This is a genomic window from Limosilactobacillus reuteri subsp. porcinus, assembly GCF_036621895.1.
Lineage (GTDB): Bacteria > Bacillota > Bacilli > Lactobacillales > Lactobacillaceae > Limosilactobacillus > Limosilactobacillus reuteri_J.
Map to the genome: position 1 here is coordinate 1 of NZ_LN887362.1, position 45,096 is coordinate 45,096.

The following is a 45,096-nucleotide window of genomic DNA, read 5'->3' on the forward strand; positions in this document are numbered from 1 at the left end:
TGGTGCATGGTTCAGCCGTTTGATACTTATCCGGGAATTGAAAAAGTTGAATCAGGTTACACGGGTGGCCATGTTGCCAATCCAACCTATGAGCAGGTATGTTCTGGAACGACAGGCCATACAGAAGCAGTAAAGATTACTTTTGACCCCGATAAAATTTCATACAAAGACTTAGTAGAGATTTATTGGCACCAAACTGATCCGACTGATGCAAGTGGCCAATTCCAAGATCGGGGAGACAATTATCGTCCTGTAATTTTCGTTAAAAATGATGAACAACGTAAAACTGCAGAAGAGTCAAAAAAGGCTTTACAGGAAAGCGGCCGTTTTGGTGATGCAAAGATTGTAACAACAATTGAGGATGCGCAGCCATTCTATCCTGCAGAAGACTATCATCAGGGCTTTTATAAGAAAGATCCGCAACGTTTTGCCTTAGAAGAAACTGGTGGCCGACGACAATTTATTGAGAAGTATTGGAAAAATAATTAATTATGAGAGACAAACAATCAATTAAGGACGATATTGTTCAAAGATTAGCAACAGTTATTGATCCTGAACTTCATATCGATATTGTTAATTTGGGACTCGTTTATACAATTGATCTCGATAATGATGGAATATGTTTGATTGAAATGACGCTAACGACAATGGGATGCCCATTAACAAATGTATTGGCTGATATGGTGATTAAAGCGGTAAAAGAGGTTCCAGAGGTAAAAAATGTTGATGTAGAATTTGTCTGGGAACCAGCTTGGACGATTGATCGGATGAGCCGTTTTGCTAAATTATCGTTAGGGGTTCATTGATATTTGAATAATTGGATAAGGGAATAGGGAGCGAGACAGAAGTCACTTGTGACTTCGTTTTCGAGCCCCCGCAAGCAACAATAGGCCTCTAACGTTCGGTTTTGCCGGACGTTAGAGGCCATTGTTGTACTGCGTATTTGCTTTTTATGAAAGTAACTTAACTTATGTCACAGTCTCTATTTTTGCTTTTGAAAAACCGGATTCATGCCAAAAATATAAAGTTTTTGAAAAAAATTTAAAAAGAGTGGAAAAAAGGTAGTAAAGTTATTTATTATAATAGGTAGTTATTTAGACAAGGAGCATGCTTATGGCGAGTGTAGAAACTAATAGTGATTCACTTGATGTTACTCAAGTCATCAATCAACAAATTATTACAAAGATAAAGTATTTGCGACGCTTTAATGATGCAATTTCAAACCATCGTGATCGGGAAATCTACCAATTACTAGATAACCAACGCTATGCTAAAGAGATTGAACATCGGGAACAACAACCAAATGATAAAGGTGTAATGAACCTAGTCGATGATTTGGCTGATCAATTAAGTAATTACCTTAGTGAAAATTTAATTAAATATTTGGGTAAAACCTATCCTTTCTTTTATTATGAAGAATATCAAACTGGTCACTACCGGATTTATTTTGGTAACTGGTGGGATCGGCGTCAATTTGGTGAATTAGACGTTTTGAATGTTCGTTTTTCTTTTGACCAAACAGAATATGATAAATTACGGACGGCTTTTGAATTAGCGCGTGACAATAAACGCTACAATAGTGACCGGATTAGTAAAATCTCTAGTGAAAATGACCGTCTCCAGGATTTAATTGATCACCAACGAGAACGTGAGGAGCGAAAGGAAGCTCTTCAAGAACAGTTAAAAGAGGTTAGTTCACGCTCTGGGATTTGGGAATCAAGTCGTAACAAGGAGAGTCGTCAGGAACTGGTTGAACAACTACAAAAGTTAGAGGACCAAGAAGAAGAAGCTCGTAATGCAGCCCAAACTATTAAGGATAATGAGCGCGTTGTCCTATCCTTATCAAAAGAAAATACGATTTTAAGCTATGAACAAAAGAGCATTATCGATACTTTTGGCAGCTTTGAAGATTTCGAATTAGCTAATCGCAATTTATATGCTAATTATTTAGCCAGTTTAAATGAATCAGAAGGAAAGCAGGTGGACGACGATGAGCAATAATCGAATTGTGACTTCTCCTAGTGAACGGGTCCAGGCTCTTTCTGATTCCTTTAAAGATGTTTTAAGCCTTGGACAAAAATATGTTGACCTTTTAGACCAGTTAGCCCAGACAAGGGATGCTAAGAATCTATTATCAGCCGCTAATAAACTAACCAAAATGGATTTGGCAAACGCGTTTATTAATTTCCCACCACACTATAAGGCGGCTGACTATTATCTGATTTTTATGGATCGCCTATTAAAAATGCATGGGGATACAGCGGTTAACGTTGCAGGAAATGAATTAAACCATGAATTTGAAGCGACTGTTGCGGCTATTGGTAGTGAAGCTATTTTTAAATTTGAAGTTGATAGTCGCGGAGAAGCGGCTTTTACAGAGCAAAGTCAGCATGAACCACTTTTCTATCTGAGCTTAGAAGATAAATTAATGCAATTTAATAACCGCGCGTTAGTAAATTATTTTATCGTTTATGCGCTTAAACAGCATACTGATCTTGAGTTACGGGATGCGGTTAAACCTCTAATTGATTTTGCTAAATACTTGCAAAAAGATCTTGATTTCACGATTGATCTAGGCATTTTAGCAACTTCTAATGATCGTCGCTTTATGTTGGATAAGCCTGAACTTCCACTGACAGTAATTGATCGTTTATTTGTTGCGACTGCTGATGAAGATTATATGTTGATGAATTTGCCACGGAACAATGGGGCTGAGTTACTATTAGATCAAGGTACAAAACTTGACATTGCTTTTGACCCGGACGATTATAGTCAAGAGTGGGTCTTCTTGGTTAAAGATTCTGACGAGCAAATTTCATTCTTTGATGTATTGCTTCATTACGACCTAGTTCGCGAGTGGTATTTGGCAAACCGCTCTGCCCTGGCCGTGAGAACAGATCATATGGAGATTGTTGATGAAGAATCACCAGCAACGACAGAGGTAGTAGAAGATGAATCTTCAGATGAACCATCTTCAGCTGAACCATCAGAAGATCCAGTTCCTGATGAGGAAGAATAAGCAGCAGATTTTATTGTGGAGGCACAGCAATGTTAGATATTACTAAAATGCTTCACCAAATTATCGATTTAGAATTAAAGATTGATGATGAAAAGGAATTAATGATTGGGCCAGAAACAAGAAAGCAAACAATTTTTGTTGACCTTGATATTTCTTTATCAAATATGGCTGAAGCAGCAGGGTGGTATAAGGTAGTTAATCCTAGAGAAGCAGACAAAGAAGATTTGCTAAAATCGTATGTTCAATCGGTAGCGCTACTTTTATTGTATAGTGCAAAGATGCAATGGACACACCTAGTTGTACTCGATGATCAAGCCTGGCAACGGATTACGGATGCAAAGAGCTCTACAAAGTTAGCAGACCTTAATAAATCGTATCTGGCAATTAAACACTTCTTGAGTGATGCCTATTTCAATCATCAACAAGAAAGTTTTCGCCATGCTTGGCATCTTTTGCTAAAAATGGGAATTAGCGATTGGCAATTAACGCCTGACCAAATTTCTGATGCTTACCAAGCAATGATTAATCAATATTAGAATAAAAAGCGAGAGGCCGAGGAATTTTTCCCCGGCCTCTCGTGTTGAACGGAATATAAGATTAAGCTTTTCGATCTCGTAAGCGATTGGTAGTTGCACTATGTTTTCCAGTTTCTTGGTTACTAAGACTGCCAAACATAAATTCACCAATTACCGACGCAACCAAAATTAAAACAATAATAAGAAATGGTAGCATAATAATCACCTCAAAAAGCAATCTCTATATTCATTATTATGAAAAATGTTCATTTTTGCAACAAAATTGTAACATATGAGAGTGCATTTAAGAAATACTTAAAAAATGAAAGTGAAAAATTAGAAAATTATCTGTAAGTTTAGAAGAGAGTAACTGAAAAAGAGGATAGGAAACAAAAGCGTTTCTCTATCCTCTTTATTGTAAATAACGTTTATATGGAGCGAGCGAGACTTGAACTCGCAACCCTCGGTTTAGAAGACCGATGCTCTATCCAGTTGAGCTACCGCTCCAAACAGATTTAAGTATATAATTTTCACTACAAAGTTGTCAATGGTAATAATCTAATATAATTATTTTATTAAGGTAAAGCCGGCACTTTCATTGACAAAACGCTTTCATGACAACTATACTTTAAATATAGTAGAAGTACGAAAGTAGAAAGGACTTAAGCTGTATGATGGAAGGATGATGATTAAATGGCTGCTAATAAGACAGACCTGCGTGTAATTAAAACACGTAATAGTCTGCGCAAAGCTCTTGTATATCTGATGAGACGTGAAAAGCTTGAAGATATTAGCGTCCAAAAGATTACTGAAACTGCCAACATCACCCGAGGAACTTTCTATCTTCACTATAAGGATAAACAAGATTTTATTCAGTCAGCAATCCAAGAGATTATTGACGATTTCTTCAACCAAGTAATGATCGATAGTAATTTTTCGAAAGAACGGACGGTAAAGGTGTTTTCACTCCGCAAAGCATTTCAGTATATCGAAAATAACGCCGATATTTTTGATGTTCTATTAAATAATGAAAAGAATAACTTCTTTTATGAACAACTCTACAATCGGTTAGCAAATGAGATGACACACTTTAATGAGCAAGTGAATAAGAACCAACAGTTGAAAGTCCCGCTTAATTTGCAGATTTCCTTTATTGATTCAGCATTTCTTGGCTTAGTAAGTCGATGGCTAGAAGATGGCATGATTTATACTCCACGTTACATGACACAAAGCGTGGCAAAGATGTTGGATCAGTTTAGTAGCGAGAATGTTTCTTTGGTTAATTTTTTTGATGGTGAATTAGAAGGAACTTTAGAAAAGATTTAATAACTACTACACAAGAGGCTTTGAGAAATTTTTTTCAAGGTCTTTTTTCGTTATATAAGGTAGAGATTATGGTTGACGAAAAGAATAATATTTGATATTATACAAACGTTGTATTTGTGAACCAACAACTACAACCGCACGTTATTAAGTCTAAAGCTTATTTAGCTGCTTAGTACGGCGAGTCTGAGATATTAAGGAGGTGCACAAAGTATGTACGCAATTATCGTTACTGGTGGTAAGCAATACAAGGTAGAAGAAGGTGCTTCTATCTACGTTGAAAAGCTTGATGCTAAGGAAGGTGACAAGGTAACTTTTGATCAAGTTATCTTTGTCGGTGGAGACGACACTAAGATCGGTACTCCTGTAGTTGACGGTGCTTCTGTTGAAGGTACTGTTGATAAGCAAGGTAAGGAAAAGAAGGTTGTTACCTTCAAGTACAAGCCTAAGAAGCACACTCACACTAAGCAAGGTCACCGTCAACCTTACACTAAGGTTACTATCAACAAGATCAACGCTTAATGTGGAGGTGAGATCATGATTCGAGCACAGTTTACTTTAGATTCGAATCAGCGGATCACTTCTTTTAAAATGACTGGGCATGCTGACTCTGGTCCATATGGGCAGGATATTGTTTGTGCCGCAGTTTCTGCATTATCTATTTCAACGGTGAACGGGCTTGAACAAGTTGTTCATACAAAGCCTCACCTTAAACAAGATAATGATAATGGTGGCTTTCTAGAAGTTACAGGATTAGATCTTGGTCATGATAGTCAGATACTTCTCAAAACTTTGTTAAATGGATTATGTGATATCCAGGAGAGCTATCCACAAAACATTGAAGTAAAAATGTTTAATTAAAGTTCATTGCTGGAGGTGAACAACTATGATTATGGATTTGCAATTCTTCTCCCACCACAAGGGGGGTGGTTCCACTGCTAACGGTCGGAACTCAGCTGGTCGTCGTCTTGGTACTAAGGCTGCTGATGGTTCAATCGTAACTGCTGGATCAATCATCTACCGTCAACGTGGTACTCACATCAACCCAGGTGAAAACGTGGGTCGTGGTGGAGACGATACATTATACGCTAAGGTAGCCGGTGTTGTTAAATTTGAACGTATGGGTCGCAGTAAGCGTAAGGTATCAGTTTACCCAGTTGCCGAATAATTATAAAAAGACTACTTTTCTCCGTGAAATAGTAGTCTTTTTATTTTTAAAATAATTTTACATTATATGTTAATCTATAATGTAAGAATATAATTAATCCACAATTGAAGGGAGCATAATGTTTAATGACGATTGTTGATAAAGCTAAAGAAGTCCAAGAAAAAATTATTGCTGCATGCAAGCGAAGAGGTCGAGATCCTCAAGATGTTCAACTGTTACCAGTTAGCAAAAATCATCCGGCAGCAGATATTGCAGAACTTTACAAAGCAGGATGGAACGATTTTGGCGAGAATTATGTTCAAGAATTAGATAAAAAGCATGATGAATTACCAGCAGACATTAACTGGTATATGATTGGCCACCTTCAGCGTAATAAGGTTAAATACATTGCTGATTACGTTACAATGATTCAATCGGTTGACTCCCTTAAACTAATGAATACGATCGAAAAAGAAGGGAGAAAGCACGATCGAATAATTCCGATTCTAATTGAAGTTAATGTTGGAGAAGAAGAGAGTAAATTTGGGGTTAAGCCAACTTTGCAAGATTGCATGGAATTAGCTGAGGCCAGTCTTCAATTGCCACATGTAAAGTTGCGGGGATTAATGACTAGTGCTCCCTATTATGATGACCAAGAAAAAACACGGCCGATTTTTCGCCGCCTACGTGAATTGCGCGATGAAATGAACAACCAAAATGATCAATTAAAATTAGATGTTCTTAGTATGGGAATGACCCATGATTATGAAATAGCGGTAGAAGAAGGTTCAACCTGTGTACGCGTTGGGACAGCTATCTTTGGCCCTCGTGATTACTCTAACCGGCAGTATTAAAGGAAACGAGCTATGTCTAGAATTAAACGTCTACAGAAAAAATTTGAAAAATTATATATCGATGCATTTTTTGTAACGGATGAAAAAAACATTTATTACCTTACTGGTTTTAACCTTATGGAAGGCGATGGATGCCTCTTAGTAACAAAAGATAATGCGATTATTATTACTGATGACCGGTACCAACTTGCATTAGAAGAGCTTGAAAATGATGAAGTTGTGGGAATGATTACCCGTGACTATTACGGTTCACTTAATAAAATATGTCAGGGAATGAAAGTGACTGTTCTTGGATATGAAGATACAGTTACTTACGCCTTATTTGATGTGCTTGATGAGCAGATGGCAGCAGATCTTGTTCCCTTCCACCAACAACTTGAACGGATGCGAATGATTAAAGATAGTGATGAAGTAAATGCTTTGCGTACTTCTGCAGACTTACATTCAGCAGGATACCAGTACCTTTTAGAAAATGTTCACGCTGGGATGACCGAGCGCCATGTCGCGAACTTGCTTGATTTTTGGATGAAGGAACATGGAGCGAGCGGGGCCTCTTTTCCGACAATTGTCACTAGTGGCAAAAATGCGGCCAAACCGCATGCTACGGCTTCAAAAAAGGTGATTGAAGACGGCGATGTTGTTACTGTAGATTTTGGTTACTATGTTAATGGCTATACGGCTGACATGACCAGAACGTTTGCAGTTGGTTCGATTGATCCAGAATTACGTGATGTTTATCAGATCGTCAATGAGGCTCGTGAAGCTGTAATTCAAGCTGCTCATGTTGGTCAACGAGGAGATCAACTTGACTTTGCAGGACGACAAATAATCGAAACAGCAGGTTATGGCGATGAATTCAATCATGGAATGGGGCATGGAATAGGCTTATCGGTTCATGAATTGCCTGCTAGCTATGGTCCTAGTACTAAAAATGTTAAATTACGAAATAATGAAGTTATCACTGTTGAACCTGGTATCTATATTCCTGAAATTGGCGGAGTCCGGATAGAAGATGATATCTTGATTACTCACGGTGGAGTCGAGGTATTGACGAAGGCGCCCACTGACCTAATAATTGTTGGAGAATAAGATGCAACTAGCGACTCTGTATAATAATATTAATCAACAGGGAATGTCGGCAATTAGAAATCATCAAGAACAGCTAGATCGTAACTTGCTAAATCCTGATAAAGATATGTGGCGAGGACTGACGCTTACTGCTTCACTTCCTGCGCATGTTAGCCGCAATATTATGTTTTGCCTGCAAAAATTGGCTGCAATTGAGCCTAACCAATACTTCTATCCTCCTGCTGACCTGCATATTACGATTATTGACCTTATTGCAGCTAGCTCTGACTTTTCGCTCTCAACATTTGAAGAGGAAAAATATAAAAACGTAATAGGGCCGATTATTTCGCAAGTTGGGTCGATCCACTGGCGTTTAGCAGGAATGATCACTAGTTCAGGAGCGCTTCTTGTAAAAGGGTATTATTCAGCAGAATTATCAACTTTACGGAACACACTTAGGAAAGAACTGCCGCTACATGACTTGTTGCTAAAAGAACGATATCCAACAATTTCAGGACATGTGACGGTTGCGCGGTATACTAGTCCTATTCAGCAGGCAGACCGTTTCTTGAAGACGTTAGAAGGATTTAAATCAATTAATTTCGGGCAATTTACCACATCTAGTCTCGATTTAGTCGTTCATGATTGGTATAATCATAATTCGCGGTTAATTTCTAAACTGTCGCTAGGTTCCTAATTGACCAAGTTGTTGCAATTTGTTCGAACATAGTGCAGAATAGAAATGATTACTATAATTAAGAGAAGAAATAAATTGGAGGGCTGACGATGGCTGAAGAATCAAAGATTGTTTTAAGTAGTGAAGACAAGTCACTCGGGACAATTCAAATTTCGCCACGAGTTTTAGAAATTATTGCGGGGATTGCCGCAAGTGAAATCGATGGTGTTTCAAAGATGTATGGTTCATTTGCAAATAGCGTAAGTGAACTTTTGGGACGCTCTGATCGCCGGCGTGGGGTAAAGCTTTCCAGCAATGATGAAAAATTATCACTTGATGTGGATGTTTATGTTGAATATGGTGTCTCTGTTCCTAAAGTAGCGGCAATAATTCAAGATAAGGTCAAACAACAAATTACATTAATGACTGATCTAAAAGTAAAAGAAGTTAATGTTCATATTAAGGGAATCGTAACATCTAAAGAAGACCAACAAGTAGACCCTAATGACTTGTTTGGCGAACATCTTAACGACGAGGCTGGTGAATAAAATGAGTTTGAACCGACACATGATTCGTGAGGAGGCTTTCCAAGTTCTCTTTGCTTTGCAATCAGACCCTGAAGCTGATATTCAAACTGTGTATGAGGCAATTCCTCATCATGATGAAAAGCAAATTCCCCCTTATTTACTGACTTTAGTAAATGGGGTGCGGGAACATCAAGATCAGCTCGACGAACAAATTAATGGCCTTCTCGCAAGCGGATGGACCATCAATCGTTTAGCAAAGCCGGATTTAGTGATTTTACGGCTTGCTTTATTTGAAATTCAATATGCTGAAAATGTTCCAACAGTAGTAGCAATTAACGAAGCACTAGAACTTACGAAAACATTCAGCAGTGATAAGTCACGTAAATTTATCAATGGAGCCCTTGGCAAATTTGAAAAACAAGTCAACACGAATAACTAATATTACTGTTAACAATAATTATGGGGTGGAAAAATGAAGTGATAAACTTCTGATTCCACTCCTTTTTTGCTTAAGCGCAATAGTATTATGGTAGAATATAAAATGGAAATTTAACGAGGAGGAATCACTGTGACGACAATTATTGATGGCAAGGCCCTTGCTAAAAAAATCAATGCCCAGACCCAAAAACTGGTGGCACAGTTAAAAGAAAAACAAAATATAACTCCGGGAATTGCAGTCGTGATTGCTGGTGATGATGCAGCGAGCTTAATCTATACCCGAAATAAGCATAATAAGGCTACTAAGTTAGGAATCAATTCAATTTTAAAAAAATTTCCTGCTGATGTTAGTCAAGATGAGCTTCTTGCCGAAATTGAAAAGCTGAATCATGATGACACAATTGATGCCATTCTTGTTCAACAACCCCTTCCTCCTCAATTGGATTCAGAAGTAATCACCAATGCTATATTGCCAACTAAGGATGTTGATGGGCTTAATCCCCTAAACCTAGGAAAACTATTTGCCAATCAACATAGTAATTATCCCGTGGCTTGTACACCTCGCGGAATTATGCGGATGTTGGCAGAATATAGCATTGATTTACAAGGGAAAAATGCAGTTATCGTTGGTCGGAGTATTTTAGTTGGTAAACCTCTTTTAGCTCTTTTAAATAATGCTAACGCAACCGTGACGATGGCTGGAAGAAATACAAGCGACCTTTCTGCTTTAACGAAAACAGCGGATATTTTAATTGTTGCTACTGGTGTACCTAACCTTATCAAGGCGCCAGATGTAAAACCAGGAGCAGTGGTAATCGATGTGGGAATTAATCGTTTAAGCAATGGTAAATTGACGGGGGATGTTGATTTTGCAGCGGTAAAGACAAAAGCTCAGGCAATCACTCCTGTTCCAGGTGGCGTAGGACCAATGACAATTGCAACTTTAATGGAACAAACAGTTGATTTAGCGCAGTGGAGGCATCATGGATAGAAGCCAGTATTTAACAGTTAGTGAATTAACTAAGTATTTGAAAATGAAGTTTGACCGGGATCCATACCTACATACGGTTTATTTAACTGGTGAGCTTTCTAATTTTCGTTTACGGCAAAAGCATCAGTATTTTAGTTTAAAAGACGATAATGCTGTGATCGATGCTGTAATGTTTGAGCATCAATTCCGGAAAATTAAATTTACTCCTGAACAGGGGATGAAAGTTTGTGTAGTCGGTCATGTAAGCTTGTATGAAAAAAGTGGTCGCTACCAGATTTATATTGATCGGATGGAGCCAGATGGTCTGGGCTCTTTATACTTAGCGTTTGAACAGCTAAAAAAGAAATTGAGCGCTGAAGGTCTATTTAATTTACCTAAAAAACAGATCCCAATGTTTCCAAAACGAATTGCAGTTGTTACTAGTATTGATGGGGCGGTTATCCGGGATATTAATACGACTGTTCGACGCCGTTATCCAATTGCTCAAGTTGTTCTATATCCCACTGTCGTCCAAGGGGATAAAGCAGCGGCGGATATTGCTAGACAAATTAACCGTGCCAATGACCGTGGCGACTTTGATACCCTTATTATCGGTCGGGGTGGGGGATCAATGGAAGACTTATGGCCTTTTAATGAAGAAGTAGTTGCCCGCGCTATTGCCAATAGCAAAATTCCGGTAATTTCATCAGTTGGTCACGAGACAGATACAACAATTGCCGACCTCGTAGCTGATCAACGCGCAGCAACCCCAACTGCTGCTGCTGAATTAGCAACGCCGGTAAAACTAAACGATGTATTAATGACACTTAAAGATGATCAGAATCGTTTATTAAATACGATGCGGACTAAAATTAATTTTGACCGCCAACAATTGAATAAACAGCTGCAAAGCTATATTTTTCAGCAACCGACAAGATTATATGAAAACTATGCACAAAAGGTTGACCAATTAACTCAACAGCTAGGTCAAGCAGCGCAAAATAAGATGCAAGAGATGCGAATGAACGTGGAAAGATTAGGTGGGCGTCTAACGGCTATTTCTCCACTACATCGGGTTCAACAACAAGAACAGCTAGTTAATCAATTACAAAAACAATTGGTTACAGCATCACTTGCCAACCAAAATGAAAAGAAACAACAAGTGACAACTCTTATTAAACAATTAGATTCACTGAGTCCCCTTAAAATTATGAGTCGAGGATATACGTATGTAACGAGTGATGAAAAGGTTGTTAATCATGCCAGTCAATTAACGGTTGGGCAAAATGTTCACCTGCATTTTGATGACGGGGAAGTTCAAGCAGAAATAAAAAAGGTAAAGGAGCACTAAGATGGCAACAGCAAAACCAACATTTGAAGAACAATTAGCACAATTACAACAGATCGTTAATCACCTTGAACAGGGGAATGTGCCACTAGAAGAAGCCCTTCAACAGTTTCAAGAAGGAATCAAGCTTTCTAAGGAATTACAAACGAAGCTAACAAATGCTGAAAAAACGCTTGGTCACTTAATTGACGATAATGGTGATGAGCAAGTCTACGAAAAACAAACCGATGACCCAAGCAATAATGGCGGTGGTAACCGTGGATTTGGTAGCGCTGATGAACAATAAGCAACGGAGCAGAAAAAGATGAGTACACCATTGCCGATTTTAAAAGAACAGATTGAAAACTATCTCAGCAAGTCACTGGCCGCAGATGTTGATCAGGCAACTTTAAGGGATGCCATGAATTATTCCCTAATGGCTGGGGGCAAACGGCTGCGTCCAGCATTGACGCTTGCAACAATTGAGATGTTGGGTGGCACGCTTAATGATGATCTGCTACGTGCGGCTTCTGCATTGGAATTGCTTCATACATATTCATTAATCCACGATGACCTTCCAGCGATGGATAATGATGATCTACGCCGCGGAAAACCAACTAATCACTGTAAATTTGGAGCGGGCATGGCAACTTTAGCAGGGGATGGATTATTGACGTTGGCCTTTCAGTGGGTTGCCGATAATCACCTTTCAGCTAATGTTCGGAGCCAGTTAACCCTTGAACTTGCAAAAGCTGCGGGACCATCTGGAATGGTTGCTGGTCAGGCGCGGGATATTGAAGGTGAACACCAACATCTAACTTTAAACCAATTGAGATACTTGCACCGTCAAAAAACGGGGGAATTGATTCGCTATGCTGTTTTGGCAGGTGGGATTATGATGGATCAATCTGCTGAAATCAAACAAGAGCTAGCAGCATTTGGTGAAAACTATGGGTTAGCATTTCAGATCTATGATGATTTAATGGATATTCTCAGTACTACTGAAGAGATGGGAAAAGCTGTTCATAAAGATGCTGATGAACAAAAAAATACTTATCCAGGATTGCTCGGTGTAGATGGCGCAAAGGAGCAGTTGCAGATAGCTTTAACGGCTGCTAGCCAAAATCAAAAGAATCTTGAAAAGCTTACTGGCAAGTCATTTGCTGGTTATGATGACTTTTTAGCATATTTTAAATAAGGAAAGGGATTATGAAAAAAGAACGTGTAGATGTATTATTAGTCCAACAAGGGCTGTTTGACTCTCGCGAACAAGCAAAGCGGGCAGTGATGGCAGGAGAAATTCTTGGCAAAAATAATGAACGATTAGATAAACCAGGACAAAAGATTCCGATTACCACAACCCTTCACATGAAAGGTCATAAAATGCCGTACGTTAGTCGGGGTGGCTTGAAGTTAGCGAAAGCATTAAAGGTTTTTGATATTTCAGTTAAGGACAAGACGGTTTTAGATATTGGTTCATCAACTGGTGGCTTTACTGATGTAATGTTACAAAATGGGGCGAAGTTAAGTTACGCTCTTGATGTCGGAACTAATCAGTTAGTTTGGCAATTACGGGAGGATCCCCGGGTAGTTGTTATGGAGCAGACCAATTTTCGTTACAGTAAGTTAGCAGATTTTACCAGTGGTCAACCAGAATTTGCTTCGATTGATGTTTCGTTCATTTCCCTTCGTTTAATCTTGCCACCTTTGGCTCAGATACTGAAAATGGGTGGTGAAGTAGTAGCGCTGATTAAGCCGCAATTCGAAGCAGGGAAAGAGCATGTTGGCAAAAATGGGATCATTCATGATCATAAAGTTCACCGGGCCGTTTTGGAAGAAGTACTGACTTTTGCCCGTGAAGATCATTTCGACATCCTTGGATTAGACTATTCACCAATCAAAGGGGGACAAGGAAATATGGAATTTTTAGTTCACCTGCGCCTAAGTGAAAATCCGGGGATCGTTGCCGAAGAAGTAAATATCGATAAGGTTATTGCAGCCGCGGATGATGATTTGAATCATAAGGAATAAATAAAGGTGACTTAATCCATGAAAAAAGCAGAACGACAACAAAAAATTCGGGAAATCATTACTAATGAGAGCATTGAGCGGCAAGAAGATCTTGTTGAACGCCTGCGTGAAATGGGATTGACAGTTACTCAAGCGACTATTTCGCGCGACATTAAAGAAATGCAACTGATAAAGATTCCTGCTGATAACGGGGGCTATCGTTATGGCTTGCCAGCATATCATCACCAAGGACATGAAAATCAGTTAGCACAAACCCTTCAAGACAGTTTGGAACAATTAAAACGTAATGACTGTTTCTTAGCGTTAACGGTTCATCCCGGGAATGGCCCGGTAGTAGCTACCTTAATTCGCAAAATGGATTTTCCAACGGTTTTCACAACAATTGGTGATGATGGAAATGTCCTTGTAGTTTGTATGTCTCCAGAAGCAGCAATTAAATTAGAAGAAAAGCTTAATGCAATGCTCGACTAGGCGAGGTGAAAATTTTTGTTACAAGAATTGACGATTGATAATTTAGCAATTATTAAGCACTTAACCTTAACTTTTGCTGACCAAATGACTGTTCTAACGGGGGAAACTGGTGCCGGAAAGTCAATTATTATTGATGCAGTCGGATTGTTGGCCGGTGGTCGTGGGTCGCAGGAATTTATTCGCCGTGGAGAAGAAAAATTAAGTCTTCAAGGGCAATTTGCGATTCCTGATGATCCTGAATTTGATAATCTACTTGAATCGCTAGGAATTGACCATGAAGATGGAATCTTAATTGTCTCTCGGGAAATTCATCGTAATGGTCGTAATATTATCCGGATCAATGGGCAACTGATTAACACGGCAACTCTTCGTCAAATTGGTGCGGGATTAGTTGATATTCAAGGGCAAAATGAACATCAACAATTAATGCAACCTGAGACTCATTTAGGAATGCTCGACCAATTTGCGGCTAAAGAGGTTCAGCCCTTACTTCAAAAATATCAAGAAGAATATCAAGCTTATTCTAAACTCAAAGCTGCTGTAAATAAAAAACAAGCAAATGAACAACAATGGGCGCAGCGATTGGATATGCTTCGGTACCAAGTTAATGAAATTGCAGAAGCTAATCTAAAAGAAAATGAAGAAGATGAATTAATTAGTGAACGTGATCGATTGGAACACTTTCAACAAATTAATAATGCTCTTCAACTAGCTGTGACGACCTTTAATGAAGGTGAGCAAGCGCCTGTTTTAGATCAAGTTGCCACGGTGATGGACTCAATCAATGCAATTGCTGAATTTGATGATGCTTATGATAATCTTAGTAAGGCACTTAATGATGCTTATTACGCTCTTCAAGATGTAGCGAATGAAGCTAGTCAACAATTAGACATGCTTGAATTTGATGATGAACGGTTAGCTCAGATTGAACAACGGTTAACTACTATCGGTGATCTTGAACATAAGTATGGCGATACATTGGCAGATGTTTTGAAGTATTATGATAAGATCAAAAAAGAACTCGATTCGATGGAGGCCGCGGCTGATTCTAGCAGTGACCTAGAGCAACGGTTAGGAGAAGCCGAAAATAAGATTCGAGAGACCGGTCGTAAATTGAGTCAGGTAAGACAAAAAGCTGCTCATGAACTTGGTAAAAAGGTTCACCAGCAGCTTAAAGAGCTTTACATGGAAAAAGCAGAATTTGAAGTTCGCTTTGCTAATCAAAGTCGGGAACAATTTACACCGACGGGAATTGACCAGGTTGAATTTTATATCCGAACTAATCCGGGAGAATCGATGGGACCATTAGCAAAAATTGCTTCTGGTGGTGAATTGTCACGGGTAATGTTAGCCCTAAAGACAATTTTTGCGCAAAAGGAAGGCGTTACTAGTATCATTTTTGATGAAGTTGATACTGGGGTGAGCGGACGGGTTGCCCAAGCAATTGCTGATAAGATTCGCTTAATTGCTCAACATTCACAGGTTTTATGTATCACGCACCTGCCACAAGTAGCAGCCGTTGCGCAACACCATTTCCTTATTAAGAAATCTGTCCATGATGACCGGACAACTACTCGAGTTACGCCATTGAAAGAAAACGATCGGGTTGAAGAACTTGCGCGAATGCTATCGGGTGAAAAGATTACCCAATTGACAAAAGAGCATGCGCAAGAATTGCTTAATATGGCAAAGTAAAAGGGAGAGAGCAGTGGGAAAGAAGTCGCTTGCGACTTCGTCTTCTCACCCCCCCGCGAGGATAGCTACGACGCGAAGCTAGCCTATTGGGGGTCGGACCCGGACGTTGATTTATCAACGATCGGAATCCAGGCAGCTACTGTATAGATATCTTTAAAACAATAAAGAGACTGAGTTAATTCCCAGTCTCTCTTTAAATCCAATATTATAAATTCGCAATGTATCTAATTTGATCAAAGTTAACAACATAACTTACATTTTGATTCGTAATAAGGTATCGATTGCTATTCGCTAATTGGGCGATGTTACCGGTAACGTTTACGGGATAGCCATCATTGTTGATCGGCATTAGCTGAAACGTTGCTTTAATCTTATCTTTGATAGCTCGTTTTAAAAATAATTGTCGTTGTTTAGCAGGTTGGGGAGTAAGTAACCCTGCTTGCTGATCGTCAGCAGGTGCTTCTTCAAAAAGATGACGAAGCTTATCACTAATAATTTGTGGCGTAAATTTAAAAATAGACTTTTGTTCAATTTGCATAATCGCGCCTCCGAACATTCGTTTGATTATAGTATACGAACATACATTCAGAAATGCAAGCAAAAAGCTCAATAATTTTTTGTTATTCAGGTGCTTGATTTCAGTACTAATCTAGTGCATTATAGTATTAATACGATTAAATAAATAGGAGCGTTATAATGGCAAATCGTGGAATGTTAATTGTTCTTTCAGGTCCTTCCGGGGTTGGGAAGGGGACTGTTCGAAAAGCTATCTTTGATTCAAATGATAATGATTTTCAATATTCAATTTCGATGACAACTCGGAAACCACGTCCTGGAGAAGTTAATGGTGTTGATTATTTCTTCGTAAGCAAAGAAGAGTTTGAACACCAAATTCAAACTGGTGGGATGTTGGAATATGCTAAGTATGTTGACAACTATTACGGTACCCCATTAAAATATGTTAATGAGACCTTAGATTCAGGGAAAGATGTTTTCCTTGAGATTGAAGTTAACGGAGCAATGCAAGTACGGTCTAAGTGTCCAGATGGCGTGTTTATTTTCTTAACCCCTCCTGATTTGGATGAATTGAAACAACGATTGATTCACCGGGGAACTGATAGTATGGAAGTCATTAATAAACGAATTCATAAAGCATTTGGTGAAATTCAAATGATGCAAAACTATGATTATGCAGTAGTTAATGACGAAGTACCAAATGCAGTTGAAAAGATTAAAGACATTATTCGTACTGAACGGCTTCGTGTTACCCGTGTAATGCCACGTTATCTTGAAATGTTAGGAGATGCCGAAAAATGATCCTTTTTCCATCAGTTGATGAATTATTAAAACATATTGATTCTCGTTATTCATTAGTTATGCTTGCCAGTAAGCGTGCCAACGAATTAGATGCAGGAGCTGCCCCATTGCTTGAACATTATGATTCAAGCAAGTCAGTTGGGAAGGCTCTTGAAGAGATTTTGGCTGGAAAAGTTACGATCGACCCTGATCATACTGAAGACTTACAGGATTAAAATAAGCTGGATAAACAAAAGTAAGGGACTAGGACAGGATTGTCACTGGCCCCTTTTTTGCTTCTAAAAATGCTATAATCAATTAAGAAAAAATAAGTTGAGGTGACATAATGACACGAATTGCAGTGTATCTTACAGGCAGTATCGCTGCGTACAAAGGGATCGAAGTAGTGCGTGGTCTGCAAAAAATGGGACATGAGGTTCGCGTAGGAATGACTGACGCCGCTACTAAGTTAGTCACTCCTGCTACTCCTTTTGCCTTGACGAAAGCACCAGTTCTTACTGACCTATGGGATGAGCATTCAACACCTATTCCTCATATTGAGCTAGCTGATTGGTCAGAACTAGCTGTGGTGGTACCAGCATCAGCAAATATCATCGCTAAAATGGCAACGGGACTGGCTGATGATGCTGTTTCTACCACCTTATTAGCAACTAGTGCTCCTAAAATTGTAGTTCCAGCAATGAATAGCCATATGTGGTTGGCCCCCGCAACTCAACGAAACATTACTCAACTTAAACAAGACGGGGTCAATATTATGCCGCCAGTTAGCGGAAGATTAGCTGAAGGATATGCTGGCCGCGGGCGTTTACCAGAATCAGCAGCAATCTGCCAATATATAGAGGACTTTTTAACAAGCAGTCAAGCTTTAAAGGACAAGCACGTGATTGTTACTGCTGGCGGAACACGTGAAAATATTGATCCTGTTCGTTTTATTGGTAACCGGTCCTCTGGTAAAATGGGGATTGCACTTGCCAACGCCGCGGTTCAAGCAGGAGCTAAGGTAACCTTGATTGCCGGTCAAGTTACCGTCCCGCTTCCACAAACACCAGCGATTGAAGTTATGCGCGTAACCACAACTGAAGATTTATACATCAGTTTAAAAGAACGATTTTCGCAGGCAGACATTTTAATCATGGCGGCCGCAGTTGCTGACTATCGCCCAGTTGAAACAGTTGGTCATAAGATTAAGAAAAAAGATGGTAACCCGCATCTTACCATTGCGCTTACTGAAACGATTGATATTTTAAAGAATATTGCGAAGATGAAGCAAACCGGTCAATACGTCGTTGGGTTTGCGGCAGAGACAAATGATCTTCTAGAAAATGCTAATCGTAAACTTGCTAGCAAAAATGCGGATATGATTATTGCAAATAGTGTGGCGGGAGATATGGGGGCATTTGGCAGTGACCAGAATCAAGTGACCATCTTACAAAAAGATCAAACGCCAATTAAATTAGCCCGGCAATCTAAAGCTAAAATTGCAAACGAGATTATTGAATTAATTAGTGCAAAATTAAAGTCAGGTGATTAAATGCCAGAGTTGGCACAGGTAGTTGTTGATGTTCCAACAATGCAAACAAATCAACCATATACTTATCAGATTCCGTCAAAGCTTGAAAAACAAATTCAAGTCGGGGTAAGAGTGATTGTGCCTTTTGGAAAGGGTAAACGGACTGTTCAAGGATTCGTTGTTGCCCTTGACAATGCATCCCAATATGAGGGAGAACTCAAACCAATTCAGGCGATAATGGATCTTCAACCGGTAATTAATCCTGAATTAATGAATCTTAGCAAATGGTTAGCTGATACTACTTACTCTTTTTGGATTTCTTGCTTATATACGATGTTGCCTAACTTATTGAAGGCTAAGACTACCAGAATTATTCGAATTGTAGATGAGGTAGACGAACATGTCGCCTTTGATATTTTTCATGGTCGAGATGAATTAGAGATGGCGGCGGTACAAGATAAACCGGCAATTTTAAGTGAATTGTTTAAACTGCAAAAGGAAGGAAAAATAACGATTGAATACCAAGTGGAAGACCGGGCCAAGGCTAAAACGGTGACTGGTATTCGCTCTTTACTTAACTTTGAACAACTGGAAGATGAGCGCGCATCCCTTCATGCCAATGCTCATGCTCAAAACCGCCTTCTTTCATATTTACAATCAATTGGCAGTCAAGTTGTTAAGCAAAAGGATGCTGAACATAAAACTGGTTTAAAAGCAGCCACCTTCAATCAGGGACAACAGAAGGGATGGCTAGAAAAAACACCAGTTGAAGTATATCGCCAACCCTTAGCTATGCAGGGCACTCCTGATGATGCTCATTTAGCAGCCCCCCTGCAGCTCAACGCCGATCAACAAAATGCCGTTAACCAGATTAATCAAGCAATCGACAATCGTGACCCTAAAGTTTTTCTCTTACAAGGAGTTACGGGGAGTGGCAAGACAGAAGTATACTTGCAATCGATTGCTAATGCTCTTCAACAAGGAAAGACAGCATTAATGCTTGTACCTGAGATTTCATTAACGCCCCAGATTGTTAACCGTGTGCGGCGACGATTTGGTTCCAAGGTTGCTGTTTTACATAGTAGTTTATCGAACGGGGAACGGTATGATGAATGGCGGCGGATTGAGCGTGGAGAAGCGCAAGTAGTTGTGGGCGCTCGTTCAGCAGTCTTTGCTCCGTTGACTAATTTAGGGCTAATCATTCTTGATGAAGAGCATGAATCTAGTTATAAACAAGATGAATCACCCCGTTATCAAGCGCGTGAAGTAGCTAAATGGCGAGGAAAATATAATCAAGCGCCTGTAGTTCTCGGCTCGGCTACTCCTAGTCTGGAGAGTCGTGCACGAGCAGTAAAAAACGTTTATCACTTGTTGCGTCTTCCGCACCGGGTAAACAAACAGGAACTGCCGCCAATTGAAGTGGTTGATATGCGGGATGAAATTAAAAAGTACGGGGAGAGTAACTTTTCTCAGAAACTATTGAGTGAATTAAATGACAGCCTGCAAAAGAACGAACAAAGTATTTTAATGCTAAATCGACGGGGATTTTCGTCCTTTATGATGTGTCGTGATTGTGGAAATGTTTTAAAGTGTCCCAATTGTGATATTTCTTTGACGCTCCACATGGATACGCGGACAATGAAATGTCACTATTGTGGTCATGAAGAACCAATCCCCCGTGAATGCCCAAATTGCCATAGTCATCAGATTCGCTATTATGGGACCGGAACAGAGAAAGTTGAACAAGAATTGCATCAATTATTACCCCAGGCCCGGATTATTCGCATGGATGTTGATACCACCCGGCGGAAGGGAATGCATGCAAAATTATTGCGCCAGTTCGGTCAACACCAAGCGGATATCTTATTAGGAACCCAGATGATTGCAAAGGGGCTTGATTTCCCTAATGTTACCTTAGTAGGGGTCTTAAATGCTGATACTGGTCTGGGCTTACCAGATTTTCGTGCTAGTGAACGGACTTTTGATTTGCTAAGTCAAGTTAGTGGTCGAGCTGGTCGGGCAAATAAGCAAGGGAAAGTTATTATCCAGACATATAACCCTGATCATTACGCTATTCAAGATGCCAAAACGCATGATTACGAAAAATTCTTTAAGCAGGAAATGATGCTGCGAAGACAAGCCAGTTATCCGCCATACTATTACACCGTTTGTTTGATGGCTAGTCATCCTGAAGAAGCCAAAGCAGCTCGGGCAATGGCAGATATCTATGGTCGCCTAAAGCAGGGATTATTATCTTCGACGGTTATTCTTGGCCCCACCCCGCGAGCGATTGCCCGAATGAAGCGTCGTTACTATTACCAAATTGTCATCAAATATAAGAAGGATCCGTATTTGCATCAGCTATTGTTTGATATTCTTCAGGATACGCAAAGTCGCGGTTTTAAGGATGTCCAAGTAAGCATCGATCCAGATCCACAGTATTTTATGTAAAAGAAAGGATGTTATTAATGTCAACATCAGTCGTTTTTATGGGAACACCGGAGTTTGCTGTTCCGATTTTACAAAGTTTAATTGATAATCCAGAATACGATGTTCAAGCAGTTCTTACCCAGCCAGACCACCATATCGGTCGGAAACGTACTCTTCATCAATCGCCAGTTAAAGAATTAGCTGAACAATATAATATCGAAGTCTTACAGCCGGCTAAACTCAGCAAAAGTCCTGAAATGGAGAAAATTATTAATTTGCAGCCTGACTTAATGATTACTGCTGCTTATGGGCAATTCCTTCCAACAAAGTTATTAGCGGCTGCTAAAATTGCGGCAATCAATGTTCACGGTTCATTACTGCCAAAATATCGTGGAGGGGCCCCAATTCAATATTCCATTATTAATGGTGATAAAGAAACCGGGGTCTCCATTATGTACATGGTTAAGAAGATGGATGCGGGAGATATTATTTCACAAAGGTCTATTCCGATTGAAGACACTGATGATAGTGGCACTATGTTTAAAAAGCTTAGTTTGCTAGGAAGAGACTTGCTGTTAGAAACGCTGCCTAAACTTATTAGCGGGGATGTTAATCCGGTCGCTCAAGATCCAGATAAAGTAGTCTTTTCTCCCAACATTACTAGTGAACAAGAACAGATTGATTTCCGACTTCCAGCACGGTTAATTGATGCGAAGGTGCGGGGATTACGGCCGGCTCCTCTTGGTAACATGGTTATTGATGGATTACGTACAAAAATTTACGATGTGACCCCATTAGAAGAAAAAACAGACCTTGAACCAGGAAAAGTAGTGCGGGTCACGAAACATCAATTAGTAATTGCTGCTGGAGATGGAACGACATACCAGATTAATAAGTTAAAGCCAGCAGGGAAAAAGGCGATGGACATTACATCCTACCTTAATGGACATAAAGATATTACAGAGGGAGGCCAAGTTGTAAGTGAAGACTAAATTTCAACCGCAAAATGCGCGTGAATTAGCTTTAGTGGCGCTTGAAGGGGTTGTCGAAAATGGTGCATACTCAAACTTGCAGGTTGACCAGTTATTAAAAAAGTACCCGTTGGCAGATAAAGATCGCCGGTTGGTAACCAATATTATTTATGGTGTTTTGCAGCATAAACTTACCCTCGAATATTGGCTGAATGGGTTTATCCAGGGAAAACGGCTTGATCCTTGGGTAAAGACGCTTCTTTTGTCTGCACTTTACCAGTATCATTATTTAGAACGAGTCCCAGATTGGGCGGTAACTGACGAAAGTATTGAAATAGCTAAACGCCGAGGAAATCCAGGTATTCGAAAGTTTGTCACTGGTGTTTTACATGCCATTTTGCGGAAAGGATTACCTGACCTGCGACAAATTAATGAACGTGATTTGCGGTTAAGTATCGAAAACAGTGTGCCACGGTGGCTAGTCAATGAGCTGACTAGGGAATATGGCGAAGAAGATACTGAAAAAATACTTCAATCAATTAATGAGCCAGCTCATCAGGTAATTAGAGTTAACACCGCCAAAACTGACCTTCCGACCGTCAAACAAGCTTTGGATGCTGCTGGAATTGAATATCAAGAAAGTCAAGTTGCGCAAAATGCTTTAGTAATTACTAAAGGTGAAATTATCAGTTCCGATCTCTTCAAAAATGGCGAAATTACTATTCAAGACGAAAGTGCCATGTTAGCCGTGGAAAGCATGCATATTGAGCCAGGGGATAAAGTCCTGGACGCTTGTGCAGCTCCGGGTGGAAAGACTGTTCAAATAGCAGAAGCCCTCACTAATGAAGACGGCCACGTTGATGCACTTGATATTCACCAACATAAGGTTAAATTGATTGAAAAAAATGCTCGTCGACTAGGGGTTGAAAAGCGAGTTACCGCTCATGCCCTTGATGCGCGGGAGGTTGATCAACTTTTTGATGATGAAAGTTTTGATAAGATTTTAGTTGACGCACCTTGTAGTGGGATCGGACTTTTACGCCGGAAGCCAGAAATTCGTTATACAAAGACGCTAAATGATAGCAAGCAATTACATGAGATTCAGTTAGCAATTTTAAATGCGGTTGCCGCAAAAGTTAAAAAAGGAGGTATAATCACATACAGCACGTGCACAATTTTACGACAAGAAAATGATGATACTGTTCAAGCGTTTCTAGCTGAACATCCGGAGTTTGAGTTAGTAAAAACAACAACTGCACGAAAAGTTAAGGATAATCGTCACTCACCAACCTTAACTATATTACCGAGTGACTTTGATTCTGATGGCTTCTTCATCAGTAGCCTTAAGAAGGGAATATAATAAGTTAATGAAAGCTGCTTATCAAACAGATATCGGCCACCAACGAAAGCAAAATCAAGACCGGGTTGCTGTGTTTACTAACAAGCTAGGCAATCAATTAATGGTTATTGCTGATGGAATTGGCGGCAATCGTAGCGGAGATATCGCTGCAGAGCAAACAGTTGCGACTTTGGGGAGTCAGTTTAAAAAACGGCCCCCGCAGACATCAATGGAGGGGATCCGTTGGTTTGCTCGTGAAACCCAATTAATCAATAATAAAATCTTAGCGCAATCCAAACGTAATCTTCGCTTGCAGGGGATGGGAACAACAATGGTCGCCGCTATTACATTTAAGGATGCGGTTGTGGTTGCTAATATTGGTGATAGTCGAGGATATATCCTTCATCAAAACCTATTAACGCAGATTACAGTAGACCATTCATTGGTTAATGAATTGGTAAAAACGGGAGATATATCAGAAGATGAAGCACTAAAGCTACCCCAGAGCAATATAATTACAAGGGCAATTGGAATCTCTCCTGATGCACAAGTTGATGTAAACCGCTTTGAATTAAACGAGGGTGATCAACTGTTAATGTGTTCTGATGGCTTGTTTAAGACTGTTTCTAAGGAGCGGATTATCAAGGTGCTTGAATTGCCGATACCGCTTGAAGAGAAATGTGCTCAACTTATAAAGATGGCAAATGATGCCGGCGGACCAGATAATATTACCGTTTTAATTGGGATTAATAGTAACCAGGAGGGATAGGAAATGAATCCTGGATATGAAATTGGTCACCGATATCGGATAATTCGGTCACTGGGTGAAGGTGGAATGGCTAATGTCTACTTGGCACATGATATGGTTCTTGATCGGGACGTTTCTGTTAAACTATTGCGTCTTGACTTACGGGACGATCCAAGTACTAAACGGCGATTCCACCGGGAAGCAATGGCCGCAACGCAGTTAAATGATCCTCATATTGTTGGAATTTATGACGTTGGTGAGGATCATGGCTTGCAATACATGGTAATGCAATATGTAAAAGGGACAGACCTTAAAGCATATATAAAAAAGCACTATCCGATCCCACTTCCACAAGTTATTGATATTATGGAACAGGTGCTTTCAGCAGTTGCGACCGCCCATGCGCATGGGATTATCCACCGGGACTTAAAACCACAAAATATCTTAATTGATGAAAATAAAAACGTTAAAATTACTGATTTTGGAATTGCGGTTGCTGTATCGCAAGACTCATTAACGCAGACTAATACCTTGATGGGGTCAGTTCACTACCTATCTCCAGAACAAGCGCGAGGAAGCATTGCTACTAAACAATCAGATATCTATTCACTAGGAATTATCTTGTTTGAACTTCTAACTGGAAAGGTTCCATTTGAGGGAGAAACGGCTGTCTCAATTGCCTTGAAGCATTTCCGTGAAGAAATTCCTTCTGTTCGTGAACAGAACAAAAAAATTCCTCAAGCACTCGAAAACGTAATCATTAAAGCGACTGCAAAGGAACCAGCTGAGCGATATAGTTCAGTTAATGAAATGGCGGCTGATTTGAAAACCGTCCTTAATCCAGAAAGAGCTAATGAGCCGCGGTTAAAGATCCAACAAGATGATAATGGAGAAACTAAGGTGTTAGATATTAAACACCTAAAAGCTGATGATTATCAACCAAAGAAGTCAACTGATTCACCAACCGTTGATCCATCAACTAAACCGCAAAAGTGGAAAAAATATGGGATTGTTAGTGGAACGCTTGGCATGATTGTGCTGATTGCAGTCTGTAGCTGGTGGTTCTTGATCCGTCAAGTAATCATCCCCGATGTAGAAGGAATGACAGTGTTAAAGGCAGAACAACGATTGCACCAGCAAAACTTACGGATTGGTAAGATTACTCGGGTAAATAGTCAGGCGGTTGATAAAAACCGAATTGTTTCAACCAATCCAGATGTCAGCCATAAGACCCGTATCAGCACCCCGATTAATCTAACGGTTAGTACAGGAGTTAAGCAATTGCAAATGGCTGATTATGTCGGTGAAGACTATTCTTCAGTAGCCGCTAACCTTCGTCGCAAGGGATTTCAAGTTCATCAAGAACCAGTATATTCGGATGATATTGATAAGGGACAGATTATCAGACAAAACCACAAAAAAGGTACGATTGTTAAGCCTGCTGCTAACACAATTATTTTTCGTGTAAGCGCAGGGAAAGAACCAATTAAGATTCCGAACTTTAAGAATCAGGATATTAGTGCTGTTCAACAGTTTGCAAATAAAAATAATTTGCAATTGACAACTCAAGAGAAAAAATCAAAAACAATTGCGACTAACCATGTGATTAATCAGACGCCGCGAGCCGGATCGACATTAAATCATGGTGATACGTTAACGGTTTCCATTGCTAATTCTGGTAATCAAACAAAGACGACGAATATTCAGATTAACATTCCATTCGATGGAAATGGTGGCCAGCGTGAAAACCGTGTACAGGTATATATCAGAGATGCCAACCATAATTTAACGATGGAGTATCAAGATATTACAATTAATCAGGAAACAACAATTAATGTGCCATTTACCCTTAAACAAGGACAAACAGGTGCATACCGTGTTGTTCGCAATGGACGAACGATTATGAGTGCAACAAATATTACTGGATAATGGAGGTGCAGTTTGAAAACAGGAATAATCCAACAGTCATTAAGTGGCTTTTATGATGTGATTGCGGATGAAAAGATCTATCGGACAAGGGCACGTGGAAATTTCCGTCAACGAAAGATTAAGCCGGTAGTTGGCGATCATGTTGAGTTCAGTGCTGAAAATCAACAGGAAGGGTATTTATTAAAAATCTTGCACCGTCGCAATCAGTTGGTTCGGCCACCTGTTGCTAATGTTGATATGGCAGTTGTCGTAACCTCAGCTAAAGAACCAGCATTTTCCGCTAACCTTTTAGACCGGCAATTGATTGCTTTAGAAGCACAAGATGTTACCCCTTTAATTTATTTTTCAAAGACTGACTTACTGACAGATGAAGAATACCAACAACTTTTGCCAACGATCGAGGGCTATCGTAAAATCGGCTACCAGGTTTATGCGGCCCGTGAGCCCTTCGATGCCGATCAACTAGCAAGTTTGATGGAAGAATTAAAGGGAAATATTGTAACGATGATGGGGCAAACAGGAGCAGGGAAGTCAACTTTGCTTAACCATTTGGCTCCCCAATTAAAATTAGCGACTGGCGAAATTTCCCAAGCACTTCAACGGGGACGGCATACAACACGAAAAGTAAGCTTACTAGATGTTAACGGGGCTCTGATAGCCGATACCCCTGGTTTTTCATCGTATGAGACATTTGATATGACGGTGAATGATTTGCCGCTTTTATTCCCTGAAATTGCTAAGATTTCAGCAGATTGTAAGTTTCGGGGATGCCTTCACATAAAAGAACCACAATGTGCTGTGAAGGAAGCGGTAAACAATGGTATAATCATGAAGAGTCGGTATGATGATTATCTTCAGTTCCATGAATTGATTGCTAATCAAAAACCAAATTATAAGAAATGAGGGAATCAGGATGATTAAAGTTGCACCATCAATTTTAAGTGCAGATTATGTAAATTTACAAAAGGACATTGAAAAGGTAGAAAAGGCCGGTGCACCATACTTACACATTGATGTTATGGATGGTACCTTTGTTCCAAGTATTTCTTATGGACCAGGTTTTGTTAAAGCCATTCGTCCAATTACAAACATGGTATTGGATGTGCACTTGATGGTTGAAAGTCCAGAACATATTTTACCAATGTTCATTGATGCTGGCGCTGATATTATTGGTGTTCAAGTAGAAGCTACTCAACACATTCACCGTGCTCTTCAAATTATCAAAAACGGTGGCGTAAAAGCCGAAGTTGTTATTAACCCGGGTACACCAGTAGCGATGATCGAACCAGTATTACACATGGTTGACCAAGTCTTGGTAATGACGGTTAACCCTGGATTTGGTGGTCAAAAGTTCTTACCGGAAACCGTTGACAAGATTGCCCAATTAAACGCAATTAAGGAAGAAAAGGGCTATAATTTCGATATTGAAGTAGACGGTGGAGTTAACGACAAGACAGTTGTCGATTGCTACAAAGCCGGTGCTACAGTAGCAGTTGCAGGTTCATATGTCTTTAACGCTGAAGATCCTGCTGAACGAATCAAGGCTCTTGAAGATGCTACTAAGTAATTAGTTACATTAAGTAAAAAACAAAAATGGATCTTCTAGTTCGGATTTGTCTGAATATTGAAGATCCATTTTTTTAGGAGTAAAAAATGAGAGTAAATGTACTAGTTGGCGGTCCGCTTGAAATGGTTCCAACCGAGTTGATTTTGCAACGTAAAGATGAAAAATGGATTGGGGTTGACCGAGGCGCTCTAAGATTATTAAGATGGGGAATTAAGCCAGTCTTAGCAATTGGTGACTTTGATTCCGTTACCGGGGATGAATTACAAGGTTTAGAGGATAAAATTACTCGTATAAAAACTTATCCTCCTGAAAAAGATTATACCGATACGCAATTGGGCGTGAAATTTGCAATTCAGGAACAGGCTGATGAAATTGAAATTTTTGGTGCAACGGGAGGACGCTTAGACCATTTATTAGCTAACCTCTTTCTTCCGTTACAGAGTGAATTTAAACCATATTTAACGCGGATTAAGATTATTGATTGTCAAAATGTCGTCTCTTATTACTTGCCAGGGGATTATACTGTTTCTCGCCTGCCACATAAGAAGTATCTGGCCTTTGTCAATCTTACTCCTGTTCGAGGCCTTACATTGAAAGACGAAAAATATCCACTGCAAAACTGGAGTAGTCAAATTCCATTTTCGTGGACAAGCAATGAATTTACAGCTGAAGAAAATCATTTTTCATTTGAAAGTGGAATTGTTTCTGTAATTCAGTGTAGCGACCAATTAAAATAGGTTTTTGAGGGAAAAATACCCTGTCAAGGAAAATTACTTGAAAGAAAACTATTGCATTGTTGCGATGCCTATGGTAGATTAATTAGGTGAGTTACATCGCAGTTTTGCGTAAACGAAAAAATTATGAAGCAAAGAGGAGGGTATCACCAATGGCTAAAGATTTTATCAACGGTAAACGGACGCAATTTGGTAACAAGCGTTCTCACGCCCTTAACTCAAGTCGGCGTAGCTGGAAGCCTAACTTGCAAAAGGTAACCATTTTAGTTAATGGTAAGCCTAAGAAGGTATACGTTTCAGCACGTACACTGAAGTCAGGTAAAGTGACTCGGGTTTAATTAAAATGATGCCGTCCAGTTTGGGCGGCTTATTTTTTACACTAATTGATTAACCCCGTTGATTGATTGCAAAAATATCCATCAGTTACTTTTTTAGTGAAATATGCTATGGTATGATGGTATTGATTTAATTGTGAATTTTAGTATCATAGGATTCTAAAATCAATTGGTAATTTTATAAGGAGGCCATGACGATGGCAGTAAAAATCAAAACTAAGTCAGGTACAATTGACATTGATAATGATGTGATTTCATCAGTTGTTGGTGGGGCTGCTACTGATAACTACGGTGTTGTTGGAATGGCAAGCCGAAACCCCCTCCGTGATGGGGTTAACCAAATTCTTCGTCGTGAAAATTTTGCGCGCGGCGTTGTTGTTCGGCAGCAAGATAATGGTGTAGCTGTTGACGTAAATATTATTGTAGGCTATGGCACAAAGATCTCAGAAGTATCAAAAAGTGTCCAAGCAAAGGTAAAGTATAATCTTGAAACAATGCTCGGTATTACGGCAAATTCAGTTAATGTATGTGTCCAAGGTGTACGGACACTAGGAGATTAAGCGAGCATTGGGGAGGAATTTCGAATTGGCTGTAACAAAAATTACAAACCTTGAATTCGGTAAAATGGTCCAGGCGGCCGCCGATAAACTTGGTAAGAACGCTGAATTTATTAATTCATTAAATGTTTTTCCAGTTCCAGATGGAGACACCGGGACAAACATGACTTCTTCAATGGCAAGCGGTGCCAAGTACGAACGCAACGAAACCAGTAAGAAGGTTGGCGACCTGAGTGCAGCGTTAGCAAAGGGCCTTTTGATGGGAGCACGCGGAAATTCTGGGGTTATTTTATCGCAGATTTTCCGTGGCTTTGCAAAGGCAACAGAAGGCATGGATGTTTTATCTACTGCTGACTTTGTTAATGCTTATGCTAATGGTGCAAAGACAGCTTATAAGGCTGTGATGAAGCCAACAGAAGGTACCATTTTAACTGTTGTTCGTGAATCAGCTCAAGCAGGCCTCAATAAGATTAAAGAGACTGATGATCTTGTTGAGATTATGCATACTATTTATGAAGCAGGTGAGGAAGCGCTTAAAAAGACGCCGGATTTATTGCCAGTCCTGAAAGAAGTTGGCGTGGTAGATTCTGGTGGGCAAGGACTCGTCTTTGTACTTCAAGCCTTTGACGAAGCCTTGAGTGGCCGCGTAGATAAAAGTGATGACTATAAACCTGACAATGCTGAAATTGATGAGATGGTTCACGCCATGGATCACCAAAGCGTTCAAGGAAAGCTTAATCCTGAAGATATCAAGTATACTTACTGTACTCAAATGTTGGTACGACTTGGTAAGGGTAAACAAGTGACCCAAAAGTTTGACTATGATACTTTCTATAACTACTTAGCTGACTTAGGCGATAGTTTACTTGTTCTAAACGATGATCAAGTTGTGCGGGTCCATGTTCATACCGAGCATCCTGGTAAAGTATTATCTTGGGGTCAACAATTCGGTGATTTACAGACAATTGAAATTCATAACATGGTTTGGCAACAAGAAGAAATCATGGAAAAAGATGAAGAAGGCGCTGACAGTGAGTCACCAATTGAGAAGGCAAAAGCAGCTGCAGAAGCTAAAAATGACCTCCAGACAGCTGTTATTGCCGTCGCATCAGGAGAAGGAATAGCGAAATTATTAAAGAGCTTGGGTGTCACCCATATCATTACAGGTGGTCAAACAATGAACCCAAGTACTCAGGATATTCTCGATACTATTAATAATAGTGGTGCCAAGCAAGCTATTGTTCTGCCAAATAACGGTAACATCTTTATGACTGCTGATCAAGCTGCTGAAGTCGCTGATATTCCAACAAAGATTGTCCACAGTAAAACAATTGCCCAAGCGATGAGCGCACTGCTTGAGTACAATCCAGAAGCCTCTTTAGACGAAAATCAAGCAAATATGGAAGCTAACACAGATACGGTTGCCAGTGGAGCGGTTACTAATGCTGTTCGTGATACAACGATTGATGGTCGTGAAATTAAGAAAGATGACTACATGGGAATTGTTGATGGTAAAATCGTCACTACTGATCCGGATCTGAGAGAAGCCGCTATTAAGATGGTTAAAGCCATGCTTGATGAGGATAGTGAAATTGTAACGATCTTATATGGAGCTGGTGGTGATCAAAAAACTGCTGAAGAGATTAAAGCAGCAGTTGAAGAAGTAGATGATGAATTAGATATTCAGATTTACGATGGTGGTCAGCCAGTTTATCCATACCTGATTTCGGTTGAATAGCGGCACATTAAATTAACTCCTATAGGGGTGGGTTAATAAAGGACTACTTTTATTCCCACTCCTATTTTGGTTACTGGTTGTGTAAAAAAGAGGTGAAAGATTTGCGGAGTTTAACGGATTCCGTCGCCAATTTAAAAGGAGTTGGTCCTAAGCGGGTAGCAGATCTAGCTACTCTGGGAATAGATACTATTGAAGATTTATTGACATATTATCCAACTCGCTATAACGATTTCACGCCTACAGACATTGAAAGCGCCAAGAATAAACAGAAAATTACTCTTCAAGGAGTAGTGGTGTCAGAACCGCTCTTGGTCCGCTATGGTTATCGGCGCAACCGGCTTACCTTTCGAATGCAGGTGGGTAATGAAGTGGTGATCGCAACTTTTTTTAATCAGCCCTATATTAAAAAGCAAATCGAACTAAATCAGCAAGTAACTGTAATGGGGAAGTGGGATGCACCTCGTCATCAAGTAACAGGAAACAAGCTTCTTAAGGAAAAAGCTGATGATCGAAATGAGTTTGGTGCGGTCTATGCGGTGAATAAGCATATCCGGCAAAACGTCCTCCAAAGTTTTATTCGTCAAGCTTACGAGGAATATGCCAATATCATTCCAACGTATTTGCCAGAAACGATTCGTCAACGATATCGGTTAATGGATCGGCGACAAATGATTAGAGAAATTCACTTTCCACAAACTCAGGCAACTGCAAAAGCCGCCCGCCGAACAGCAGCTTACGAAGAGTTTTTTCTGTTTCAGTTACGACTGCAAGCAATTCGCCGTGCCCACCGTCAAGAAGATGGCGAGCGGATTTTATACCATAATGACGAGTTAAAAGAATTTATTGGCGGACTCCCATTTGAATTAACTGATGCCCAAAAACGGGTTGTTAATGAAATTTGTCGTGATATGCGTCAACCATACCAGATGAATCGATTGTTACAGGGAGATGTTGGTTCTGGAAAGACAATTGTTGCTGCTATTGCCATTTATGCAGCTATTACTGCGGGCTATCAAGCAGCTTTAATGGCGCCGACAGAAATTCTGGCAGGACAACATGCTGAGAAATTAGCGAAAATTTTTGAAGGAACCCATGTCCAGGTTGCTCTTCTGACTGGTTCATTGACTGCTAAGCAACATCGGGAACTATTGACGGCGATGAAGCGAGGAGATGTCAACCTCATTGTCGGAACCCATGCGCTAATTCAAGATGGAGTTGAATATGCTAATCTTGGTCTGGTAATTACTGATGAACAGCACCGTTTTGGGGTCAACCAGCGTCAGCAACTTCGTGAAAAAGGCGAACATCCTGATGTATTAGCCATGACAGCGACCCCTATCCCACGGACACTAGCGATTACTAATTATGGTGAAATGGATGTTTCGATAATTGACCAATTACCGGCTGGTCGAAAACCAATTCAAACAAAGTGGCTACAGTCTAACCAACATGCCGCAGCAATCCATTTCTTGCGTGAACAATTAAAACAAGGAGCACAGGCGTATGTTGTGAGTCCTTTGATTGAGGAATCAGCGGCTCTAGATGTACAAAACGCGACTGATCTTTATAATCAGCTATCGGCCGATCTTGAGCCAGCTTATAAAGTGGGCTTACTCCATGGACGAATGGGGACGGAAGAAAAAGATGAAGCGATGCGCCAGTTTAAATCTGGTGAGCTTCAAGTTTTAGTTGCAACCACGGTTATTGAAGTTGGTGTTGATAATCCTAATGCAACGGTAATGGTTATATATGATGCTGATCGTTTTGGGCTTGCACAGCTTCACCAATTACGTGGTCGGGTTGGTCGAGGCAGCCGGCAAAGCTATTGTCTCTTAATTGCCGATCCGAAAACTGATGAAGGAAAAGCCCGGATGAAAACGATGGTTGCTACTGATGATGGATTTAAGATAGCTGAACAAGACTTGAAACTACGGGGATCTGGAGATGTTCTAGGAAAAAAGCAATCGGGGATGCCAGAATTTAAAGTGGGTGATCCAGTTGCTGATTTGAAAATGCTGCAAATTGCCCGTGCAGATGCTGGAAACCTATTAGGAATGCCCAATTGGGATCAGGTCGATGAAAATCAGCCACTTGTTTTATATTTAAAGCGTCATGAACTGGAGACGCACTTTGACTAATATGAGGAGGAGATTTTATGAAAATTGCTGTTGATGCAATGGGTGGAGATAATGCTCCCCAAGTAATCATTGAAGGGGTAGAAGAGGCCCGAGACCTTTACCCCGACTTAGAATTTGACCTTTATGGAAATCCAGACAAGGTTAAACCCTTAATAAAAAATAATGAGCGGCTTAATATTGTTGCTACTAGTGAAGAAATTTCAATGGGTGAAGAACCAGTCCGGGCGATTCGGCGAAAAAAAGATTCGTCAATTGTTCGCGCGGCAACAGCAGTTAAGGAAGGCAAAGCTGATGCCTTCTTTTCTGCGGGAAACACTGGGGCAATTTTGGCGGCTGGTCTCTTCATTGTTGGCCGCATTAAAGGAATTGATCGTCCGGGACTCACTAGTATTTTGCCAATTGCCAAGCCGGGTGCTAGTCGGCACAATTTTGTCTACCTCGATACTGGTGCAAATGCGGAAAGTAAAGAGAAAAATTTGGAACAATATGCCTACCTTGGTAAATTCTATGCCGAAAATGTATTGGGAGTTGCGAACCCTCGAATTGCGCTATTAAACAATGGGGCAGAAGAAGATAAGGGTGACAAATTACATAAAGAAGTATGGAAAATCCTCGATAGCAAAGATGATTTGAATTTTGTCGGCAATATTGAATCTGGTGACCTCCTGTTTGGCAAGGCAGATGTTGTTGTAAGTGATGGGTGGACGGCAAATGCGGCCTTGAAAGCGACTGAAGGAACCGCCAAGATGATGATGACGTTGATTAAAGATGGAATTTTACATGGTGGTCTCCGTGCTAAGTTAGGTTACCTCATGCTAAAGCCAGTTTTCCATCAAATCGGGCAAAAAATGAGTACTTCAACTTATGGTGGGGCGGTCTTATTAGGACTTAAGGCACCAGTTGTTAAAACTCATGGATCTGCTGATGCTTTAGCCGTAAAAAATACAATTAGTCAAATTAGAACAATGCTCAAAACAGGTGTAATTGAAAAAACAGTTGAATTTTTCGATAATACCGAAAATCTAGACAATTCTCAGAAAAACGAATAGAATAAGTAGCGAACTAGTAAAGAGAGGTTAATAATAATGGCTGATAATAAGAAAACAGAAATCTTTAATAAGGTTTCAGAGATTGTTGCTGACCATTTTGATGTTGATCGGGCTAAGATTACTGATGATTTGAACTTAAAGACAGATTTGGATGCTGATTCAATTGATTTTGTTGAATTTGTTCTCGAATTAGAGGATACGTTTGGTGAAGAAATTAATGATGAAGATGCTGAAAAGTTAAGTACAATCGGTGAAGTTGTTGATTACATTGCAGAACACACTGCCAACTAATCAAACTGTTTAATTATTAAGGTAGAAAAGTAAGGGGCTGAGAAAAGGCGAAAGTTTTTTCACAGCCTTTAATTTTTTTGAATATTATTAAAATTACCTGCGGAATAGCGGGTTGTTTAGTATAATAGGCCTTAGACATTTTTTTATAATTTAAGTCAAAAACGAAAGGAATTTTTTATGATCGAAGAATTACAAGACTACCTGGCCAAGGAATTTAATATTCATTTTGATAATCCTGCTTTATTAGCAGAAGCTTTTACTCAAGCTTCGTATGTAAATGAACATCCTAACCAAGGATTAAAATATTACGAACGGATTGAATTTCTTGGCGATGCTGTGTTGGAACTGATCGTTTCAGAATATATTTATAAACGTTTCCCTGAATTGCCACAGGGAAAACTTACCCGCTTAAGAGCAGCGATGGTATGTGAGGATAGTTTTTCTAAATTTGCCAAGGAATGTCACTTTGATCAATACATTCGCTTGGGTCATGGTGAGGAAATGGCCGGTGCAAGAGAACGTCCAGGCTTGCTATGTGATATTTTTGAATCATTTATTGGCGCCCTCTATTTAGATCAAGGTCGGCCAGCAGTTGAAAAATTTGTCCAACGAGTTATCTTTCCTAAACTTGATATGGGCTGGTTTGATCATGCTGTTGATGCCAAGACTAGTCTCCAAGAATTCCTCCAACGTGACGGTGATATTGCCATTGAATATCATTTGGTAGAGGAAAGCGGAACAGAAAACGACCCTGAATTTAAAGTAAACGTTACGGCTAACGGTGACGTTATCGGTGAAGGAAAGGGCTCATCAAAGAAGCATGCTGAAATGCAAGCAGCACAACAGGCACTTGATAATATGAGAAATAAAAATAAATAGTAAGTAGGAATAACTGATGCAATTATTGTCTTTAACTTTGGACGGCTTTAAGTCCTTTGCCCAAAAAACAACAATTAAATTTGAGCCTGGGATGACAGGGATTGTTGGCCCGAATGGTAGTGGAAAGAGTAATATTATCGAAGCTATCCAATGGGTAATGGGCGAACAGTCGGCTCATCATTTGAGGGGAGATCGGATGGCTGACGTTATCTTTAATGGGTCATCAGATCGTAAACCTTTAAACCGGGCCCTTGTTTCAATTACGCTAGATAATAGTGATCATTACTTAGCTAGTGAATTTACTGAACTTACCATTACTCGTAAAATATACCGCAATGGTGATAGTGAGTACTTAATTAACGACCAAAACGTTCGCTTAAAGGACATTACAGACTTGTTTATTGATTCTGGTTTAGGTCGAGAATCCTTTTCTATTATTTCCCAGGGGCGGATTGAAGAGATCTTTAACGGTAAACCAATTGATCGGCGGGGAATTATTGAAACCGTTGCTGGCGTTGCTAAGTATAAGAAGAATAAAGAAACAGCTGAAAAGCGGCTTACTACGACGATGGAAAACCTTAACCGGGTAAATGACGTTATTAGTGAGTTAGAAAAACAGATCGAACCTTTAGAAGAGCAAAGTGCAATTGCCCAAGATTACTTGGAACAAAAGAAACAATTTGATGTGCTTGATCGGACACAAACAGTTCGTCATTATGATGAGTACTATGAAAAGTTAACCAAATTAGGTGCCAAGCTCGATCAAGCAGAAGCGATGGTAAAGGACTATCAAGGACAAGCAGGCCGTGATCAGCAACAACTTGATAATTTGAAGCAAAAGCGCCAACAACTAAACGCAACTAAGGATCAACTTCAAGCAATCATCTTAAACCAAACGGAGGCAATTGCTAAGTATGAGAATCAGCAGTCGGTTTCCAGTGTTCGCCGCGAGCAGCGTGAAAATGAGCATCGGCGGTTAACTGCCCAACAGGCTGAACTCAATGCACGCTTAAAAGAGGTTAAGGCAAGCCAACAGTCAAATGACGAGCAATTGGCTGAACAAAAAGCACTGATTAATAGTCAGCAAGCTGAGTTCGAAGCAGCCAGAAAGATGAGTAGCAGTGAGCGGATCGCGACTCTAAAACAGCAAGTAGAGGATTTACGCAACCAACAAGTTAGCTTGATGCAGGAAAGAACAACGATTCACAATCAGCAATCTTTCTTGTCACGTAATCATGAACAGGCGATGAGTCTTCAACGACAAAATGTCGAGGAACTTGACGCTACTAAGAACCAGCTTGCAGAAATTAATCAAGAATTTGACCGCTACCGACAAGAAGTGGCTATTACTAAAGAAAATCTACAGAATGTCAACGAAAAACTAAAGGCGGCTCAAGATCACCGTGAAAAACTTAATTACGGGTACCAAACAAAGCAACGTGATTGGTATGCAGCATTAGGAGATGTGCGGTCGCTTAAGTCGCGAATTAACGCTTACCAGTCAATGGCCGATGAATATAGCGGCTATTATCGGGGCGTTCAAGAAGTCCTTCGGCAACGGCAGCAATTTCCTGGATTAGCGGGAGCAGTCAGCGAATTATTTGATGTTCCTGCCAAGTACACGCAAGCGGTTGAAACAGTATTAGGAAGTCAGCTTCAGCAATTAGTTGTTGATCGGCAAGCTACTGCTAAAGCAATTATTAACTTCTTGATTAAGACGCGCGCTGGCCGGGTAACTATTTTGCCGCTTGATACGCTTAGCCACCGGCGACCATTAAACATTTGGCCACAACTAACTGGCCTCCCTGGCTTTTTGGGTCGAGCAACAGAGCTTATTAGGTTTGATCAAAAGTTTCAGATTATTGCTGACCACTTACTAGGAACAACGGTTATTGCTGACAACCTTGATCATGCCACTGAGATTGCCCGCGCAGGTCGTCATATGGTACGGGTGGTAACCCTTGACGGTCAGTTGATCAATGCTAGTGGAGCTATGACTGGGGGAGCTACCCGTAGCCAACGGACAGGACTCTTAAGTCAAAAGCAAATGGCTAAACAACTAGAAGAGGAACTGAAAAATCAGGAACAGCTTGCAGCGAGCTTAGAGCAAGAAATTGCTAAACTACAACAAGCGCAAAAAGCGAACGAACAAGTAGTAGCTGATTATCAGCAACAAGTTCAGACTTTACAAGATAAGTTTCATGAGCAAGAAAGTAGTTGTCAGCTGATCTCAAGTAAGCATGAGACGCTTACTAATCGGGTACAGATTTTAGAAACCCAAAGTAAACAGCAAGACACTCAACATCAGGATTACGAATCACAAGTTCAACAAAATAATGAACAAGCTGATAAAGTAAACCAGGAATTGACGCAAGTTGTGGCAAAGATTAAGCAAATCCTTACTCAGATTGATGAATTACAGAATGATGAGTCGACTCAGGCACGACAATTAGCGCAAATGCAACAAAAAATTGCGGTGGCGGAAGAACGACTTCAACAATACCAACGTCAAAGTCAAGAATATAACCGGCAACGGCGAGAAGTTGAGGAGAGTTTAGAAAAGGTCACGATTGCAATCGCTGAGTTAACAACGCAATCAGCTAGTCAATCAACAAGTGAAAAATCGACACAGACAGCCTTAAAAGATGCTAAAGAAGAGCAGGCAAAAGCTAAGGTGCAACTGGAAGATAATTCAGTTGCTCTTGAAGAACTTGAGCAAAAGCTGTCACAAGCCGAAGCACATTATAATCGTCTGCAAGAACTTCAGCGGGCAGCCCTTGATGATCGTAATAACTTAAATGAAGAGCGCGTGAAGTATGAATCAATGGTTGACCAAGCTCTTAATCGATTATCTGAGCAATATTCTATGACCATTGATGAAGCTCGCCAGCAGATGAGTGAATTGGACGAAGAGACCTTGGCGACCCGGTTGAAGCTATTAAAGCGGGGATTGGATGATCTTGGTCAAGTTAATGTGGGAGCGATTGAAGAATATGAGCGCGTTCGTGAACGGTACGATTTCTTAAAGGGCCAACAAGACGACTTGCTCGCCTCTCAAGCTCAGCTTAATCAAACGATGGGTGAAATGGATGCCCAAGTCAAGAAACGGTTTATTACAACCTTTAATCAGGTTTCACAAAAGTTTGATGAGACGTTCCAACAAATTTTCTCTGGTGGTCATGCTAAACTTGTCTTAACCGATCCCCATGACTTATTAACAACTGGGGTCGATATTATGGCCCAACCACCAGGAAAGAAAAATCAACATCTTTCATTATTATCAGGTGGGGAACGAGCATTAACGGCGATTACCTTACTATTCGCTATTTTAAAAGTCCGCCCAGTTCCATTTGCAATTCTTGATGAACCAGAGGCAGCCTTGGATGAGGTCAATGTACAACGGTTTGCGCACTACCTCAGCAAATTTGGTACTGAAGGTCCACAATTTATCGTCATTACCCACCGCAAGGGAACGATGATGGACGCCGATGTATTGTACGGGGTTACAATGCAAGAATCAGGAGTTTCAAAGATGGTATCAGTGGACGTTGTTGATACTTTACAAGAGAGTGATAATTAACTAAATTTAGGAGGCTTCAAGTATGGGATTATTTGATATTTTCCGCCGTCATAAGAAAAAAGAAGAGGAAAAAACGCCTGATAGTTCAAGCGCAGTTGTTCAATCTGAAACCGCGCATGAAGATGAATCAGCCGATGCGACGAGTGCGGCGCCGGCTTCTGCCCCAACTCATCCGGAACCGGTAAATATTCCTCCTGCCGATAGCTATGAAGAAAAGATTAACCCGGATGGAACTCACGAAACGCTCCATAATGGGGTTAAAGAAGAGGAGACTAGCGAGGAAAGTCACACAGAAGAGGTAGCGGATTCAAGTATTTCTGAAGAAGAAGTACCATCATCTAGTACTCCGGATGAAACTATTTCTGCAGAAGGACCATCTTCTTCCAATACTGCTGAAACTGAAACAGCCGTTGAACCGACTGAAGAACCGACCGAACCCGTTGCAGAAGAAAAAGCGGTTGAAGAACCGGTAATGTCAACCACAGAGGAAGCGGCAGAAGAATCAAATGAGGCTGACAATTCTGAAGAAAATGATGGTGATGAGGAACAGGAACAACAACCTTCTTCTGAACCAGAAGAGGATCAAGAATCTGAAACAGTTAAGAAATACGATCGCGGGCTTGAGAAGTCCCGGACAGGCTTCGGGGCACGGTTAAATAAGTTCTTGGCTAATTTCCGGCATGTTGATGAAGACTTCTTTGATGATCTTGAAGATATGTTAATTGAATCTGATGTCGGCTATGATATGGCAATGAAGCTCAGTGATGAATTGCGAGAAGAAGTAAAACTGCAAAATGCTAAGAGCAAGCAGGATGTTTCCAACGTCATTATTGAAAAAATGGTCGAACTTTACGATGAGGCTGGTCAAGACGAAAATCCTGACTTAACCATGGCAAAAGAAGGACCAACTGTTATTATGTTTGTCGGTGTTAATGGAGCTGGAAAGACAACAACAATTGGTAAGATGGCCGCCCTCTTTAAGAAGCAAGGTAAGAAAGTTCTTCTAGCGGCTGCTGATACATTCCGGGCAGGGGCCACTGAGCAATTAGATGTATGGGCAAAACGCGATGGTGTTGACATCGTTACCGGACCAGAAAACGGTGATCCAGCGGCTGTCGTCTTTGATGCAGTAAAACGGGCAAAAGATGAAAACTATGATATCTTGTTCGTGGATACTGCTGGTCGTCTCCAAAACAAGGTTAACTTGATGAATGAGTTAGCTAAGATGAAGCGCATCCTTACTCGTGAAATCCCAGATGCTCCTCATGAAGTACTGTTAGTCTTAGATGCAACAACTGGGCAAAACGCTCTTAACCAGGCTAAGCTATTCAAGGAAAGTACCGATGTAACGGGGATTGTTTTAACAAAACTAGACGGAACTGCTCGTGGGGGAATTGTCCTTGCTATCCGTAATGAACTCCACTTACCGGTTAAGTATGTGGGGCTTGGTGAAAAGGTAGACGACCTCCAGAAGTTTGATGCTGGCGACTTTGTTTATGGCCTGTTCAAAGGGTTAGTCGAAGTTGACTAGACAGGTGTGACGATATGGAAATTGAAAAGAATTATCGGATAAATTCATTATTTGAGTTTTACCAACCCTTATTAACCAAAAAACAAAATGATTATTTAGAGCTTTATTACGGGGATGACTACTCATTGGGCGAAATTGCCGAGAATTTCCATGTTAGTCGTCAAGCCGTATATGATAATATAAAGCGCACAGAAAGCATATTAGAAGATTACGAGGCCAAATTGCATTTATATGCTGAATTTCAAGTTCGTAATCAACAGGCGGATCGAATTCAACGATACGTCCGAGAAAACTATCCAGATGATGCAACGCTCAATCACTTAGTAAATCATCTGGAAAGCTTGGAGGAAGAATAAAATGGCATTTGAAGGTTTAACAGATCGTCTGCAAAAGGCGATGGAAAAATTACGACGCAAACCCAAAGTTACAGAAGCTGATCTTCGGGAAACGATGCGTGAGATTCGGCTCGCCCTTTTAGAAGCCGATGTTAACTTTAAAGTTGTAAAAGACTTTGTAAAGACCGTTCGGGAAAAAGCAGCCGGGGCGGAAGTATTGAAAGGGTTAAATCCAGCCCAACAAATCGTTAAAATCGTTAATGATGAATTGACAAAGCTGATGGGGGAAGAAGCGGTTCCGCTTAATAAAGCACCGCACATTCCAACTGTTATCATGATGGTTGGTCTTCAAGGGGCAGGTAAGACGACCACTGCCGGTAAATTGGCTTTACGATTAAAGAATGAAAATCACGCGCGGCCAATGTTTATTGCGGCTGACATTTACCGTCCCGCCGCTATTACGCAGTTACAACAAGTTGCTGATCAGATTGATGTTCCTGTTTTTGAAAAGGGGACAGATGTTGACCCGGTGGAAATTGTTCGCGAAGGGATGGAAGTAGCCAAGAAAAATCATAATGATTATGTCATTATTGATACTGCTGGTCGGCTTCAGATTGATGAACAATTAATGGATGAGCTTGCAAACATTAAAGAACTAGTAAATCCAAATGAAATTTTGCTTGTTATTGATTCGATGACTGGTCAAAACGCAGTTAATACGGCTCAAGGATTCGATGATAAACTTGATATCACCGGGGTTATCTTAACTAAATTAGATGGTGATACTCGTGGTGGGGCTGCCATGTCAATCCGGGCAGTCACAGGTAAACCAATTAAGTTTGTCGGTGAGGGGGAAAAGATGGAGGATCTTGATGTCTTCCACCCTGACCGGATGGCTTCACGGATTTTGGGTATGGGGGACATGATGACCCTGATTGAAAAGGCCCAAAAGAATTTTGATGAAGAACAAGCCCAAGAAACAATGGATAAAATGCGTGAGAACACATTTGACTATAATGATTTCTTGGCGCAAATGGATCAGGTTACCAAGATGGGGCCGTTGGAAAACATTATTAAGATGATGCCGGGGATGGCTAATAACCCTGCCTTGAAGAATCTTAATTTGGATCCTAAGCAATTTGCTCATATCCGGGCCATTGTTCTTTCAATGACGCCAGAAGAACGTGAAAATCCTGATATAATGAATCCTAGTCGTCGTCGTCGTTTAGCAGCTGGTGCGGGACGCCCAATTGTTGAAGTTAATCGAATGATTAAGCAATTTAATCAAATGCGTAAGATGATGAAGCAGGTTACAAACGGTAACTTCAATGGAATGCAAAATATGTTTGGCGGACAAATGCCAGGTGGCAAGATGGGACAAATGGCAATGAACCGCATGGCGCGAAAAATGAAAAAAGACAAGCAAAAACGCATTAAAAAGCTTCGTAAATTACGAAAGAAAAAATAATTTCAAAAAATTTAAGCCTGTCAAGAAAAAATACTTTACATTCTATTTGAACACTGGTATATTATTATCTGTTAAAAGAAATCAGGGAGGTGCAAAGAATGTCTGTTAAAATTCGTTTAAAGCGCATGGGTTCAAAGAAGCGTCCATTCTACCGGATCGTTGTAGCTGACTCACGTGCCCCACGTGATGGTCGTTTTATTACTTCAGTAGGTACTTACAACCCATTGACTACTCCTAAGGAAGTCAAGTTTGATGAAGACGCTGTTATGGAATGGTTACAAAAGGGTGCTCAACCTTCAGATACTGTTCGTAACATGCTTCAAGCAGCTGGCGTTATGAAGAAGTACCACGAAGCAAAGTACGCTAAGAAGTAGTGATAATCAGTCATGGCTGAGACAGATATTGAGTCGTTAATTCGTAGTTTAGTTATTCCGCTATTGAAGCAGCCACAGGCATTGTCAATTACCCAAAAAGATGATGGACGTTACCATCGTTATATAATTGATGTTGCTCCCAATGATGTTGGCCGTCTAATTGGTCGACAGGGACACGTTGCCGCAGCATTGCGAACAATAGTCGAGGGTACTCAATCTCGACGGGCTAACTCTAAGCGAGTCCGGTTATTAATTAATGACCATCGTCACTAAATTTAAAACTCCCACACTAATCTGTGGGAGTTTTTGTCTTTTCAGGAGGAATTTATGGAATATTATAATGTTGGTAAAATTGTAAATACTCATGGTGTTCGCGGAGAAGTGCGCGTATTAGCAACTACTGATTTTATTGATGAACGATTTGCCAAGGGAAATACCTTGTACCTACAACAATCAGGCGAGCCTTTACCATTGACGATTGAAAGTACGCGGCAACATAAGGGGTTTGTTCTTGTTAAGTTTGTCGGCTACGATAATATTAATGATGTTGAACAATTCCGTGACCATGAATTAATGGTCAGTGCTGATGATCAACAGCCATTAGACGATGGTCAATATTACTACCACCAGATTATTGGATTAGACGTTGAAACAACAGATGGTCGTCATTTGGGGAAAATTAAGGAAATTTTATCTCCTGGTGCGAATGATGTGTGGGTTGTTGAACGTCCAGAAAAAAGAGATTTATTATTACCAGTGATTGATGATGTTGTTAAAAACGTTGACCTTGATAAGAATCTTGTAACAGTCGAATTAATGGAAGGACTTGAATAATGAGGATTGATATTTTAAGCTTATTCCCCAATATGTTTCAAGCAACAATGGGGGAATCCATTATCGGTAAGGCACAAGATAATGGATTTATCGACATTAATGTGACCGATTTTCGTCAATATACTACCGATAAGCATAATCATGTTGACGATGCTCCGTTTGGTGGGGGAGCTGGGATGCTTCTTCAAGCGCAACCGATTTTTGACGCAATGGATGCAATTCATGAACAAACGAAAGATCAGTATTCAAAGGGACGGGTTATTTTAATGGATCCCGCTGGTCGAAAATTTGATCAAGCCTACGCCAAAGAGTTAGCCCAAGAAGATCACTTAACATTTATCTGCGGGCATTATGAAGGATATGATGAACGAATCCGTAATTTAGTCACCGATGAAGCGTCTCTTGGTGACTATGTATTAACAGGTGGGGAATTAGCAGCGATGGTGATGATTGATGCGACCGTCCGCTTTGTTCCTGGTGTCCTCGGCAACATGTCTTCACCAATGGGAGATTCATTTAGTAACGGTTTGCTAGAATATCCTCAATATACACGTCCGGCAGATTTTCGGGGGATGAAAGTACCGGAAGTTCTTACGAGTGGTAATCATCAGAAAATTAAAGAATGGCGGATGCGTGAATCGCTACGACGGACTCTTCACCGCCGACCAGATCTTTTAAAAACTGCTAAGCTCAGTCGGGAACAGCAATTAATGTTAGAAGATATTAAGCTGGATGAAGATCCAACTGTTCCAGACTAAGGTGATGTGAATGAAAAAATTAATTAAACGACTATTTCTTAAGCAGAACCCCCACGTTTATGAAGAAAAGGATGCACAATTAACCCCTAGTTTGCGAACAAGAGACTTAATTGGATTAGGAACTGGGATGGTAGTGGGAACGGCTATCTTTACTTTGCCAGGGATTGTGGCAGCTGAGCATACTGGTCCTGCCGTTCCATTAGCCTTCATTGTAGCCGCAATTGGCGCAGGATTATCGGCATTAGCCTATGCAGAAACGTCCTCGGTACTGCCTTTTGCTGGTTCCGCTTTTTCCTGGATCAATGTTTTGTTTGGTGAATTCTTTGGCTGGATTGCTGGCTGGGCGCTTTTAGCTGAATATTTTATTTCAGTGGCTTTTGTTGCGTCTGGGTGGTCAGCCTATATGCAAGGATTCCTTGGGAGTTTTGGGATTAAATTACCGCATGCCTTAACTGGTGGGTTTGATCCACATACAGGGTCTTATATTGATATTCTGGCCGCCTTTGCAATTCTAATTGTTGGAGTTTTAATTTCCCGCGGTGTTCATCAGGTTAGCCGGATTGAAAATATTATTGTTAGTGTAAAACTACTAGTAATTTTAATGTCCCGAAATGTCAATTTAA

The 45,096-nt window shown here is 40.3% G+C and carries 50 protein-coding genes, 1 tRNA gene and 1 other annotated feature; of the genes, 48 read left to right on the forward strand and 3 right to left on the reverse strand.

Translation table 11 applies throughout. The features are described from left to right. The 5 genes from msrA to AACL61_RS02710 form a co-directional block, all read left to right on the forward strand. The coding region (gene msrA / locus AACL61_RS02690; RefSeq protein ID WP_339110954.1) for a peptide-methionine (S)-S-oxide reductase MsrA at window positions 1-489 on the forward strand (489 nt) is incomplete at its 5' end. Between the two features lie 2 nt (window positions 490-491). After that, window positions 492-806 (forward strand): metal-sulfur cluster assembly factor, encoded by a 315-nt coding sequence (locus tag AACL61_RS02695; RefSeq protein ID WP_011953506.1) that lies wholly within the window; start codon window positions 492-494, stop codon window positions 804-806. Window positions 807-1,107: 301 nt separating this feature from the next. Next, entirely contained in the window at window positions 1,108-2,001 is an 894-nt protein-coding gene (locus tag AACL61_RS02700) for an exonuclease SbcC (protein ID WP_372586559.1), read from the forward strand. Then, window positions 1,991-3,019, forward strand: coding sequence for a hypothetical protein (locus AACL61_RS02705; RefSeq protein WP_339110955.1), 1,029 nt, complete (start codon window positions 1,991-1,993; stop codon window positions 3,017-3,019). The genes AACL61_RS02700 and AACL61_RS02705 overlap by 11 nt, the downstream gene beginning before the upstream one ends. Before the next feature lie 29 nt (window positions 3,020-3,048). Further along, window positions 3,049-3,555 carry a hypothetical protein gene (locus tag AACL61_RS02710; RefSeq protein ID WP_219285100.1) on the forward strand — a complete coding sequence of 169 codons (507 nt, stop codon included), beginning with the start codon at window positions 3,049-3,051 and terminating at the stop codon, window positions 3,553-3,555. A gap of 61 nt (window positions 3,556-3,616) precedes the next feature. On the opposite strand, the gene AACL61_RS02715 is transcribed toward AACL61_RS02710, so the two are convergent. Both AACL61_RS02715 and AACL61_RS02720 read right to left on the reverse strand, forming a co-directional pair. Then, window positions 3,617-3,751 carry a hypothetical protein gene (locus AACL61_RS02715; protein ID WP_003664012.1) on the reverse strand — a complete coding sequence of 45 codons (135 nt, stop codon included), beginning with the start codon at window positions 3,749-3,751 and terminating at the stop codon, window positions 3,617-3,619. Between the two features lie 216 nt (window positions 3,752-3,967). Further along, window positions 3,968-4,041: transfer RNA gene (locus tag AACL61_RS02720), tRNA-Arg, on the reverse strand. Window positions 4,042-4,227: 186 nt separating this feature from the next. On the opposite strand from AACL61_RS02720, the gene AACL61_RS02725 reads away from it, so the two are divergent. From AACL61_RS02725 to recN, 16 genes are all read left to right on the forward strand, one after another. Further along, window positions 4,228-4,860: a TetR/AcrR family transcriptional regulator gene (locus AACL61_RS02725; protein WP_339110956.1), complete on the forward strand. Its 633-nt coding sequence runs from the start codon at window positions 4,228-4,230 to the stop codon at window positions 4,858-4,860. Between the two features lie 122 nt (window positions 4,861-4,982). Continuing rightward, window positions 4,983-5,055: a sequence feature (ribosomal protein L21 leader region), on the forward strand. 15 nt (window positions 5,056-5,070) lie between these two features. Then, entirely contained in the window at window positions 5,071-5,379 is a 309-nt protein-coding gene (gene rplU, locus AACL61_RS02730; protein ID WP_003664009.1) for a 50S ribosomal protein L21, read from the forward strand. A 15-nt stretch (window positions 5,380-5,394) separates the two neighbouring features. Continuing rightward, a complete protein-coding gene (locus tag AACL61_RS02735) occupies window positions 5,395-5,718 on the forward strand; it encodes a ribosomal-processing cysteine protease Prp (protein WP_153700804.1) in 324 nt (107 codons plus the stop codon). A gap of 25 nt (window positions 5,719-5,743) precedes the next feature. Next, entirely contained in the window at window positions 5,744-6,025 is a 282-nt protein-coding gene (rpmA, locus tag AACL61_RS02740; RefSeq protein WP_003664006.1) for a 50S ribosomal protein L27, read from the forward strand. 125 nt (window positions 6,026-6,150) lie between these two features. Next, window positions 6,151-6,858, forward strand: a complete 708-nt coding sequence (locus AACL61_RS02745) for a YggS family pyridoxal phosphate-dependent enzyme (RefSeq protein WP_339110957.1) — start codon at window positions 6,151-6,153, stop codon at window positions 6,856-6,858. 12 nt (window positions 6,859-6,870) lie between these two features. Next, window positions 6,871-7,947, forward strand: coding sequence for a M24 family metallopeptidase (locus tag AACL61_RS02750; protein WP_339110958.1), 1,077 nt, complete (start codon window positions 6,871-6,873; stop codon window positions 7,945-7,947). Window position 7,948: 1 nt separating this feature from the next. Next, window positions 7,949-8,623: a 2'-5' RNA ligase family protein gene (locus tag AACL61_RS02755; protein ID WP_339110959.1), complete on the forward strand. Its 675-nt coding sequence runs from the start codon at window positions 7,949-7,951 to the stop codon at window positions 8,621-8,623. An 89-nt stretch (window positions 8,624-8,712) separates the two neighbouring features. Next, window positions 8,713-9,150: an Asp23/Gls24 family envelope stress response protein gene (locus AACL61_RS02760; protein ID WP_339110960.1), complete on the forward strand. Its 438-nt coding sequence runs from the start codon at window positions 8,713-8,715 to the stop codon at window positions 9,148-9,150. A 1-nt stretch (window position 9,151) separates the two neighbouring features. Beyond that, a complete protein-coding gene (nusB, locus tag AACL61_RS02765; protein ID WP_102816044.1) occupies window positions 9,152-9,568 on the forward strand; it encodes a transcription antitermination factor NusB in 417 nt (138 codons plus the stop codon). A gap of 129 nt (window positions 9,569-9,697) precedes the next feature. Then, window positions 9,698-10,558 (forward strand): bifunctional 5,10-methylenetetrahydrofolate dehydrogenase/5,10-methenyltetrahydrofolate cyclohydrolase, encoded by an 861-nt coding sequence (locus tag AACL61_RS02770; protein ID WP_102816043.1) that lies wholly within the window; start codon window positions 9,698-9,700, stop codon window positions 10,556-10,558. Further along, entirely contained in the window at window positions 10,551-11,888 is a 1,338-nt protein-coding gene (xseA, locus tag AACL61_RS02775) for an exodeoxyribonuclease VII large subunit (protein ID WP_065533083.1), read from the forward strand. The genes AACL61_RS02770 and xseA overlap by 8 nt, the downstream gene beginning before the upstream one ends. Before the next feature lies 1 nt (window position 11,889). Further along, window positions 11,890-12,171: an exodeoxyribonuclease VII small subunit gene (locus AACL61_RS02780; protein ID WP_019252445.1), complete on the forward strand. Its 282-nt coding sequence runs from the start codon at window positions 11,890-11,892 to the stop codon at window positions 12,169-12,171. Between the two features lie 18 nt (window positions 12,172-12,189). After that, entirely contained in the window at window positions 12,190-13,062 is an 873-nt protein-coding gene (locus tag AACL61_RS02785; protein WP_339110961.1) for a polyprenyl synthetase family protein, read from the forward strand. An 11-nt stretch (window positions 13,063-13,073) separates the two neighbouring features. Further along, window positions 13,074-13,895, forward strand: coding sequence for a TlyA family RNA methyltransferase (locus tag AACL61_RS02790; protein WP_019254000.1), 822 nt, complete (start codon window positions 13,074-13,076; stop codon window positions 13,893-13,895). Window positions 13,896-13,913: 18 nt separating this feature from the next. Then, window positions 13,914-14,366 (forward strand): arginine repressor, encoded by a 453-nt coding sequence (locus AACL61_RS02795; RefSeq protein WP_078009319.1) that lies wholly within the window; start codon window positions 13,914-13,916, stop codon window positions 14,364-14,366. Between the two features lie 15 nt (window positions 14,367-14,381). Then, a complete protein-coding gene (gene recN, locus AACL61_RS02800; RefSeq protein ID WP_003668399.1) occupies window positions 14,382-16,061 on the forward strand; it encodes a DNA repair protein RecN in 1,680 nt (559 codons plus the stop codon). Window positions 16,062-16,266: 205 nt separating this feature from the next. Here the strand turns inward: recN and AACL61_RS02805 are convergent, their stop codons facing one another. After that, the gene (locus tag AACL61_RS02805) at window positions 16,267-16,617 is read right to left on the reverse strand and encodes a hypothetical protein (RefSeq protein WP_019253997.1); all 351 of its coding nucleotides are present in this window, start codon (window positions 16,615-16,617) and stop codon (window positions 16,267-16,269) included. Between the two features lie 140 nt (window positions 16,618-16,757). Here AACL61_RS02805 and gmk point away from each other — a divergent pair, with 140 nt between their 5' ends. The 27 genes from gmk to AACL61_RS02940 form a co-directional block, all read left to right on the forward strand. Further along, window positions 16,758-17,378 carry a guanylate kinase gene (gene gmk, locus AACL61_RS02810; protein WP_003663856.1) on the forward strand — a complete coding sequence of 207 codons (621 nt, stop codon included), beginning with the start codon at window positions 16,758-16,760 and terminating at the stop codon, window positions 17,376-17,378. Continuing rightward, window positions 17,375-17,593, forward strand: a complete 219-nt coding sequence (rpoZ, locus tag AACL61_RS02815) for a DNA-directed RNA polymerase subunit omega (protein WP_003663855.1) — start codon at window positions 17,375-17,377, stop codon at window positions 17,591-17,593. The genes gmk and rpoZ overlap by 4 nt, the downstream gene beginning before the upstream one ends. Window positions 17,594-17,703: 110 nt before the next feature. Further along, window positions 17,704-18,909, forward strand: coding sequence for a bifunctional phosphopantothenoylcysteine decarboxylase/phosphopantothenate--cysteine ligase CoaBC (gene coaBC, locus AACL61_RS02820; protein ID WP_339110962.1), 1,206 nt, complete (start codon window positions 17,704-17,706; stop codon window positions 18,907-18,909). Continuing rightward, a complete protein-coding gene (gene priA, locus AACL61_RS02825) occupies window positions 18,910-21,339 on the forward strand; it encodes a primosomal protein N' (RefSeq protein ID WP_339110963.1) in 2,430 nt (809 codons plus the stop codon). It begins immediately after the preceding gene. 17 nt (window positions 21,340-21,356) lie between these two features. After that, on the forward strand, window positions 21,357-22,310 hold the full coding sequence (fmt, locus tag AACL61_RS02830; RefSeq protein WP_035156867.1) for a methionyl-tRNA formyltransferase: 954 nt from the start codon (window positions 21,357-21,359) through the stop codon (window positions 22,308-22,310). After that, window positions 22,300-23,649, forward strand: coding sequence for a 16S rRNA (cytosine(967)-C(5))-methyltransferase RsmB (gene rsmB / locus AACL61_RS02835; protein ID WP_339110964.1), 1,350 nt, complete (start codon window positions 22,300-22,302; stop codon window positions 23,647-23,649). Before fmt ends, rsmB begins: the two co-directional genes overlap by 11 nt. A 7-nt stretch (window positions 23,650-23,656) precedes the next feature. Continuing rightward, on the forward strand, window positions 23,657-24,397 hold the full coding sequence (locus AACL61_RS02840; protein WP_065533074.1) for a Stp1/IreP family PP2C-type Ser/Thr phosphatase: 741 nt from the start codon (window positions 23,657-23,659) through the stop codon (window positions 24,395-24,397). A 3-nt stretch (window positions 24,398-24,400) separates the two neighbouring features. Then, window positions 24,401-26,305 carry a Stk1 family PASTA domain-containing Ser/Thr kinase gene (gene pknB / locus AACL61_RS02845; protein WP_339110965.1) on the forward strand — a complete coding sequence of 635 codons (1,905 nt, stop codon included), beginning with the start codon at window positions 24,401-24,403 and terminating at the stop codon, window positions 26,303-26,305. A gap of 12 nt (window positions 26,306-26,317) precedes the next feature. Further along, window positions 26,318-27,208, forward strand: coding sequence for a ribosome small subunit-dependent GTPase A (rsgA, locus tag AACL61_RS02850; RefSeq protein ID WP_339110966.1), 891 nt, complete (start codon window positions 26,318-26,320; stop codon window positions 27,206-27,208). A 10-nt stretch (window positions 27,209-27,218) separates the two neighbouring features. Further along, the gene (rpe, locus tag AACL61_RS02855) at window positions 27,219-27,872 is read left to right on the forward strand and encodes a ribulose-phosphate 3-epimerase (protein ID WP_035153182.1); all 654 of its coding nucleotides are present in this window, start codon (window positions 27,219-27,221) and stop codon (window positions 27,870-27,872) included. A gap of 86 nt (window positions 27,873-27,958) precedes the next feature. Further along, complete coding sequence (locus AACL61_RS02860; protein WP_339110967.1) at window positions 27,959-28,609, forward strand: thiamine diphosphokinase; 651 nt, start codon at window positions 27,959-27,961, stop codon at window positions 28,607-28,609. A 149-nt stretch (window positions 28,610-28,758) separates the two neighbouring features. Further along, window positions 28,759-28,944: a 50S ribosomal protein L28 gene (rpmB, locus tag AACL61_RS02865; RefSeq protein ID WP_003663833.1), complete on the forward strand. Its 186-nt coding sequence runs from the start codon at window positions 28,759-28,761 to the stop codon at window positions 28,942-28,944. Window positions 28,945-29,138: 194 nt separating this feature from the next. Continuing rightward, on the forward strand, window positions 29,139-29,501 hold the full coding sequence (locus AACL61_RS02870) for an Asp23/Gls24 family envelope stress response protein (protein WP_029507538.1): 363 nt from the start codon (window positions 29,139-29,141) through the stop codon (window positions 29,499-29,501). A gap of 25 nt (window positions 29,502-29,526) precedes the next feature. Further along, window positions 29,527-31,236: a DAK2 domain-containing protein gene (locus AACL61_RS02875; protein ID WP_102816070.1), complete on the forward strand. Its 1,710-nt coding sequence runs from the start codon at window positions 29,527-29,529 to the stop codon at window positions 31,234-31,236. Between the two features lie 101 nt (window positions 31,237-31,337). Further along, on the forward strand, window positions 31,338-33,374 hold the full coding sequence (recG, locus tag AACL61_RS02880; protein ID WP_339110968.1) for an ATP-dependent DNA helicase RecG: 2,037 nt from the start codon (window positions 31,338-31,340) through the stop codon (window positions 33,372-33,374). A 17-nt stretch (window positions 33,375-33,391) separates the two neighbouring features. Continuing rightward, window positions 33,392-34,423, forward strand: coding sequence for a phosphate acyltransferase PlsX (plsX, locus tag AACL61_RS02885; RefSeq protein ID WP_339110969.1), 1,032 nt, complete (start codon window positions 33,392-33,394; stop codon window positions 34,421-34,423). 36 nt (window positions 34,424-34,459) lie between these two features. Further along, window positions 34,460-34,714 carry an acyl carrier protein gene (gene acpP, locus AACL61_RS02890; protein WP_003663823.1) on the forward strand — a complete coding sequence of 85 codons (255 nt, stop codon included), beginning with the start codon at window positions 34,460-34,462 and terminating at the stop codon, window positions 34,712-34,714. 177 nt (window positions 34,715-34,891) lie between these two features. After that, entirely contained in the window at window positions 34,892-35,593 is a 702-nt protein-coding gene (gene rnc / locus AACL61_RS02895) for a ribonuclease III (protein WP_003663822.1), read from the forward strand. A 16-nt stretch (window positions 35,594-35,609) separates the two neighbouring features. Continuing rightward, entirely contained in the window at window positions 35,610-39,173 is a 3,564-nt protein-coding gene (gene smc / locus AACL61_RS02900) for a chromosome segregation protein SMC (RefSeq protein ID WP_339110970.1), read from the forward strand. 22 nt (window positions 39,174-39,195) lie between these two features. After that, entirely contained in the window at window positions 39,196-40,704 is a 1,509-nt protein-coding gene (ftsY, locus tag AACL61_RS02905) for a signal recognition particle-docking protein FtsY (protein ID WP_339110971.1), read from the forward strand. Window positions 40,705-40,718: 14 nt separating this feature from the next. Beyond that, window positions 40,719-41,060: a putative DNA-binding protein gene (locus tag AACL61_RS02910; protein WP_003663818.1), complete on the forward strand. Its 342-nt coding sequence runs from the start codon at window positions 40,719-40,721 to the stop codon at window positions 41,058-41,060. 1 nt (window position 41,061) lies between these two features. Beyond that, window positions 41,062-42,507: a signal recognition particle protein gene (gene ffh, locus AACL61_RS02915; protein WP_153706072.1), complete on the forward strand. Its 1,446-nt coding sequence runs from the start codon at window positions 41,062-41,064 to the stop codon at window positions 42,505-42,507. 98 nt (window positions 42,508-42,605) lie between these two features. Further along, the gene (rpsP, locus tag AACL61_RS02920; RefSeq protein ID WP_003663816.1) at window positions 42,606-42,881 is read left to right on the forward strand and encodes a 30S ribosomal protein S16; all 276 of its coding nucleotides are present in this window, start codon (window positions 42,606-42,608) and stop codon (window positions 42,879-42,881) included. A gap of 12 nt (window positions 42,882-42,893) precedes the next feature. After that, complete coding sequence (locus tag AACL61_RS02925) at window positions 42,894-43,154, forward strand: KH domain-containing protein (RefSeq protein ID WP_003668367.1); 261 nt, start codon at window positions 42,894-42,896, stop codon at window positions 43,152-43,154. Window positions 43,155-43,208: 54 nt separating this feature from the next. Further along, window positions 43,209-43,715: a ribosome maturation factor RimM gene (gene rimM, locus AACL61_RS02930; protein WP_003663814.1), complete on the forward strand. Its 507-nt coding sequence runs from the start codon at window positions 43,209-43,211 to the stop codon at window positions 43,713-43,715. After that, window positions 43,715-44,473, forward strand: coding sequence for a tRNA (guanosine(37)-N1)-methyltransferase TrmD (gene trmD, locus AACL61_RS02935; protein ID WP_003663813.1), 759 nt, complete (start codon window positions 43,715-43,717; stop codon window positions 44,471-44,473). Before rimM ends, trmD begins: the two co-directional genes overlap by 1 nt. Window positions 44,474-44,483: 10 nt before the next feature. Next, window positions 44,484-45,096 (forward strand): amino acid permease (locus AACL61_RS02940; RefSeq protein ID WP_339110972.1); only part of this gene is annotated, 613 nt, incomplete at its 3' end.

Excerpts from the sequence above, each read along its gene's own strand:
- AACL61_RS02695 (WP_011953506.1), top strand. The coding sequence starts at position 492 with ATGAGAGACAAACAATCAATTAAGGACGATATTGTTCAAAGATTAGCA.
- AACL61_RS02700 (WP_372586559.1), top strand. The coding sequence starts at position 1,108 with ATGCTTATGGCGAGTGTAGAAACTAATAGTGATTCACTTGATGTTACT.
- AACL61_RS02705 (WP_339110955.1), top strand. The coding sequence starts at position 1,991 with ATGAGCAATAATCGAATTGTGACTTCTCCTAGTGAACGGGTCCAGGCT.
- AACL61_RS02710 (WP_219285100.1), top strand. The coding sequence starts at position 3,049 with ATGTTAGATATTACTAAAATGCTTCACCAAATTATCGATTTAGAATTA.
- AACL61_RS02715 (WP_003664012.1), bottom strand. The coding sequence starts at position 3,751 with ATGCTACCATTTCTTATTATTGTTTTAATTTTGGTTGCGTCGGTAATT.
- AACL61_RS02725 (WP_339110956.1), top strand. The coding sequence starts at position 4,228 with ATGGCTGCTAATAAGACAGACCTGCGTGTAATTAAAACACGTAATAGT.
- rplU (WP_003664009.1), top strand. The coding sequence starts at position 5,071 with ATGTACGCAATTATCGTTACTGGTGGTAAGCAATACAAGGTAGAAGAA.
- AACL61_RS02735 (WP_153700804.1), top strand. The coding sequence starts at position 5,395 with ATGATTCGAGCACAGTTTACTTTAGATTCGAATCAGCGGATCACTTCT.
- rpmA (WP_003664006.1), top strand. The coding sequence starts at position 5,744 with ATGATTATGGATTTGCAATTCTTCTCCCACCACAAGGGGGGTGGTTCC.
- AACL61_RS02745 (WP_339110957.1), top strand. The coding sequence starts at position 6,151 with ATGACGATTGTTGATAAAGCTAAAGAAGTCCAAGAAAAAATTATTGCT.
- AACL61_RS02750 (WP_339110958.1), top strand. The coding sequence starts at position 6,871 with ATGTCTAGAATTAAACGTCTACAGAAAAAATTTGAAAAATTATATATC.
- AACL61_RS02755 (WP_339110959.1), top strand. The coding sequence starts at position 7,949 with ATGCAACTAGCGACTCTGTATAATAATATTAATCAACAGGGAATGTCG.
- AACL61_RS02760 (WP_339110960.1), top strand. The coding sequence starts at position 8,713 with ATGGCTGAAGAATCAAAGATTGTTTTAAGTAGTGAAGACAAGTCACTC.
- nusB (WP_102816044.1), top strand. The coding sequence starts at position 9,152 with ATGAGTTTGAACCGACACATGATTCGTGAGGAGGCTTTCCAAGTTCTC.
- xseA (WP_065533083.1), top strand. The coding sequence starts at position 10,551 with ATGGATAGAAGCCAGTATTTAACAGTTAGTGAATTAACTAAGTATTTG.
- AACL61_RS02780 (WP_019252445.1), top strand. The coding sequence starts at position 11,890 with ATGGCAACAGCAAAACCAACATTTGAAGAACAATTAGCACAATTACAA.
- AACL61_RS02785 (WP_339110961.1), top strand. The coding sequence starts at position 12,190 with ATGAGTACACCATTGCCGATTTTAAAAGAACAGATTGAAAACTATCTC.
- AACL61_RS02790 (WP_019254000.1), top strand. The coding sequence starts at position 13,074 with ATGAAAAAAGAACGTGTAGATGTATTATTAGTCCAACAAGGGCTGTTT.
- AACL61_RS02795 (WP_078009319.1), top strand. The coding sequence starts at position 13,914 with ATGAAAAAAGCAGAACGACAACAAAAAATTCGGGAAATCATTACTAAT.
- AACL61_RS02805 (WP_019253997.1), bottom strand. The coding sequence starts at position 16,617 with ATGTTCGGAGGCGCGATTATGCAAATTGAACAAAAGTCTATTTTTAAA.
- gmk (WP_003663856.1), top strand. The coding sequence starts at position 16,758 with ATGGCAAATCGTGGAATGTTAATTGTTCTTTCAGGTCCTTCCGGGGTT.
- rpoZ (WP_003663855.1), top strand. The coding sequence starts at position 17,375 with ATGATCCTTTTTCCATCAGTTGATGAATTATTAAAACATATTGATTCT.
- coaBC (WP_339110962.1), top strand. The coding sequence starts at position 17,704 with ATGACACGAATTGCAGTGTATCTTACAGGCAGTATCGCTGCGTACAAA.
- priA (WP_339110963.1), top strand. The coding sequence starts at position 18,910 with ATGCCAGAGTTGGCACAGGTAGTTGTTGATGTTCCAACAATGCAAACA.
- fmt (WP_035156867.1), top strand. The coding sequence starts at position 21,357 with ATGTCAACATCAGTCGTTTTTATGGGAACACCGGAGTTTGCTGTTCCG.
- AACL61_RS02840 (WP_065533074.1), top strand. The coding sequence starts at position 23,657 with ATGAAAGCTGCTTATCAAACAGATATCGGCCACCAACGAAAGCAAAAT.
- pknB (WP_339110965.1), top strand. The coding sequence starts at position 24,401 with ATGAATCCTGGATATGAAATTGGTCACCGATATCGGATAATTCGGTCA.
- rpe (WP_035153182.1), top strand. The coding sequence starts at position 27,219 with ATGATTAAAGTTGCACCATCAATTTTAAGTGCAGATTATGTAAATTTA.
- AACL61_RS02860 (WP_339110967.1), top strand. The coding sequence starts at position 27,959 with ATGAGAGTAAATGTACTAGTTGGCGGTCCGCTTGAAATGGTTCCAACC.
- rpmB (WP_003663833.1), top strand. The coding sequence starts at position 28,759 with ATGGCTAAAGATTTTATCAACGGTAAACGGACGCAATTTGGTAACAAG.
- AACL61_RS02870 (WP_029507538.1), top strand. The coding sequence starts at position 29,139 with ATGGCAGTAAAAATCAAAACTAAGTCAGGTACAATTGACATTGATAAT.
- plsX (WP_339110969.1), top strand. The coding sequence starts at position 33,392 with ATGAAAATTGCTGTTGATGCAATGGGTGGAGATAATGCTCCCCAAGTA.
- acpP (WP_003663823.1), top strand. The coding sequence starts at position 34,460 with ATGGCTGATAATAAGAAAACAGAAATCTTTAATAAGGTTTCAGAGATT.
- rnc (WP_003663822.1), top strand. The coding sequence starts at position 34,892 with ATGATCGAAGAATTACAAGACTACCTGGCCAAGGAATTTAATATTCAT.
- smc (WP_339110970.1), top strand. The coding sequence starts at position 35,610 with ATGCAATTATTGTCTTTAACTTTGGACGGCTTTAAGTCCTTTGCCCAA.
- ftsY (WP_339110971.1), top strand. The coding sequence starts at position 39,196 with ATGGGATTATTTGATATTTTCCGCCGTCATAAGAAAAAAGAAGAGGAA.
- AACL61_RS02910 (WP_003663818.1), top strand. The coding sequence starts at position 40,719 with ATGGAAATTGAAAAGAATTATCGGATAAATTCATTATTTGAGTTTTAC.
- ffh (WP_153706072.1), top strand. The coding sequence starts at position 41,062 with ATGGCATTTGAAGGTTTAACAGATCGTCTGCAAAAGGCGATGGAAAAA.
- rpsP (WP_003663816.1), top strand. The coding sequence starts at position 42,606 with ATGTCTGTTAAAATTCGTTTAAAGCGCATGGGTTCAAAGAAGCGTCCA.
- AACL61_RS02925 (WP_003668367.1), top strand. The coding sequence starts at position 42,894 with ATGGCTGAGACAGATATTGAGTCGTTAATTCGTAGTTTAGTTATTCCG.
- rimM (WP_003663814.1), top strand. The coding sequence starts at position 43,209 with ATGGAATATTATAATGTTGGTAAAATTGTAAATACTCATGGTGTTCGC.
- trmD (WP_003663813.1), top strand. The coding sequence starts at position 43,715 with ATGAGGATTGATATTTTAAGCTTATTCCCCAATATGTTTCAAGCAACA.